The organism is Empedobacter sp. UBA3475 (genome assembly GCF_002378465.1).
Lineage (GTDB): Bacteria > Bacteroidota > Bacteroidia > Flavobacteriales > Weeksellaceae > Empedobacter > Empedobacter falsenii_B.
In genome coordinates, this window is the sequence record NZ_DFRA01000009.1 from 29547 (window position 1) to 87217 (window position 57671).

Annotated in this window: 61 protein-coding genes and 2 pseudogenes (1 of these 63 only partly in view); 33 read left to right on the top strand and 30 right to left on the bottom strand. The window is 30.5% G+C overall.

The window, feature by feature from the left end; translation table 11 throughout:
• Positions 1-19 precede the first annotated feature (19 nt).
• The 3 genes from B3I31_RS02075 to B3I31_RS02085 all read right to left on the bottom strand — a co-directional run bounded on the left by B3I31_RS02075 (position 20) and on the right by B3I31_RS02085 (position 1992).
• On the bottom strand, positions 20-805 hold the full coding sequence (locus B3I31_RS02075; protein ID WP_291048260.1) for an alpha/beta fold hydrolase: 786 nt from the start codon (positions 803-805) through the stop codon (positions 20-22).
• Between the two features lie 75 nt (positions 806-880).
• Positions 881-1582 carry a peptide deformylase gene (gene def / locus B3I31_RS02080; protein ID WP_219034603.1) on the bottom strand — a complete coding sequence of 234 codons (702 nt, stop codon included), beginning with the start codon at positions 1580-1582 and terminating at the stop codon, positions 881-883.
• The gene (locus B3I31_RS02085) at positions 1579-1992 is read right to left on the bottom strand and encodes a DoxX family protein (protein WP_180904370.1); all 414 of its coding nucleotides are present in this window, start codon (positions 1990-1992) and stop codon (positions 1579-1581) included. Before B3I31_RS02085 ends, def begins: the two co-directional genes overlap by 4 nt.
• A gap of 125 nt (positions 1993-2117) precedes the next feature.
• Here B3I31_RS02085 and B3I31_RS02090 point away from each other — a divergent pair, with 125 nt between their 5' ends.
• The 3 genes and pseudogenes from B3I31_RS02090 to B3I31_RS14590 form a co-directional block, all read left to right on the top strand.
• Complete coding sequence (locus tag B3I31_RS02090; RefSeq protein WP_291059627.1) at positions 2118-2933, top strand: hypothetical protein; 816 nt, start codon at positions 2118-2120, stop codon at positions 2931-2933.
• A gap of 96 nt (positions 2934-3029) precedes the next feature.
• Positions 3030-3458 (top strand): hypothetical protein, encoded by a 429-nt coding sequence (locus B3I31_RS02095; protein ID WP_291072437.1) that lies wholly within the window; start codon positions 3030-3032, stop codon positions 3456-3458.
• A gap of 122 nt (positions 3459-3580) precedes the next feature.
• Positions 3581-3742: pseudogene (locus B3I31_RS14590) on the top strand (DUF4130 domain-containing protein); the annotation flags it as partial.
• 17 nt (positions 3743-3759) lie between these two features.
• On the opposite strand, the gene B3I31_RS02100 reads toward B3I31_RS14590, so the two are convergent.
• Positions 3760-4860 carry a PorV/PorQ family protein gene (locus B3I31_RS02100; protein WP_291072438.1) on the bottom strand — a complete coding sequence of 367 codons (1101 nt, stop codon included), beginning with the start codon at positions 4858-4860 and terminating at the stop codon, positions 3760-3762.
• A gap of 105 nt (positions 4861-4965) precedes the next feature.
• On the opposite strand from B3I31_RS02100, the gene B3I31_RS02105 reads away from it, so the two are divergent.
• The 4 genes from B3I31_RS02105 to B3I31_RS02120 all read left to right on the top strand — a co-directional run bounded on the left by B3I31_RS02105 (position 4966) and on the right by B3I31_RS02120 (position 8935).
• On the top strand, positions 4966-5706 hold the full coding sequence (locus B3I31_RS02105) for a CDP-alcohol phosphatidyltransferase family protein (RefSeq protein WP_286473582.1): 741 nt from the start codon (positions 4966-4968) through the stop codon (positions 5704-5706).
• A complete protein-coding gene (locus B3I31_RS02110; protein WP_038334216.1) occupies positions 5703-6461 on the top strand; it encodes a 3'-5' exonuclease in 759 nt (252 codons plus the stop codon). The genes B3I31_RS02105 and B3I31_RS02110 overlap by 4 nt, the downstream gene beginning before the upstream one ends.
• A gap of 3 nt (positions 6462-6464) precedes the next feature.
• Positions 6465-7073 carry a fumarylacetoacetate hydrolase family protein gene (locus B3I31_RS02115; protein ID WP_115000569.1) on the top strand — a complete coding sequence of 203 codons (609 nt, stop codon included), beginning with the start codon at positions 6465-6467 and terminating at the stop codon, positions 7071-7073.
• 92 nt (positions 7074-7165) lie between these two features.
• Positions 7166-8935 carry a MutS-related protein gene (locus tag B3I31_RS02120; RefSeq protein ID WP_291072439.1) on the top strand — a complete coding sequence of 590 codons (1770 nt, stop codon included), beginning with the start codon at positions 7166-7168 and terminating at the stop codon, positions 8933-8935.
• Positions 8936-8937: 2 nt separating this feature from the next.
• On the opposite strand, the gene B3I31_RS02125 is transcribed toward B3I31_RS02120, so the two are convergent.
• Positions 8938-9603 carry an HAD family hydrolase gene (locus B3I31_RS02125; protein ID WP_291059913.1) on the bottom strand — a complete coding sequence of 222 codons (666 nt, stop codon included), beginning with the start codon at positions 9601-9603 and terminating at the stop codon, positions 8938-8940.
• Between the two features lie 218 nt (positions 9604-9821).
• Here B3I31_RS02125 and B3I31_RS02130 point away from each other — a divergent pair, with 218 nt between their 5' ends.
• From B3I31_RS02130 to recN, 8 genes are all read left to right on the top strand, one after another.
• Complete coding sequence (locus B3I31_RS02130; protein ID WP_225540007.1) at positions 9822-10289, top strand: hypothetical protein; 468 nt, start codon at positions 9822-9824, stop codon at positions 10287-10289.
• A gap of 226 nt (positions 10290-10515) precedes the next feature.
• On the top strand, positions 10516-11394 hold the full coding sequence (dapA, locus tag B3I31_RS02135; RefSeq protein WP_291059917.1) for a 4-hydroxy-tetrahydrodipicolinate synthase: 879 nt from the start codon (positions 10516-10518) through the stop codon (positions 11392-11394).
• 12 nt (positions 11395-11406) lie between these two features.
• Positions 11407-11913, top strand: coding sequence for a ferritin (locus tag B3I31_RS02140; protein ID WP_280045600.1), 507 nt, complete (start codon positions 11407-11409; stop codon positions 11911-11913).
• Between the two features lie 81 nt (positions 11914-11994).
• Positions 11995-12876 carry an outer membrane protein assembly factor BamD gene (locus B3I31_RS02145; RefSeq protein WP_038334250.1) on the top strand — a complete coding sequence of 294 codons (882 nt, stop codon included), beginning with the start codon at positions 11995-11997 and terminating at the stop codon, positions 12874-12876.
• Between the two features lie 27 nt (positions 12877-12903).
• Positions 12904-13227 (top strand): DNA-directed RNA polymerase subunit omega, encoded by a 324-nt coding sequence (locus tag B3I31_RS02150; protein ID WP_019973784.1) that lies wholly within the window; start codon positions 12904-12906, stop codon positions 13225-13227.
• A complete protein-coding gene (coaBC, locus tag B3I31_RS02155) occupies positions 13227-14426 on the top strand; it encodes a bifunctional phosphopantothenoylcysteine decarboxylase/phosphopantothenate--cysteine ligase CoaBC (protein WP_286494839.1) in 1200 nt (399 codons plus the stop codon). Before B3I31_RS02150 ends, coaBC begins: the two co-directional genes overlap by 1 nt.
• Positions 14427-14434: 8 nt before the next feature.
• Positions 14435-15343, top strand: coding sequence for a DUF4835 family protein (locus B3I31_RS02160; protein ID WP_286494840.1), 909 nt, complete (start codon positions 14435-14437; stop codon positions 15341-15343).
• Positions 15344-17002 carry a DNA repair protein RecN gene (recN, locus tag B3I31_RS02165; RefSeq protein ID WP_291059921.1) on the top strand — a complete coding sequence of 553 codons (1659 nt, stop codon included), beginning with the start codon at positions 15344-15346 and terminating at the stop codon, positions 17000-17002.
• Between the two features lie 71 nt (positions 17003-17073).
• Here recN and B3I31_RS02170 read toward each other — a convergent pair whose 3' ends face one another.
• The 5 genes from B3I31_RS02170 to B3I31_RS02190 form a co-directional block, all read right to left on the bottom strand.
• Complete coding sequence (locus B3I31_RS02170) at positions 17074-17946, bottom strand: nucleoside phosphorylase (RefSeq protein WP_286494841.1); 873 nt, start codon at positions 17944-17946, stop codon at positions 17074-17076.
• 65 nt (positions 17947-18011) lie between these two features.
• Entirely contained in the window at positions 18012-18341 is a 330-nt protein-coding gene (locus tag B3I31_RS02175; RefSeq protein ID WP_115002063.1) for a translation initiation factor, read from the bottom strand.
• 85 nt (positions 18342-18426) lie between these two features.
• Positions 18427-19155, bottom strand: coding sequence for a hypothetical protein (locus B3I31_RS02180; RefSeq protein ID WP_221854480.1), 729 nt, complete (start codon positions 19153-19155; stop codon positions 18427-18429).
• Positions 19143-19382, bottom strand: a complete 240-nt coding sequence (locus B3I31_RS02185) for a hypothetical protein (RefSeq protein ID WP_038334320.1) — start codon at positions 19380-19382, stop codon at positions 19143-19145. Before B3I31_RS02185 ends, B3I31_RS02180 begins: the two co-directional genes overlap by 13 nt.
• A 157-nt stretch (positions 19383-19539) precedes the next feature.
• Positions 19540-20241: a DUF1826 domain-containing protein gene (locus B3I31_RS02190; RefSeq protein ID WP_221854482.1), complete on the bottom strand. Its 702-nt coding sequence runs from the start codon at positions 20239-20241 to the stop codon at positions 19540-19542.
• Positions 20242-20352: 111 nt separating this feature from the next.
• On the opposite strand from B3I31_RS02190, the gene B3I31_RS02195 reads away from it, so the two are divergent.
• The 6 genes from B3I31_RS02195 (at position 20353) to B3I31_RS02220 (ending at position 23858) form a co-directional block, all read left to right on the top strand.
• A complete protein-coding gene (locus tag B3I31_RS02195) occupies positions 20353-20568 on the top strand; it encodes a hypothetical protein (RefSeq protein WP_038334324.1) in 216 nt (71 codons plus the stop codon).
• Between the two features lie 60 nt (positions 20569-20628).
• A complete protein-coding gene (locus B3I31_RS02200) occupies positions 20629-21273 on the top strand; it encodes a peptidylprolyl isomerase (RefSeq protein WP_221854483.1) in 645 nt (214 codons plus the stop codon).
• A gap of 101 nt (positions 21274-21374) precedes the next feature.
• The gene (locus B3I31_RS02205; RefSeq protein WP_115000587.1) at positions 21375-21728 is read left to right on the top strand and encodes a YkvA family protein; all 354 of its coding nucleotides are present in this window, start codon (positions 21375-21377) and stop codon (positions 21726-21728) included.
• 163 nt (positions 21729-21891) lie between these two features.
• Positions 21892-22353 carry a MaoC family dehydratase gene (locus B3I31_RS02210; RefSeq protein WP_038334338.1) on the top strand — a complete coding sequence of 154 codons (462 nt, stop codon included), beginning with the start codon at positions 21892-21894 and terminating at the stop codon, positions 22351-22353.
• A 95-nt stretch (positions 22354-22448) separates the two neighbouring features.
• Complete coding sequence (gene miaA, locus B3I31_RS02215) at positions 22449-23363, top strand: tRNA (adenosine(37)-N6)-dimethylallyltransferase MiaA (RefSeq protein ID WP_286494844.1); 915 nt, start codon at positions 22449-22451, stop codon at positions 23361-23363.
• A 3-nt stretch (positions 23364-23366) separates the two neighbouring features.
• On the top strand, positions 23367-23858 hold the full coding sequence (locus B3I31_RS02220; protein WP_038334348.1) for a 3'-5' exonuclease: 492 nt from the start codon (positions 23367-23369) through the stop codon (positions 23856-23858).
• Between the two features lie 483 nt (positions 23859-24341).
• Here the strand turns inward: B3I31_RS02220 and B3I31_RS02225 are convergent, their stop codons facing one another.
• The 7 genes from B3I31_RS02225 to B3I31_RS02255 all read right to left on the bottom strand — a co-directional run bounded on the left by B3I31_RS02225 (position 24342) and on the right by B3I31_RS02255 (position 28051).
• Positions 24342-24668, bottom strand: coding sequence for a DUF493 family protein (locus B3I31_RS02225; protein ID WP_219034621.1), 327 nt, complete (start codon positions 24666-24668; stop codon positions 24342-24344).
• A gap of 95 nt (positions 24669-24763) precedes the next feature.
• A complete protein-coding gene (locus B3I31_RS02230; protein ID WP_291059926.1) occupies positions 24764-25285 on the bottom strand; it encodes a GNAT family N-acetyltransferase in 522 nt (173 codons plus the stop codon).
• The gene (locus tag B3I31_RS02235; protein WP_291059928.1) at positions 25285-25611 is read right to left on the bottom strand and encodes a DMT family transporter; all 327 of its coding nucleotides are present in this window, start codon (positions 25609-25611) and stop codon (positions 25285-25287) included. The genes B3I31_RS02230 and B3I31_RS02235 overlap by 1 nt, the downstream gene beginning before the upstream one ends.
• 74 nt (positions 25612-25685) lie before the next feature.
• Complete coding sequence (locus B3I31_RS02240) at positions 25686-26246, bottom strand: Crp/Fnr family transcriptional regulator (RefSeq protein ID WP_125349393.1); 561 nt, start codon at positions 26244-26246, stop codon at positions 25686-25688.
• Between the two features lie 83 nt (positions 26247-26329).
• Positions 26330-27034: a phosphoadenylyl-sulfate reductase gene (locus B3I31_RS02245; RefSeq protein ID WP_291059931.1), complete on the bottom strand. Its 705-nt coding sequence runs from the start codon at positions 27032-27034 to the stop codon at positions 26330-26332.
• Positions 27035-27405: 371 nt separating this feature from the next.
• Positions 27406-27819 (bottom strand): hypothetical protein, encoded by a 414-nt coding sequence (locus tag B3I31_RS02250; protein ID WP_291059933.1) that lies wholly within the window; start codon positions 27817-27819, stop codon positions 27406-27408.
• The gene (locus B3I31_RS02255) at positions 27809-28051 is read right to left on the bottom strand and encodes a hypothetical protein (protein WP_291059934.1); all 243 of its coding nucleotides are present in this window, start codon (positions 28049-28051) and stop codon (positions 27809-27811) included. Before B3I31_RS02255 ends, B3I31_RS02250 begins: the two co-directional genes overlap by 11 nt.
• A 120-nt stretch (positions 28052-28171) precedes the next feature.
• Here B3I31_RS02255 and ligA point away from each other — a divergent pair, with 120 nt between their 5' ends.
• Both ligA and B3I31_RS02265 read left to right on the top strand, forming a co-directional pair.
• Positions 28172-30166: an NAD-dependent DNA ligase LigA gene (ligA, locus tag B3I31_RS02260; RefSeq protein ID WP_291059936.1), complete on the top strand. Its 1995-nt coding sequence runs from the start codon at positions 28172-28174 to the stop codon at positions 30164-30166.
• Positions 30166-30723: a hypothetical protein gene (locus B3I31_RS02265; RefSeq protein WP_291048330.1), complete on the top strand. Its 558-nt coding sequence runs from the start codon at positions 30166-30168 to the stop codon at positions 30721-30723. The genes ligA and B3I31_RS02265 overlap by 1 nt, the downstream gene beginning before the upstream one ends.
• A 28-nt stretch (positions 30724-30751) precedes the next feature.
• On the opposite strand, the gene B3I31_RS02270 is transcribed toward B3I31_RS02265, so the two are convergent.
• Both B3I31_RS02270 and B3I31_RS02275 read right to left on the bottom strand, forming a co-directional pair.
• On the bottom strand, positions 30752-31717 hold the full coding sequence (locus B3I31_RS02270) for a D-2-hydroxyacid dehydrogenase family protein (protein ID WP_221854490.1): 966 nt from the start codon (positions 31715-31717) through the stop codon (positions 30752-30754).
• A gap of 37 nt (positions 31718-31754) precedes the next feature.
• Positions 31755-32288 (bottom strand): hypothetical protein, encoded by a 534-nt coding sequence (locus tag B3I31_RS02275; RefSeq protein WP_291048334.1) that lies wholly within the window; start codon positions 32286-32288, stop codon positions 31755-31757.
• 112 nt (positions 32289-32400) lie between these two features.
• On the opposite strand from B3I31_RS02275, the gene B3I31_RS14595 reads away from it, so the two are divergent.
• The 5 genes from B3I31_RS14595 (at position 32401) to B3I31_RS02290 (ending at position 38555) form a co-directional block, all read left to right on the top strand.
• Positions 32401-32622, top strand: a complete 222-nt coding sequence (locus B3I31_RS14595; RefSeq protein WP_371875736.1) for a hypothetical protein — start codon at positions 32401-32403, stop codon at positions 32620-32622.
• An 18-nt stretch (positions 32623-32640) separates the two neighbouring features.
• The gene (locus B3I31_RS14600) at positions 32641-32736 is read left to right on the top strand and encodes a hypothetical protein (protein WP_371875737.1); all 96 of its coding nucleotides are present in this window, start codon (positions 32641-32643) and stop codon (positions 32734-32736) included.
• Between the two features lie 180 nt (positions 32737-32916).
• Positions 32917-36363 (top strand): ATP-dependent helicase, encoded by a 3447-nt coding sequence (locus B3I31_RS02280; protein ID WP_219034629.1) that lies wholly within the window; start codon positions 32917-32919, stop codon positions 36361-36363.
• A gap of 62 nt (positions 36364-36425) precedes the next feature.
• Complete coding sequence (gene hemL, locus B3I31_RS02285) at positions 36426-37709, top strand: glutamate-1-semialdehyde 2,1-aminomutase (protein ID WP_125349521.1); 1284 nt, start codon at positions 36426-36428, stop codon at positions 37707-37709.
• A 288-nt stretch (positions 37710-37997) separates the two neighbouring features.
• Positions 37998-38555 carry a hypothetical protein gene (locus B3I31_RS02290; protein WP_291048342.1) on the top strand — a complete coding sequence of 186 codons (558 nt, stop codon included), beginning with the start codon at positions 37998-38000 and terminating at the stop codon, positions 38553-38555.
• A gap of 31 nt (positions 38556-38586) precedes the next feature.
• Here the strand turns inward: B3I31_RS02290 and B3I31_RS02295 are convergent, their stop codons facing one another.
• The gene (locus B3I31_RS02295) at positions 38587-38901 is read right to left on the bottom strand and encodes a DUF4286 family protein (protein WP_284583689.1); all 315 of its coding nucleotides are present in this window, start codon (positions 38899-38901) and stop codon (positions 38587-38589) included.
• Between the two features lie 111 nt (positions 38902-39012).
• Between B3I31_RS02295 and B3I31_RS02300 the strand changes: the two genes are divergently transcribed.
• Entirely contained in the window at positions 39013-40395 is a 1383-nt protein-coding gene (locus B3I31_RS02300; RefSeq protein ID WP_038334410.1) for a dipeptidase, read from the top strand.
• A gap of 96 nt (positions 40396-40491) precedes the next feature.
• Positions 40492-41643: an FAD-dependent monooxygenase gene (locus B3I31_RS02305; RefSeq protein ID WP_286494860.1), complete on the top strand. Its 1152-nt coding sequence runs from the start codon at positions 40492-40494 to the stop codon at positions 41641-41643.
• On the opposite strand, the gene B3I31_RS02310 is transcribed toward B3I31_RS02305, so the two are convergent.
• Together B3I31_RS02310 and B3I31_RS02315 are read right to left on the bottom strand one after the other, a co-directional pair.
• A complete protein-coding gene (locus tag B3I31_RS02310) occupies positions 41630-42124 on the bottom strand; it encodes a hypothetical protein (protein ID WP_286494861.1) in 495 nt (164 codons plus the stop codon). The two genes, B3I31_RS02305 and B3I31_RS02310, sit on opposite strands and share 14 nt — an antisense overlap.
• Before the next feature lie 6 nt (positions 42125-42130).
• Entirely contained in the window at positions 42131-42433 is a 303-nt protein-coding gene (locus tag B3I31_RS02315) for a hypothetical protein (RefSeq protein WP_221856190.1), read from the bottom strand.
• Between the two features lie 168 nt (positions 42434-42601).
• Between B3I31_RS02315 and B3I31_RS02320 the strand changes: the two genes are divergently transcribed.
• The 3 genes from B3I31_RS02320 (at position 42602) to B3I31_RS02330 (ending at position 44908) form a co-directional block, all read left to right on the top strand.
• The gene (locus B3I31_RS02320; protein WP_286494862.1) at positions 42602-43441 is read left to right on the top strand and encodes an aldo/keto reductase; all 840 of its coding nucleotides are present in this window, start codon (positions 42602-42604) and stop codon (positions 43439-43441) included.
• Positions 43442-43562: 121 nt separating this feature from the next.
• Positions 43563-44657, top strand: a complete 1095-nt coding sequence (locus B3I31_RS02325; protein WP_291059938.1) for a hypothetical protein — start codon at positions 43563-43565, stop codon at positions 44655-44657.
• On the top strand, positions 44645-44908 hold the full coding sequence (locus B3I31_RS02330; RefSeq protein WP_125349508.1) for a hypothetical protein: 264 nt from the start codon (positions 44645-44647) through the stop codon (positions 44906-44908). The genes B3I31_RS02325 and B3I31_RS02330 overlap by 13 nt, the downstream gene beginning before the upstream one ends.
• A gap of 120 nt (positions 44909-45028) precedes the next feature.
• On the opposite strand, the gene B3I31_RS02335 is transcribed toward B3I31_RS02330, so the two are convergent.
• The 8 genes and pseudogenes from B3I31_RS02335 to bioD form a co-directional block, all read right to left on the bottom strand.
• Positions 45029-45790 carry a LytR/AlgR family response regulator transcription factor gene (locus B3I31_RS02335; RefSeq protein ID WP_286494864.1) on the bottom strand — a complete coding sequence of 254 codons (762 nt, stop codon included), beginning with the start codon at positions 45788-45790 and terminating at the stop codon, positions 45029-45031.
• A gap of 56 nt (positions 45791-45846) precedes the next feature.
• Positions 45847-47166 (bottom strand): RagB/SusD family nutrient uptake outer membrane protein, encoded by a 1320-nt coding sequence (locus B3I31_RS02340; RefSeq protein WP_221856182.1) that lies wholly within the window; start codon positions 47164-47166, stop codon positions 45847-45849.
• A gap of 12 nt (positions 47167-47178) precedes the next feature.
• A complete protein-coding gene (locus B3I31_RS02345) occupies positions 47179-50520 on the bottom strand; it encodes a SusC/RagA family TonB-linked outer membrane protein (protein WP_291059942.1) in 3342 nt (1113 codons plus the stop codon).
• Positions 50521-50529: 9 nt separating this feature from the next.
• A complete protein-coding gene (locus B3I31_RS02350) occupies positions 50530-53109 on the bottom strand; it encodes a zinc-dependent metalloprotease (RefSeq protein ID WP_038335737.1) in 2580 nt (859 codons plus the stop codon).
• Between the two features lie 79 nt (positions 53110-53188).
• Positions 53189-54658, bottom strand: a complete 1470-nt coding sequence (locus B3I31_RS02355; protein WP_286494866.1) for a histidine kinase — start codon at positions 54656-54658, stop codon at positions 53189-53191.
• Positions 54659-54983: 325 nt separating this feature from the next.
• A pseudogene (gene bioA / locus B3I31_RS02360) lies at positions 54984-56249 on the bottom strand (adenosylmethionine--8-amino-7-oxononanoate transaminase).
• A complete protein-coding gene (bioB, locus tag B3I31_RS02365; RefSeq protein WP_291059944.1) occupies positions 56237-57232 on the bottom strand; it encodes a biotin synthase BioB in 996 nt (331 codons plus the stop codon). The pseudogene bioA and the gene bioB overlap by 13 nt, the downstream one beginning before the upstream one ends.
• Before the next feature lie 62 nt (positions 57233-57294).
• On the bottom strand, positions 57295-57671 hold the 3' portion of the coding sequence (bioD, locus tag B3I31_RS02370; RefSeq protein WP_291059946.1) for an ATP-dependent dethiobiotin synthetase BioD. It continues 43 nt past the right edge of the window; the window shows 377 of its 420 coding nt (coding positions 44-420); its start codon lies off the right edge, out of view — the gene reads right to left on this strand; its stop codon occupies positions 57295-57297.

The window sequence follows — 57671 nt, forward strand, 5'->3', positions numbered from 1 at the left end:
AAGCTTTTTTTAGTTTATTTTATTTAATTCGATGAATATATTCAATTACTTTATCGTTAAAAATTTGTGGTTGATCGACATTCACAACATGTCCACAATCTTCGATAACAATCAATTCTGAATGTTTGGTATGTGCTTTTATTAATTCCTGAATCGAAGGCAAAAACATATGATCTTCTGCTCCCATCACATATAAAGTCGGAATATTTAATTCAATTTTTCGAAACCATTTTAGCAATGGATTGACATCCGCAGTGAGTTTGAACCATTTCAAAAATTCTTTTTGATACAATTTCTTCGCCTCATTGATAAATAATAGCCTTGACTCTTTGTGCGTATTCTTTGGCATGATAGCGAAAGCAAAAATTCGATACAAGATTAAATAAGGCAACATATGTTTGAATGTATTTCCAACGTTAATCAAAAATTGACATTGAAAATTAATTTTCATAATTGCGCCTCCCATCACCATTGATTTGAATCGCTCCGAATAATCTTCTGCCAATTGTCGAATCACAATCGTTCCCAAAGACATCCCAACAAAATGTGTTTTATCGATATTTAAATGATCTAAAACATCAATCACATCTTTTGAAACTGATTTGAAAGTATAACGTTTTTCGAAAAGCGCTTTCAAGTTTTTCTTAGAACGTCCATGTCCTCTCAAGTCCATTAACAAAACATTGAAATGTTTGCGAAATTCACGCAATTGCTTGAACCAAATCGTAGAACTTCCTCCTGCTCCATGAACAAAAGTCACCCATTCTGTGCTCGTTGGATGATTATATGTAGTGTATGCTAACAATTTTCTAAATAAGTTTTTGCAAAATTAAACTAAAAACTATGCCAAGCATAATAATTTCTAGGTTTTAAGAAATTTTTAATCTTCATCGTCGTCGTCATCTGTAAAAGAACTAGTCTTTTTCAAGTAAAAAACATCGTTCATCACTTCAGCTTTCACGTAATTTAGATTTTCTTGCTCTTTCATTCGATCTGTAAATAACGTTCCTGTTAAATGATCGTATTCGTGCTGAAAAATAACCGCTGTAAAACCTTCAACTGTTTCATCATGAAAATTTCCATCCAAATCATAATATGCCAATCGAAGAACCAAGCTTCTATACACTTTTCCGAAAATATCAGGAATAGACAAACAACCTTCGCGACCGTGACGAACAATGTCCGAATACCACGTGATTTTTGGATTGATAATAAACTCAAAAGGTTCGCCTTCTTTGTCAAAACGTTGCACCCAAACCGCGTTGCGATTAATTCCAATTTGTGGAGCTGCAATACCAACACCTTTACTTGCCTCGTCTTGAACCGTTGCATACATACGATCGGCCAATAATTTGATTAATGGATCTTTTGGATCAATATCAATAGAAGTTGATTTTAAGATTTTTGTATCTGCATCCGAAGTTGTTAATAAAACACGAAAAGGATCATAGGATTTCTTTTCTTTTATTAATGTTAATTCTGCCTTTGCTAATGGCGTATAAACAATGTTTTTCATATTTTTTGATTGAGCAAATAATGCAGAAGAACAAATCAATAAACTATAGGTTAATGTTTTTATCATTTTTTAAGTATCAATTTGTCTAAAGAATATTTTCCTGCGCCTGATAAAAATATAACTAAATAATTGATTAAGTAGAATAATCCCAATTCTTTTTTACCAAAATCATGATCTGCATGCACGATAAATACAGCAACTAACATTGTAATGATTAGTGGAATTACCGCCAAACGAGTAAATAATCCGACCAAAACTAAAAAAGCACAAAGTATTTCCGCAAAAACAGTTAAACCTAAAGAAATTTCTGGTCCAAGTCCAATTGGATCTCCAAATTCGAAATTTCCATTGATTAATTTTTGCAATTTTCCGAATCCGTGTGTAAACATAAATCCACCAGCAGCTAAACGTACTAATAACAATGATAAATCGATAAATGCTGGTTGATTTCCTAAAAGTTTAAATTTTGTGCTCATTTTTTTATTTTTTTTTCAAATATAAGTTCTAGTTTTTACGTTCACCTTTAAATAGATCAAGGAATTTACATTTTTGAATTAATTTTGGTTAATCTTTCTATTCAAGAAAAAAAAAAATACAACATATGTTAAAAAACATTGCTTTAATTACCATATTATTTTCAGGTTTTGCATTTGCTCAAAAATCTGAATTACAACAAAATGATGTTTTAGGAAATCCAACTTTTATCGAAGAATCGATGCAAAAAGCACGTATTCGCATGAAGTTTATTGAAGGTTATGAAACGGAATATTACACAAAATCAACGTATAATAAAGATGGTAATCCGACAAAACGTGATTATTTTGATGAAGCTGGAAATAAAACTTTTGCTGAAATATTTAATTATAATGAATCGAATAAATTGATTTCGAGAGAAATGAAAAACAATGACGAAAGTTTAGTTTTCAATTTTGATTACGAATATACAACAGAGGGTTACATTGTCACCAAGAGCGAAAATGATGTCAATGTTTCTAAAACGGAATATAAATTAGATCAAAATCAGAATATAACTTACGAAAGAGAAACTAATTTATTGGAAGATTCGGATGTTTTTATCAACAAAACGTTTGAATATCAAAATGGATTTTTAGTCAAAACATTGGTAAAATATAACCAAGGAACTTATACGTTGAATTATAAAAACGACGCGAAAGGCAATCCAATAGAGGAAACTTATGTGGACAAAGACAATAATCAAGTCAATAAATATGTGCGAAAATTTGATGAAAACAATAATATTATCGAAGAAACGGTGATTGATGAAACAGGAAAAGTAAAGAATATATCAACGATTAAATATCAATACGATAATCACAAAAATTGGGTCAAACGAACGCAATTTGTAAAAGATATTGATCAACCAATTTCAAATACGACAAGGACAATACGTTACTAAAATTCAAGAGCCAAAACTAATTTGGCTCTTTTTTATTTGATTATTTAACTAAATATTTTTAAATTTATTCTAATCAATTATTTAACTTCATCTATTATGATCAATAATGTGCAAGAATTTAATCGACTTTTTCAGTTATACCAAAAAGATAATCGTTTCAATTTGTACATAAATGATTATCCTAAAAACGAATTTTTATTTCAATTTTATTCAGATGAGATTGAAGATTTAAACTTAGAATATGTTGATATTACTTCAAATTCTATCAAAAAAATTCATGATTATCGTGCAAAATTAAGCGATTTTTTTCAACCCGAAGAACTTCCAGCATTAGAGATTAAATCAATTTCAGGTTATTTTAGTCATTTTGATTTTTATTTTATGACCAATGAAAAAACCTTTGTATTTAATTATATTAATCGCGATTTTTTATCTCAACTAATTGATATTCTTCTTTCTGAATTAGATTGTAATTTTATCAGCCGATTAAAAACTGAACTTTTAATCAATTTGGAGTACGATTAAATTTTTTGTTAAACTTTTTCAGCGATATTTATTCGTTTTGAAAAGATTAATTAAGATTTATTTTTTGCGAAAACTGATCCAAAATATAATGTTTTACCTTTAATTATTATTTTGATGTAAAAGAGAATTTATACCAAGAATTGTGGAAGTCTTATTTTAATTGGACAACAATTGAAACAAGGAAAAATTCGATGTTACTAATCCAAATGATGCCAAAACGCTTTTGGAAACACTTGACAGAGTATAAAATATCAATATTCAGAAAAATATACCTATCAATATAATTATGAGTAAAACTTATTTATCTCCATTTATCCATCTCGAAACGGACTGAGAAAATGTTAGAATATAATTCTAAACCGCTGTCTCCAAAGTTTGTCAAAGCATAATCAATCGAGATTCCTTTGTATTTGAAACCTACCCCAACATTTGGCTGAATTTGAGTTTTATCTTTTCCATCAAATTGCGAAATCTTCTGTAAATTGTTCAATCCTCCACGTACAAAAACCATGTCATCATAACCTAATTCAAGACCAACTTGTGGCGAAATCGAAAATCCTTTTCCAGAAATTGCGGCATTCGTTTGTTGAAATTCGATATTCATATCAACCTCTCCCAATAACGAAACTCGTTCATTAAAATCAAAACGTTTTCCAACTCCAAATTGCAATTTAGGCATTGTTAATTCGATATTCTCTCCAGGTAAATCATTCAAAATTGTTGGCTCACCTTCATTATTTGGTTCGTCAATCGTGATTTCTTTTACCTTTTGTTTATTGATACTCCACGCATTGAAAGTTGTTGTAATATCTCGTGCCATCAAACCAAAATACATTTTATTATCGGTACGATATTGCAAACCAAGATCTAAACCGAAACCAAATCCTTGCGCAAATTTCCCAATATGTCGATAAACGATTTTAGCATTTGCACCAAACTGAATATCTTTATTATTAAAGACATTTCCCGCATAAGACATTGTTAAAGCATAGTCTGCTGTAGAAAATTTAGAGATTTTATCGTAATTAATATTTCCTTGATTATCAATCAATTCTGTTGTATTCAAAATATTATCAACACCAAAACGTGTAAACGAAAATGCAATCGTAGAATTACTTTCTCTCAACGGAATTGCAACCGCCGCATAATCAAATTTTGCAATCGACTGAAAATATTCAGCATGCATTGCTGCAGCTTCCCAATCATAGGTAATTTCCGTTAATCCAGCAGGATTCCAATAAGCCGCATTTGCATTTCCAATATTCGCCACAACCGCATTACCCATTGCAAACGAGCGCGCATCTGCACCAATATTCAAAAACTCGTTCGAATATTTGCGTGTGGTTTGAGAAAAAGCAAATTGACTTGCCAGAACAGATAATATAAGGAATGTCTTTTTCAAAATTGATGAATTACGAATATAAAAACTCAAAAATAGTGGTTTTATTGTGTTTAAAAAGGATTCAGATTAATTTTTGTTTGTATTTTTGCGATGAAAAATTCATTTATGAAATTATTTACAATTCCAAATTTTCTAACACTACTTAATCTTTCATGTGGTGTATTATCAGCCATTTTCATGATTTCGAGCAATGCTCAAATCACAACTACCACAGTTACAATTGTGATGGTTTTGATGTTGATTTCATTAGTTGCTGATTTTTTGGACGGAATGGTTGCACGACTAATGAATATTGGTAGCCCGATTGGAAAAGAATTGGATTCTTTGGCAGATTGTATTTCGTTTGGTGTTGTACCAGGATTGATGTTATTTTCGATGTTTAATCATTTTTCAACTGATTTTATTTATGAAAATGAGAATTTAAAAATTGCTGCAATTTCATTATTTGCTTTTTTAGTTCCTGCTTTTTCGGCGTTACGATTAGCAAAATTTAATTTAGATGAAGATCAAGCAACGTATTTCAAAGGTTTGGCAACACCATCAAATACCTTATTTATTTTCTCATTATTTTCTATCTATTACAATAATGGACAAATTATAAATCCATCTCTTGATCCGTATTTATTAATTGCCGTTTCTATTGTATTTAGTGTTTTATTAATTGTCGATTTACCATTATTTGCCTTAAAATTTAAAGGATTGAGTTGGGCAGAAAATTATTATAAATATATTTTCTTAATCATTACATTAGGTTTAGTGGCTTGGTTGCAAGTTGCTGCAATTCCGCTAATCATCTTATTGTACATCCTTATCTCAATCATTTTTAGAAAAGAAATTACAAAATGAAATTAACTAAAAATATCTGTTTCTTTGATTTAGAAACAACTGGAACTAATGTTTCAAAAGACCGTATTGTTGAAATCTCTATCGTGAAAGCTTTGACAGACGGTTCAAAAGAAGTAAAAACTTGGAAAGTTAATCCTGGAATTCCAATTCCACCAGAAACAACTTTAATCCACGGAATTTCTGACGAAGATGTTGCCGATGCGCCTTCTTTCAAAGAACTTGCCCCTGCGATTATGGAAATGATTAAAGATTCTGATTTGGCAGGATATAATTCAAATCGTTTTGATATTCCACTTTTAGCAGAAGAATTATTACGTAATGGTTTTGATTTTGATTTATCAAAACATCGTCCAATTGATGTGCAAGTGATTTATCATAAAATGGAACCTCGCAATTTAAGCGCTGCTTATAAGTATTATTGCGATAAAGATTTGATTGATGCACATTCTGCGGAAGCTGATACAATTGCGACTTACGAAGTTTTGATGGCGCAAATCGAGAAATATGACGAGCTTGAAAATGACAATAAATTTTTGAGCGAATTTTCTTCTCAACGCAAAACGGCTGATTTAGCTGGATTTATTCAGTACAATGATAAAGACCAAGAAATTATTTCGTTTGGCAAGTATAAAGGACAAGTTGTGACGGATATCTTTGCGAAAGATCCAGGTTATTATGCGTGGATTCAGAATGCCGATTTTCCTTTATATACAAAGAAAGTTTTTACTCGAATCAAATTACAAAACGGTTTTTAAGCGATGAAAATTATTTGTGTCGGACGAAATTACGTCGAACATGCAAAAGAATTAGATAATCCAATTCCAGAATCGCCTATGTTTTTTATGAAACCAGATTCGGCCATTTTAAGAAAGGGTTTTCCTTTTGTTATTCCAAGTTTTACGAAAGAAGTTCATTTTGAAACGGAAATTGTAATTAAAATTGATCGAGTTGGAAAAATGATTCAACCTCAATTTGCAGATCGTTATTTTTCAGAAATCGGTTTAGGAATTGATTTTACAGCGCGCGATGTACAACAAGAATTGAAAGAAAAGCGTTTTCCTTGGGAAATTGCGAAAGCTTTTGATGGTTCTGCATTTGCTTCTGATTTTCATCCAAAAGAAAATTTTGATTTAGAAAATCTTACATTCAAATTAGATCGAAATGGAGAAAATGTACAAACAGGAAATTCAAAAGATATGATTTTTCATATCAATACCTTAATTGCTGAATGTTCTAAATATTTTACCTTGAAAAAAGGTGATTTAATTTTTACTGGTACACCAGCGGGAGTTTCTAAAATCAATTCAAAAGATACCTTAGAAGGTTATTTGAATGATGAAAAAGTATTCGAAATAAAAGTGTTGTAATTCATACAATTATATAAACAACAATTTAAAAGAGCGAAATTTCGCTCTTTTATTATTTATACCACTACCTTTAATCAGAAATAAAATTAAGAATGGAAGACTATCTAAAAATAGAAGAAAAACTACAAAATGATTTTAATATATTGAAATCTAAAAAGAATAAAATCAGCAATATCAGACTTGTTGCATTTATTATTTCAATTGTATTATTCTTGCTTTATGTTACGTCGAGCAACAATTTGTATTTGATTATTTCTTCTATTTTATTTATTGTTTTCATCGTTTTAGTAGTTAAAACTTCTAAAATTTCTTCGCAACTCAATTATTCAATTCAAGCATTAGAAATTATTAATCAAATAAAAACGGATGATTCTATCGATCAATTTGTTGAAGATAATTCTCAATTCAATAATGTTTACAACAAAGATTTAGATATTTTGGAAGGAAATTCAATCTTCAATCGAATCAATAAAACGCAAACTCGAATTGGAAATTTACAGTTGAAACATTTTTTATCGAATTTGATTTTAGACAAATCAGAAATTATTGATAGACAAAATGCATTTACAGAATTGGCTGAAAAAAGAAATTGGATTGTGACATTTTTGACATTTACAAAGCGATTAAACATGAATCAATTTTCAATTTTTGTGTTCGAAAATCGTGTATTCAATACTGATTCAATAAAATTATTTCCACTCATCTTTTCTGTTCTGAATATTTTGTGTTTTATCGCTTTAGCAATTATTGGTTTTCCGAAAGAAATTGTTTTTTATTGGATTTTAGGTGCAGTCATTGTTTCGAATGCAATTTACATATTTTATAAGCAACAACTAAGACGAATTGTGGCTTATACGACAATGAAAGCAGATGAATTGGATAATTTATATGAAGTTTTTCGACATATAGAAAATGAAAATTTTGAATCAAAACTAAATGTAGAAATTCAAAATACATTTGTAAATCCTTTCAAATCATCGGATTTAATCAAGACAATTTCTTCAACAAAAGAAACTTTAGATGCAGCAAATTTCCCGATTGTCGGATTTGTGTTGAATACATTTTTCTTGTGGCGTTTACATTATTCGATCAAATTTGAAAATGAAATTCAAAAAACGGTTCATCAAATCAAACCTTGGTTAGATGAATTGGCTAAATTAGAGGCTTTTGTGTCGTTTGCTTTGTTTAATGATAAATACAAAATGTTTACGTATCCAGAAATTGTTGAAGAACCTTATGAATTAAAAATTACGAATGGTTTTCATCCTTTATTAGATGAAAAAACAGTTATAAAAAATGATTTTGAAACAAATCGTCCAAACAATATTGCGATTATTACAGGGGCAAATATGGCTGGAAAAAGTACATTTTTAAGAACAGTTGGAACAAATTTGGTTTTAGCGATGAACGGCGCAAAAGTGAGTGCAGAAAAAATGTCGTTTTACCCAATGGATTTATTTACAAGTATCAGAACGGTTGATAATTTGTCTTCTGGCGATTCTTATTTCAAAAATGAAATTAATAAATTGAAAATTTTGATTGAACGTTTAGAAAATGATCAACCACAAATCATCATTTTAGATGAGATTTTAAAAGGAACAAATTCAGAAGATAAACTAATTGGTTCACAAAAATTTTTAGAAAAATTGATTAAATCTCCCACAAAATTGATTGGTTTTATCGCTACTCACGATTTAGAATTAACGAAAATGGAAGGTGAAAACCGGGATCATATTATTAATTATTGTTTCGAATTAAAAAACGTGGACAACAATTATTATTCAGATTATAAATTAAGAAAAGGCACAACCAAAATGATGAATGCCATTTTCTTAATGAAACAATTTAAGATTATTGATTAATCTTAAATTGTTAATTCAAATTCTTTAATAAAATTTGCATCAATCGCATTAAAATCATCTACAATACAATTTGCTTTTGAAATATCTTGTTGTTTCGAATTTGCACTTTTGTAACCTAAACAATACAAATTCGCACGGGAAGCCGCTTCCACTCCGTTTTTACTATCTTCGATAACTATACATTCAGCATGTTTAGATTTAGCCAAATCAGCTGCATGTAGAAAAATAGCAGGATCTGGTTTTGACTTCGGAAAGTTTTCGCCAGAAATTTTATGTGTAAAATATTGATTCAACTCAAAACGATTAAAAACTCGATCAATTGTCGATTTTGAAGCCGAGGACGCCAAAATCAGTTCGATTCCATTATTGTATAAATCTTTAATCAACTTCTCTACACCGTCAATCAAATATAAATCTGGTTTTGTGTCAAAAGCTTCATTAAAGATGGTACGTTTTCTCAAAACCAAATCGTTCACTTCTTCTTTCAAATCGAATTTATCTTTCAGAATTTGATAAACATTCTTTGTCGATTGTCCTGTAAATGTAGCAAATAATTCTTCCGTAACTGGAATATTCAGTTCTTTATAATGTTCGAAATAAGCATATTTATGTACTGGTTCTGTATCGACGATTACGCCGTCCATATCGAAAATTACAGTTTTAATCATTATTGTTTTGTTTCTACAAAATTAACTTTTTTAAGAGAATAATGTAAAAGTTTAAACTTTAGAATGATTTTAAATTAACCAAATATCTTACTCATACAAAGCAATATATATAATTATTATTCGATTAAAAATGTTAAAACTTAACATTAAGATAACATTTGCACGCTTTTTGTAAAATAGATGGTATAACAAAGTTAAAAACTGAAAATTTAATATAAATGAAAAAAGTATTATTAGTTGCTGTAATGGCATTAGGAATTTCTCAAGTAAATGCTCAAAACTATAAAAATGCTTTAGGTGTTGTTGTAGATTTAGGAGATGGAGAAACATTAGTAGGTCCACAATTCAAACACTCTTTTGATGGTAAAAACGCTGGTAATGTACAGGTGATGTTTGGAGATCATGTTACTGTTTTAGGTGCAGATTATACATATAATCAACCGTTTTCTGGTACAAACGGATTAGGATGGTATGTAGGGGTTGGACCTCAATTAAAATTTGTAGATAAAGGATATTATGAAGATAAAACAATATTTGGTATTCGTCCACAAGCAGGTTTAGAATACAAAATTCCATCTGCTCCTTTGGCTTTACATTTTGATTGGAAGCCTGATTGGAGATTATCAAATGATTCAGATTTTGAAGCTGGTCGTTTTTCTTTAGGATTTAAATATACATTTAACTAATCTAAAGTTAGAAATAATATGAGCCACTCGTTTTGAGTGGCTTTTTTTTATAAGTAAAATCATAAAACATTGGCTTAAATTAATTTTATTCCTATAAATTAATCGCTATTTTTGAAAGATTTTGGATTTTATCTAAGACCAATTATAGATTAACACTATTATTTGATTATTCAAGATATAATTCCGAATTTTAACTTAGTATTAGATTTAATAACATTTATAGAAGATGAAACAATTAATTGGGACAGGAGTTGCTTTGGTTACGCCTTTTCAACAAGATGGTACCGTAGATTATGCTGCATTAGAAAATTTAGTAAACTATAGTATCGATGGCGGTGTTGAGTATTTAGTTATTTTGGGAACTACTGCAGAAGCAGCAACACTTACAAAGGATGAAAAGAAACAGGTAATTGAAACAATAAAGAAGGCGAATGCTAATCGTGTTCCGATGGTTTTGGGTATTGGAGGTAACAATACGGCAGAAGTTATTAATGAATATCAAGAAACAGATTTGAGTGATTATATCGCAGTTCTTACAGTTTCTCCTTATTATAATAAACCAAATCAAGAAGGAATTTACCAACATTATAAAGCGATTGCAGAAAGTACAGATGCTAACATCATTTTGTATAATGTTCCTGGTAGAACGGGTTCTAATATCTCAGCAGATACAACAATTCGTTTGGCAAATGAATTCAAAAATATTGTTGCGATTAAAGAAGCTTCACCAGATTTCTTACAATCAACAGATATTATTCGTAAAAACACACGCGAAGATTTCAATATTATTTCTGGTGATGATGAATTCGCAGTTCCAATGACTTTAGCTGGAGGTTCTGGTGTTATTTCTGTTATTGGACAAGGTGTTCCAACTGTTTTTACAGATATGATTCGCAAAGCAATCAACAAAGAAGTTGTTGCTGCTTACGAAGGTCATTACAAAGTTGTAGAGATTACACGTGCTATCTTCGAGGAAGGAAATCCTTGCGGAATAAAAGCTGTTTTAGATAACAAAGGCATTTGTAAACCATTTACAAGATTACCTTTAGTTCCAGCATCAGCTAACTTGACAACAAAAATTAACCAATTATTATCAAACATCTAAAAAAATAAAGCTATGATAAAAGATACAATATTAGACGCATTAAACAAACAAATAAAATTAGAAGGAGATTCTTCTCAATTATATTTAGCTATGGCTTCTTGGGCAGAAGTGAAAGGTTTGGAAGGAACTGCAAATTTCTTGTACTCGCATGCAGACGAAGAACGTATGCATATGTTAAAATTAATTAAATTTATTAACGAAAGAGGCGGAAAAGCGTTTGTTCCACAAATTGAAGAACCAAAACAAGATTTCACAACATTGAAAGAAGTTTTTACTGCAATTTTAAACCACGAATGCTTTGTTTCTGAATCAATTAACGACATTGTAGGCTTAACATTAGAAGAAAGAGACTATTCAACTCACAATTTCTTGCAATGGTATGTTTCTGAGCAAATTGAGGAAGAAAAATTAGCCAGAAATATCTTAGATAAGTTAGAAATGATTGGATCTGACAAAGGAGGTTTATATCTATTTGATCGTGATATAGTTACATTAAGTACAGACACAACAGCGGAATAAATCAAAACTTTGAGATTTTATTAAGAGGATAAGAAAAAAATATTTTATACTTTAGTCCTCAAATTTTATTAAATTTGCAGAATGTTTAAAAAACTAAGCTTAGTAGTTTTAATTGGCGCTTCTTTAGTGTCTTGTAACAAGACCTATAACAAAGCGATGAAAAGTACGGATAAAGACGAAATCTTTACATTGGCTACACAATTGTATCAAGATGGTAAATATGATTTGGCAAACGAATTGTATGAAAAAATTTCTACATCATTTGTAGGAACAGAAAAATCTGCGGACATTGCCTATAATATGGCACAAGGTAACTTTAACGAAAAAAGTTTCCGTTTAGCAGGACATCAATTCAAAAGCTTTGCAGGAGCTTATCCTATGGATAGCCGTGCAGAAGAAGCTTTATTCAAATCGGCATTTTCTTATTACAAAGATTCGCCAAAATATGACTTGGATCAAACAAGTACGTACACAGCAATCAGTGAGTTACAAGGATTTATCAATTCGTATCCAGAATCAGCACACGTTGCAGAAGCGAATAATTATATTACAGAACTTAGACAAAAATTAGAATTAAAGTCTTTCGAAATTTCTAAAGTTTATTACAAAACAATGAAATATAAGGCTGCTGGAGTTTCTTTTGACAATATGGTTGATGAATATCCAGATTCTAAATTTCGTGAAGAAGCAATGATGTATTCATTACGTTCTAAAACAGAATTGGCGTTAAATTTCTCTCGTATCGAGAACAAAGATTTACGTTTACAAGATGCCAGAACGCAATATCTTTTGTTAACAAGATATTATCCGCAAACAAAATTTAAAGCAGAAGCTGATAAATTGATGGAGAAAATCGACAAAGATATGGTTGAGACTAAAAAACAATTAGCTGATATAGAAGTAGCTAAAAAGAAATTTGAAGCTGATCAAGCTGAATTAAGCAAAGAGCAAAATAATAAATAATAGTAAAATATATAAAATTCTTTCATTATGAATTTCAAGGATATCGGTGCAGCACCAACAACACAAACTTATGATCGTAATAAAATCGATGAGAAAACAGGAAACTTATACGAATCGATTGTAATTATGGGTAAAAGAGCAGAACAAATTAACCAAGAAATGAAAACTGAATTAATTCAGAAATTGGATGAGTTTGCTGCACATACAGATTCTTTAGAAGAAGTTTTTGAAAACAGAGAGCAAATCGAAGTTTCAAAATTCTACGAAAGATTACCAAAACCGACTTCTATTGCGGTTAAGGAATGGTTAGACAATGACGTATATTACAGAAATCCAAATGAGGATAAATAATGTCTGTTTTACATAGTAAAAAAATTCTTTTGGCAGTTTCTGCCGGAATAGCGGCCTACAAAGCCGCTTTTCTTGTTAGAGGGCTTATCAAAAAAGGAGCAGATGTCAAAGTTATTATGACACCAGAAGCTCAAAACTTCGTTACCCCACTTACACTTTCCACGCTTTCCAAACATCCAGTTGAATGGGAGTTTTTTGGCGATAAAGGTGATTGGAATAATCATGTAGAATATGCACTTTGGGCAGATTATATGATTATTGCACCTTGTACAGCAAATACACTTTCTCATATGGCAGATGGAACGTGTGATAATTTGGTTTTAGCTACTTATCTTTCGGCTAAATGTCCTGTATATTTTGCTCCAGCAATGGATTTGGATATGTACAAACATCCATCAACTTTAGAAAATATTGCTAAATTAGAATCTTTCGGAAATATTTGTATTCCTGCCGAAGCTGGTGAATTAGCAAGTGGATTAATTGGAGAAGGTAGAATGGCTGAACCTGAAAACATTATTGCGTTTTTGGAAAGTACAATCGAAGCTACTCTCCCACTTCACGGAAAAAAAGTAGTAGTTTCTGCTGGTCCTACATACGAAAACTTAGATCCTGTTCGTTTTATAGGTAATTATTCTTCGGGAAAAATGGGATTCGAGATTGCAAAAGCTGCTGCTAATTTGGGTGCAAAAGTTACCTTGGTTAGTGGTCCAAGTCACGAATCTGTTACAGGTTTTCCTATCGATCGAATAAATGTTGTTTCTGCTCGTGATATGTACGAAGCGATGTACGCTAATTTTGCTGATGCTGATGCTGTGGTAATGTCAGCGGCTGTTGCAGATTATCGTCCAAAAAAAATGGCTGAGCATAAAATTAAGAAAGAAAACGATGATAATTTAATTATCGAATTGGTGAAAAATCCTGATATTCTAAAATCGTTAGGCGAAATCAAAACACATCAATTATTGGTTGGTTTTGCATTAGAGACGAATAACGAAGAAGAATATGCAAAGAAAAAATTAGCCAAAAAGAATCTTGATTTTATTGTTCTTAATTCGATGCAAGATAAAGAAGCTGGTTTTCAGAAGAATACAAACAAAATTACAATTATTGATAAAGATTTATCGATGCAACAATTTGATGCAAAATCAAAAACAGATGTTGCAAAAGATATTTTGAATGTCATTTTAAATAAGTTATAAAATTTATTATGAAGAAATTAGCCTCAATTTTCTTTTCGTCGTGTTTAGCTATTTCGGCTTTCTCGCAAAATATTATTGCAGATGTAAAAGTCGATTATTCTCAGGTTCAGGGATCTAATACACAGGTTTATCAAACTTTAGAAAGATCATTAAAAACGTTTATTAATTCAACAAAATGGACAAATGATCGTTTAAAAACATACGAAAGAATTGAAGCTAGTTTCGTCATCAATGTAACGGAACGTGAGGGAAACAGAATGAAAGGTACTATTTTGGTACAATCTCGTCGTCCTGTTTTTAACTCAACGTACTATACGCCTGTTCTTAATTTATCTGACGATAATTTTACGTTTCAATACCAAGAATCTGAAGAGTTAATTTTCAATGATCGTAAATTCAGTGGAAAAAATTTGACAGATGTAATGACGTATTACATTTATTTGGTTTTGGGATATGATGCAGATACGTTTGCGAAAGAAGGAGGAACAGAGTATTTCAAAATGGCGAAAAAAATTGCAGATTTCGGTCAAGCAAATAATAATTTCTCTGGTTGGAGCGAATTAGATGGAATAAAATCGCGTTCTGCGTTAATTAACAATATTCTAAAATCGGATAATTCTACACTTAGAAATATCATCTATCAATATCATAGAAACGGCTTAGACATTATGTCTGAGAACGAAGTTCGTGGGAAAAATGCGATTGGAAATACATTATTGCAATTAGAATTTTACCAAAGAGGAAATTATTCTCAATTTTATCCGCTAGAACTTTTCCTAACAGCAAAAAATAGCGAAATTAGTCAAGTATTTTCAGGCGGACAGGTTTCTACGGTGAATATCGAGAAACTGAAAGGAATTTTAAATTCAATCGCGCCAAAATACAATGACAATTATTGGAATAAATTGAAAAAGTAAATGTTAAAAACTCTTCGCGTTAATAATTTTGCCATTATCGATCAATTGGAGATTGATTTTCATCAGGGTATGACTACTATTACTGGTGAAACTGGTGCTGGAAAATCGATTTTGTTAGGTGCTTTAAAATTAGTTTTAGGCGAACGTGCCGATTTAAAAGCCTTGAAAAATATTGATGAAAAATGTATTATTGAAGCTGTTTTTGAGATTAAAAATCTTGAATTGAATGATTTTTTCGAAGAAAATGATTTGGATTATGAAGACGAATCTATTCTGAGAAGAGAATTATTACCTTCTGGGAAATCGCGTGCTTTTATCAATGATACGCCTGTTAAAGTCTCTATTTTACAAGAATTATCAGAATTATTGATTGATATTCATTCTCAATTTAATACACCTAAAATTTTTGAAGCTGATTTTCAACTTTCGATGTTGGATATTTATGGAGAAAATAAAGACTTGTTGAAAGAATATAAGAAGGATTTTAACCATTATATTTCAACAAAGAAAAAGATAAAAGACGCTCAAAATTCATTAGAAAATCAATCACAAGATTTAGAGTATAAATTGCATTTGTGGGAAGAATTGAACAATGCTTCGATAAAAAATGAAGAATTAGAGGAATTGGAAATCGAAATAAAATCTTTGTCAAACGTAGAAGAAATTATTTCGACTTTGAATGAAACTTACCAATTTTTGGAACATCCAGAGATGGGAATCATTTCTCAATTGAATGAAGCAAGCAATAAATTGAATAAAATTTCGGATTATAATTCGCAATACAATTCTATTTACGAACGATTAATTTCTTCTAAAATAGAATTGCAAGATATTTCTGGTGAAATGAGTAGTTTGATAGATTCGACTGAAATTAATCCTGAAAGATTACAAGAAATTACAGATCGTTACGATTTGATTCATAAATTATTGCGTAAACATAATGTGATTTCTGTTGAAGAATTAATTGCAAAACGTGACGAATTAGAAAGTCAAACTTCTGGTTTTGATAATTTGAGTGATTTAATTATTCACTTAAATAAAGAATTGAATTCAATTTCAGAAAAACTTGAAAAACAAGTAATTAAAATTAGAAAAAATAGAATTTCTTCTATCGAAATTATCCGAAAAAATATCTTGAATACGTTGTCACAATTGGGAATGGAAAATTCTCAATTAACCATTCAATTAAACGAAACAACAGATTTTACAGCAACTGGAAAAGATGAAGTTTTGTTTCTATTCTCAGCAAACAAAGGAATGGAACCGCGTATTTTTGAAAAATCTGTTTCTGGTGGAGAACGGTCTCGATTGATGTTAGCGATTAAAAAATTATTGGCAACTCATCAACATTTACCAACGTTGATTTTAGATGAAATAGATACAGGAATTTCTGGAAAAGTTGCAAATGAAACAGGAAAAGTAATGCAAACAATGGCAGAAAATATGCAGCTTTTAGTGATTACGCATTTGCCACAAGTCGCTTCAAAAGGAAATTATCAGCTAAAAGTTTACAAAGAAGTCGTAAACGAAACAACGCAAACAAACGTTATTGAATTATCTCAACAACAACGTTTAGAAGAAATTGCACAAATGATTTCTGGTTCAGAATTGACAGATGCAGCAATCAATCAAGCAAAAGAATTAATGAATTTGAATTAAAATTCTTAAATTATATAAAATCAAAAAAGCTCGAGAAAATTCTCGAGCTTTTGTTTTATATGATTCCGAAATTATTTTGTTAATCTTTCTAACGAATATTCAATCATTGCATCAACAGCTTTGTAAGAATCGGCACTAAATTCACCTAAAATTCTATTTGCAACAATTGCATTTATCGACAATGCTTCATGTCCCATCATCGCTGATAATCCATAAATTGCAGAAGTTTCCATCTCGAAATTAGAGATTCTTAAACCTTCGTAATTAAAAGTTGTTAAACGCTCATTAATATCGGCTGGATTTGGTTGTAATCTCAAATAACGTCCCTGAGGTCCGTAAAAACCACAAGCTGTAGCCGTTACTCCTTGAATTGTTTTTTCAGAAGCTAATTTATCTAATAACAAATCAGATCCTTTTACTAAATATGGACGCGCTTTATTCGGCGACCAATCAACATGTTTGATAAAAGCATCTTCTACCTCTTTATTCATTATCGCTTCGCTCCCAACATAATAATGCAAAAGTCCATCTAAACCTAAACCGTGAGAACCAATAACGAAACTATCAACAGGAATATCCGCTTGCAAAGCTCCAGAAGTTCCCATACGAACAAATGATAATTTTCTGAAATCTTTTTTGATCTCACCAGTTTCCAAATCGATGTTAGCCAAAGCGTCTAACTCAGATAAAACAATATCAATATTATCCGTTCCCATACCAGTCGAAATAACTGTTAAACGTTTACCATTCAACGTTCCTGTATGCGTCACAATTTCTCTTTTGCTTGCTGTCTGCTCGATTGTATCAAAATGTCTTGAAACTTTTTCGACACGATTTGGATCACCAACAGTTATAATAGTATCTGCTAAATGCTCTGGTCTTATATTACAATGGTAAACACTTCCGTCTGCATTTAAAACTAATTCTGATGCTGCTTTACTCATGATTTTATAATTAAAAATAAGAGAACAATATACAATTTTTATCAGTAATAATTGTAAAGAAATTATTAACCACCTACTCTTTTCACTTTAAATCCTTTATCTTTCAGGAAAGCCATAATCTTATCGCGATAATCTCCTTGAATGATGATTTGTTCGTCTTTAAAACTACCTCCAACACCCAAAAATTGCTTAATTTCTTTTGCTAAAAGTTTGAAATCTTCTGTTTCTCCTTCGTAACCTTCTATAATTGTATTTATTTTCCCTTTTCGTTTCTCAAACTTACAAATCAATGGTTCTTTCTGAATCCATAACTCATGTTGTTCTTCATTTGATACTTCTTCTGGCTCAGGTATATGATCAGGAAAAAGATTTTTTAATTGATCTTGTAAATCCATAGTATTTGATGTAATCTTTGTAATAAATGGCGTTTTAAATTGGAATTCGTCCATTTGTACCATTATAATTACAAAGATAAAATTTTTATTGCAGTTGTTTTATAAACCAATTTGGAACTTTATCCGAAACTATTTCAAGTTCATTTCTCTTAACTTGTGCAAATAATCTCATTTCTTGAGTTGAATTATCAAAAATATAGCCTTTATCTACAATTTTTAAAGCTGGAAATAAATTCATTAAAGTAGAATGATATCGTTTAATCACCTTTTCATCTGGTACAGCGTGACCACCTTTTTCTACTCTATTTTCAATTCGAGAAATATTAATCAAAGGATCTTCAATACAGACAAAATACATATATGTTTTGAAACCACGATTTTTAGCATCCACTATTTCATCAATTTTAGAAGGATGACTCATTACCGTTTCAAATGAATAAGATTTACCTTTAATCAATAAGTGTTTTCGAATAAATGAAGTAATAAAAGACGCTTCGTAACTATGTGTAGATTTAGATTTATCAACCAAAACATTATTTCGAAACTGCACATCAATTGCTTTTCCTTCGTTATTTGCTTTTTCGAATAATGAAACTGAAGCAGGTTCAGTTTTAAAATCTTCAAAATCTTTTTCGGTAAGTTTTAGTTCATATCGATCCAAATCAATAAAACCTTTTAAAGAAATTTCTTTCTCAATCAAATCTGAATTAATAAAATATCCAGCATTAAATTTTGATGAGATTGAATCGAATAAAGTAGACTTTCCAGATCCATTTGGACCAGCAAAAACGCGTAAACGTTTTATTTTAGACATAATTTAGCTCCTTTTTTCAATTCAGCTGGAACTTTTATTCGATCTATTGTTTTAATCACCTTAATTTCTCCATTAGGTTTTCTCTCGATGATTCGATTTCCTTGAACATATTGAACTGATAAATCTAATGCTTCTGAAACTCTAATTGCAGCTTGCGATGCAGATTTAGCTAAACGATTTAACGCTCCTGCTTCTTCTAATTTTAGTATATCTGATTCTTTGTTCATAATAATAGAAATTAAATTAACAATAATTATTCATCAATAAATGTACGCAAATTTAGTGAAACCATTGTAATAATAAAAGCTTGACTTCATTCAAAAGCCTAATCTTTTGAATCTAAATTATATAATTTTTATTAATAGTTATTTGATTAATTTATTCCTAACAGATTAACAATAATCGATATTCATCTTTATTTTCTTTCGGCGCGCGATGTACACAAGGCAAAACTTTTTGTTCTGGATGATCAACTGCCAATCGCCAAAGATCCCCTAATCCTAAATTAATTGGGTCTACACCTGGACGAATTAGATAATGCAAATCAAAGAAATATTCCTTCAAAAAATCTTCAAAACCATCAATGTGTCCATCATATAATTCGAATAGTTTTTCTCTAATTTCTGGAATCAAAATTTTTTGTTCCACATCTTCATTTGCTACAATATCACTGGAAGCGCCATAGTAAGTGCACAAAAAAGTATCCGTAGGAATTGGCGAACGATCAACGTGAAATGAATAAACATCTGTCGAAATAAAATCAAATTCAGTATCGCGTTCGTAACATTTCAGTAAGTTTAAAGTTGGCGAAGCGCCAAAATCAGTTAATTGTTGTAAATCATTGATCAAAATATTTCTCGCTTTAATTCCTTCATTAGATAAATCTAAATCATTCAAATCATCAATAGAAATAACAGTAATATCATCTTTTAAAATCAATTGATTCACAATTTCCTCAAAATCACCTTCTAAATTTCGCCGCCAATTTATCGCATTATTTTTCCCAGAAAAAGCTGTATGTACAAGTTCATCAAACGAAGAAACGACAAGAACTTGTTGTTGATTAGAATTATTTTGAGTAATCATATAGCTGCAAAATTACTATTTATCAAAAAATAATTCAGCCTAAAAATTAAATTATTCCGAATGTAAATTCTCCGTTGCAAAAGTTGTATTTTTACCAAAGATTAAAAGACAATGGAAAAAGAAATTATCACCAAAACATTTACATATAAAGGCCACACCAAAACTTTTAGTGCAGAAGTGCAACCTTTACCACCTTTCAACCCAGAAACGATGGATCGCGTGAAATATGAAGAAACCAAAGAAGCACATTATATGCTTGCCGAAGCGGAAGTTTATAACCAGAAAACAGAATGGTTTTTTAAAATTGAACAAGAATTGCAAAAATAATGAAACGACACTTACGCTAAGTGTCGTTTTTTGTTTAAGTTTAATCCACAAAATTAGAACATGAAACAAATTACTCTAACATTATTTACACTTATTACGCTTTCGGCTTGTACTTCTAGCAAAACGGTTTTTCATAAAAAATGGACAACGAAACAGGCACCAGAAAATTTTGTTGCTCGATTTGAAACAACAAAAGGAAATATTGATATCGAAGTTGAAAGAAAATTATCGCCAAAAGCTGTTGATCGTTTTTATCAATTGGTTAAATACAATTTTTTCGAAGATGGAACTTTTTATCGTGTTGTTCCGAACTTTGTCGCCCAATTTGGAAATACAGACACAATTGTTTCTAATCAATGGAAAAAGTTTATTGTAGAAGATGAACCTGTTATTGCTGGAAATAATAAAGGAGCTTTGAGTTTTGCGCGCGCAGGAAAAAACACAAGAGATTTGGATTTGTTTATTAATCTGAAAGATAATCATCGTTTGGATACAATCAATTCCAATGATGTAGTAGGTTTTCCAAGTTTTGGAAAAGTGGTGAACGGAATGAATGTTGTAGAAAGTTTGTATGATGGTTACGCTGGACAAACAATGGAAGATGAAGAAATTTTTAACAGCACAAAATTAATGCGCGAAAGATATCCAAAGCTTGACAGAATATTGAATGCAAAAATCATTAAACTGAAAAAGAAAAACAAGTAAAACAATGTAACATAAAGTTTTAACATGACACAAAAATCAATTTAAATGTTTTGGCATGTACTTTGTAATACATAATACGTTTTTAAAACATATTTTGTGAAATGAAAAAATCAAAATTCTTTAAAGTCGCTGGAGAAGCAGCAATGGCAGCTCAAAAAGACAAATCTTTTTTTGAAAAAGTAAAGGCTTTTTTCAATATGTTAGGTGATTACAAAAAAGGAAGTTATAAACCTGACAACATGAATTTATTTCTTGGATTTGTAGCAACTTTATACATTATTTCTCCTATTGATATTATTCCAGAAGCGCTATTTGGACCTTTTGGTTTGATAGATGATTTTGGGATTTTACTTTTTGGAATGAAATATTTCAACAAAGAAATTATTAAATATCTTGCATGGAGAGATACGCAAAGAGCCTATGCAAATGTTGAAGATGCAAAAATTATTGAGTAGCAATAAATTAAATAGCTATAAAAAATCCGATTGAATTTTCAGTCGGATTTTTTATTTTTAGATTATTCAAAAAATGCTCTCTTTCTCATAAATAAAATTTATTATCTGACGATTATTCATTAGATTTGAGCAATACAATACTAAAAACTAAAACACCTGAATAATGGTAATTATTAATAATTTCGATGAATACAAAGCTTTCGAAGGTAAAGAAATCGGTAAATCTGACTGGCATATAATAAATCAAGAACAAATCAATCGCTTTGCTGATGCAACTTTAGATCATCAATGGATTCATACAGATCCTGAAAAAGCAGCTAACGAAGGACCTTTCAAAAAAACAATAGCGCATGGTTATTTAACGCTATCTTTAATTCCACATTTGTGGGATCAAATTGCGGAAGTGCGCAACATCAAAATGTTAATCAATTATGGAATTGAAAATTTGAGATTTGGACAAGCTGTTTTGGTTGATAGTGAGGTAAGATTAACTGCAAAATTGAAATCTATTACTAATTTGAGAGGAATTGCAAAAGTTGTCATCGAAGCAAATTTAGAAATTAAAGATAATCCGAAACCTGCTTATACGGCGGATGTGGTTTTCCTTTACCACTTTAATGATTAATTAAAGATCAATATAATTTACAAAGCTTCTATTTTTTATAGAAGCTTTTTCTTTTCATAAAATATCGAAGTATCTTGCGCTCGATTTCATATAACATGCAAAAAATTCAAAATAATAAAACCTTAATTTCTATTGTTGGACCAACTGCAATTGGTAAAACCAATTTGGCAATAGAAGTTGCAAAACATTTTCAATCCGAAATTATTTCTTGTGATAGTCGTCAATTTTTCAAAGAAATGAAGATAGGAACTGCTGTTCCTTCTGAGGAAGAATTGACTGAAGTGAAGCATCATTTTATTCAAAATATTTCTATTCACGAAAAATATTCGGTTGGTGATTTTGAGCGTGATGGCTTAGCTTTTTTGAATAATTATTTCAAAACAAATGACATTTGCGTCATGGTTGGTGGATCTGGTTTATATGAAAAAGCGATCACAGTTGGCTTTGACGAATTTCCTGATGTTAATCCTAAAATTAGAGAAGATTTGAATAATGAGCTTGCTGAATTTGGAATTGAAAAATTGCAAAAAGAATTGCAAGAAGTCGATCCAAAGTATTTTGAAGAAGTTGATATTTTCAATAAACAGCGTGTAACACGTGCTTTAGAAATTTTTAGATCTTCGGGTTTACCTTTCTCTAACTTCAGAAATCAAGATTTGAACAAACATCCATTTAACATAATTAAAATCGGTTTAGAACTTCCTCGCGAAGAAATGTACGACCGAATCAATCGTCGAGTTGATATTATGATGAACGAAGGTTTATTAAATGAAGCAAAAAATTTATTTCCTTTAAAAGATTTGAATGCTTTGCAAACTGTTGGTTATCGAGAATTGTTCGACTTTTTTGAAGAGAAAATTACATTGGATTTTGCGATAGAAGAAATCAAAAAGAATACAAGACGTTTTGCAAAACGTCAAATGACATGGTTCAAAAAAGATGAAACTGTCAATTGGTTTTCTCCTTTCGAACAAGAAAATATCATTAATTTTATATCGAACAAAATATAAATTATGGAAAATTTTGTTGCCATCGATTTCGAAACTGCAAACAATTATCGTAATTCTGCTTGCGCGGTTGGAATTGTAACTGTGACAGATAATGTGATTACAGACGAGTATTACACGTTAATTCAACCACCACAAAATCAATATAATTATCATAATATTTTGGTTCATGGAATTCGTCCCGAAGACACAATTGATGCACCAAGTTTTGAAGACGTCTATTTTGAAATCAAACATCGTTTACAAAATCAGCTTGTTGTTGCACATAACGAATCGTTTGATCGTTCTGTTTTGAAGAATACAATGGAGTTTTATAGCCTCAATTACTCTCAACTTAACCTTGCCGAAAAGTGGGAATGTACATACAGAATTTTCAAACAGAAAGGAATTGTTCCTACAAAATTATCCGATTGTGCTCGCCGATTTAATCTTCAACTCAACCATCATGAAGCTTTATCTGATGCAAAAGTTTGTGCTCAATTATACTTATTAAAATAGTTTTACTAAAAATTTATCTGATTAAACATTTAAAAAACAATTCTACATTAATTATAATAAATTTATATTCAGCAATATATCCATTTACAAATATTTGTAAGTATTTACAAGTATTTAAAATTGATTAATAATAACTTTAATAACTCACTATTTCTAAGAAAATTTAATAAAGCAAAAATTCTATTCTAAATAAGTTGATTTTATGAAATGAATTGAGAATGCAAAATTTTGAAAATTAACTTTCAAAATTTTATAAAATGAAGTATAAACTAAAATTTAGTTCCGATAAATCTTTGCAAGTTGAAAAAAATAATAATTTAAAAAATTGATTTCAATTGTTTTTATCGAAGAAGTAAAATAATCACATTATGTATTTAACATAATAAAGAGGGTTACTCTGGGAACATTAATTTCATAATTGAAAAATTGATACCTCCCTACTCTTTTTAAAAAGATAAAAAAAGGTTGCATTTGCAACCTTTTTTATAACATTATAACGCCTTCTATCTTCGAAACTTCTTTGTAATAATTGATTACTGTATCCGCATCAATCACATAAAGTTTAATCGAAATAGATGTATATTTTCTATTTTTTGAAGCTTTGTAATCAAATTCAGCATTCGTTCCTGCAAAAATATCTTTGATTTTTTCCATCGTTTCTTCACTTGAAGGATAAATGAATTTGAACAAATAATCAGCTGGAAATTTTTGTACATCATCTAATCTTTCTTTGAATTTTGCATAAAAATCTTGCTCATTGTGAGAGCTATCTGGTATTTCTTCGAATGTATAATCTCTATTTGTGTCCATATCTATTATTTTTTTGTTACAATGTCAAAAACAATACCACTTCACATTATTGATAAAATATAGAATTAATAAGACATTTTGACATATTATAAATCTTATAATTTTAATCTCATTAAATAATCTATTTGCTCATCATCACCAAGTTTAAAAATGTGTTGATCAAATTTTTCGAAACCATTTTTTAAATAGAAACTAATTGCAGAAACATTCTTTTCCCAAACTCCCAGCCAAATTGTATGTAGGTTGAGATTCTTCGTTATTTCTACAGCTTTATTAAAAAGAATTTGTCCAATTTTCTTTCCTTGAAACGATTCTAACACATAAATTCTTTCAATTTCTAAAGAATTCATATCATAAACTTCTGTTTGAGCATCACCAATATTCAATTTCAGATAACCGACAATTTCTTGATTAATCATTGCAAAAAAGAACAACGAATTTTGATTCTTTAATTCTTTTAATAATTGATCTTCTGAAAAACTTTCGGTCAAATATTTTTGCATATCCTCTTCTGAATTAGAAGAAGAAAATGTATCTGCAAATGTCTTTTTAGAGATTTCTTGAAGTTTTAAAATATCTTTTCCTTCAACTCTTTTTATTGTAATTTCTTCGTTCATTAATGCGAAACAAATTTTAATCCTACAATTGAACTAATTAATGTAAAAATAAAGAATATTCTCCAAAAATTAGCAGGTTCTTTGAATACAAAAATTCCAATTAAAACTGTTCCAACAGCGCCAATTCCAGTCCAAACAGCATAAGCAGTTCCCAAAGGTAAAGTTTGTGTTGCTTTGATTAATAACGTCATACTTGCAACCAAACATATTGCAAAAGCGCCATACCACATATACATTTCTGAGCCTGTTGTTTCTTTGGCTTTTCCTAAAGATGATGTAAATCCAATCTCGAATAATCCTCCTAAAATCAATAAAATCCAATTCATTTTGTTAATATTTTACTGCAAAGATGAATTAGAAAAAAATAGTATTTTTTTACAAATGTTAAAAAATTATTCGCTTAAATTTCGGCGCGAATCCTACTTAATGTTACTTGGGAAATTCCTAAATATGACGCGATATAACCTAATTGCACACGATTAATCAAACTTGGATTTTCTTCTAACAATTTTTTATAACGATCAATCGCCGTTCCTAGTTGCCTAGAAATAAAACGCTCTTCAGTTTTTATCAATTCAATTTCAGCAAGTTTTCTTCCCCAATTTGCAATCTCTAAATTAGTTGCGTAAAATAACTGTAAATCAGAAGATTTAATTTCATATAACTCACAATCTTCCATTAATTCAATTGTTTCGTAGCCAATTTTATTTTCGACATAACTTCGCATCGATAAAATCAAATCGCCTTCTTTCCCAAACCAAAACGTAATTTCTTTTCCATCGTCTATCGTATACGCACGAACAATTCCTTTTTTGATGAAATATAACTTTTTCTCAACTTTATCGGCATCAATAAGCGTGGTGTTTTTTGATAATCGAATTAGTTGAATTTTATCTGCAATCAACTGAATAGACTGCGAGGAAAGTGGTGAAATTTGATCTAAGATTTGTTCTATTTCCATTATTGAAACTTGTCTAGTAAAAGTAAACAAAAAACTCAACCTAAAATAGGCTGAGTCATTCAAATTAAATTAACACCTGAAGTCTACTTTGCATGTAGACCGCATTCTTTTTTACTATTATCTTCCCACCACCATCTACCGGCACGAAAATCTTCGCCTTCGTTTATCGCTCGTGTGCAAGGAGCGCAACCAATACTTATAAAACCCTTGTCGTGTAACGGGTTGTAGGGAATTCTGTTTTCTTTTAAATAATCAAAACAATCCTCTGTTGTAAAATCAATCAATGGATTCAATTTGAATAATTGTTTTTCTTCATCAAACTCTATTTCGTGCATATCATGTCGATTATTCGATTGCTCTGCGCGCAAACCTGTAATCCAAACTGATGCTTCTTTTAATGCACGATTCAGAGGAATTACTTTTCTGATATAGCAACATTGTTTTCTCAAATCAACTGAATCATAAAAAGGATTAATTCCATTTTCTTCAACAAATTTTTCTAATTCTTCTGTTGGCGGATAAAATGGTTTAATCTTGACTTGATATTTCAATTCCGTTTTATTCCACGTATTGTATGTTTCCTGAAAAACACGTCCTGTATCTAAAGTAAAAATCTCAATATTGTCTAATTTTTGACTCAAAATAGCATGAGAAATAACTTGATCTTCGAAACCAAAACTTGTCGAAAAAACTATTTTTTCTTTTACGTTGTTATTCAAAAACAATAATTTTTCTTCTAAACTTGACTGCCCTATTACTTCCTCTAATATTTCTTTTAGTTGATTCATTTTGTTTATATAATCTCTATAGTTTTTATAGAGTAATTATTTTTAACAAATGTATCAATTCCAACTTTCTAAAACAATACTAATCTCGACTAATTTTATAGATATAACGCAATATAGAATCAATAAATTATATAAGCAAATTTTATTTATACTTTAATCATTAACGAGAATGAATTGTCACATTCGTAAAAAAGAAGAAAAATAGGCCAAATTGGCATTAAACAGAGGTTTTAAAAGAGTTTAAATTATTAATTAACTCAAAAAACAATACAAATATTAGGATAAAAATATTTTAAATACGCTAAAAATAAATTCTATCTAATCATCTTCGAGAACAAATTATGAATATCGCAAACGAAAAAAGTCAAACTTTACAAAGTCTGACTTTTTAATTTATATCTTTTATAATGATGAATTAACACAAAAGTGGATGAAAATAACCAAATCCAATAACCAAAAAGTGGTAAATCATATTCATGTATTTGTAAAATATCTAATCTTGTCAAATGATTAATTCCGTATAATGACATTTGAATAACAGCGATAATACCTAATATTAATCCTATTTTTTTCTTATAAAAAATCCAAGATAATAATAATGTAAAGTTCCCTAACCAACAAAAAAAGTCCAAATAGGGAAAAGTCATCCAACCAAGATATGCATAAACATAACCAAAATATCCTTCTGGATCATCAAAAATGAAATGCACAGGCAAAATTAAACTCACCAAATAGGTCAAAATACTTACATATAAAAACAGATTATTTTTCCAATTAAGCTTCAATTTTCTCTATTTGCTTTTCTAATTTTTTATTCTCTTTTTTCAATTTGTTTTGAGGACTAAACATCGCATAAACCAACAAACCTACTCCTACTCCAACAACAGCTCCAATTTTTTCGTTCTTATTAATCGCTTTCGAAATTGCAATTCCTGCAGCTGCTCCAGTTGTTACGATTGAAACTGTATTTTCAAAACCTTTTGATTTTGTGTCCAAAACCTCTAATAAATTATTCATAGTTGATTATTTTTTTTTAATAGTTGCAATAAATATTCCTAAATATAAATCATTCCAAATTATTTTAAAAATTGTTCGTATTAATTCAAGTGTTTATCTTTGTTCGGTAACATTTTTAGAATGGAAATACAAGACAAAATTTTAGCGCTTCGAGAAGAGCTTACTCAGCATAATTACAATTATTACGTTTTAGATAATCCGACAATTTCTGATTTCGAATTTGATTTGAAACTGAAAGAATTGAAACGATTAGAAGACGAAAATCCTATCTTTTTTGATGTCAATTCCCCTACACAACGCGTTGGTGGAATGGTTACAAAAAATTTCCCGACGATTACACACGAATTTAGAATGTATTCGTTAGACAATTCATATTCAGTTGAAGATTTGCAAGATTGGGAAAAACGAATTGAGAAAACGTTAGGTGAAAAAGTAGAATTTGTTTGCGAATTGAAATATGATGGCGCTTCGATTTCTATTTTGTACGAAAACGGCGAATTGACGCAGGCTGTAACGCGTGGAGATGGAACACAAGGTGATGAAATCACGAATAATATTCGTACAATACAATCTGTTCCATTGAAATTGAAAGGAAATTATCCTGAACGATTTTATATGCGTGGCGAAATTACAATTCCGCTCAATAAATTTGCTTCAATTAATGAAGAACGTGCTAATAATGGTTTAGAATTGTATGCAAATCCTCGAAATACCGCTTCTGGATCGTTGAAATTACAAGATAATACAGAAGTTGCGAAACGTGGTTTACAATGTTTTCCGTATTATTTTATCGGAAATAATTTGCCTTATTCTACGCAATGGGAAATGCTACAAGCCGCTGATGAATTAGGTTTTAAGATTCCACATACATCAAAATTATGTACTTCTTTGGAAGAAGTTTTAGCTTTTGTAGATCATTGGGATATCGAACGTAAAAATTTACCTTACGAAACGGACGGAATTGTGATCAAAGTTAATTCTTTTTCACAACAAGACGAATTAGGTTATACTGCAAAATCTCCACGTTGGGCAATGGCATATAAATTCAAAGCTGAAGCTGCCGAAACCGAATTATTGAGTATCGATTATCAAATTGGTCGTACTGGAGCAATTACGCCTGTTGCGAATCTTGCGCCTGTTTCTTTGGCTGGAACTATCGTAAAACGTGCTTCTGTCCACAACGAAGATATTATCAAAAAGTTGGATATCCGCATTGGTGATATGGTTTATGTGGAAAAAGGAGGCGAAATTATTCCGAAAATTGTTGGTGTTAATACTGATGTTCGTCAACCTGAAACCGAAGAAATCGAATTCATTAAAAATTGTCCTTCTTGCGGAACAAAATTAATTCGTAACGAAGGCGAAGCGCAACATTATTGCCCAAATGAGAATGGTTGCGAACCGCAAATTATTGGAAAATTAGAGCATTTTGTTTCTCGAAAAGCAATGGATATTGAGAGTATTGGTGGTGAAACAGCGGTTTTGTTACACAAAGCAAATTTGCTAAATAACATTGCTGATTTTTATACTTTACAAAAAGAAGATATTTTGCCTTTGGAAAGAATGGCTGAAAAATCTGCTCAAAATATTATTAATTCTGTCGAAAAATCTAAAGAGCAACCTTTCGAAAAGGTGTTGTATGCAATTGGAATTCGTCATGTTGGTGAAACGGTTGCAAAAAAATTGGTTAAACATTTTCAAACGATTGATCGTTTGATGAATGCAACAATGGAAGAATTGGTTTCTGTAACGGATGTTGGAGAAAAAATTGCAATTTCGATTAAGGAATATTTTAAAGAAGAACAACATCAGATTTTGATTCAACGTTTACGCGATTATGGATTGAATTTCGAGATTGGCGAAGAGGCAAAACCTTTGTCAGATTCTTTGGAAGGCAAAACGTTTTTGTTTACAGGAACTTTGACTAAATTCAATCGAACTGATGCACAAAAAATGGTTGAAGATCATGGCGGGAAAAATATTTCTGCAGTTTCTAAAAACTTAAATTTCTTGGTTGCTGGCGATAAAGCTGGAAGTAAACTGAAAAAAGCAGAAGAAATAGGAACAGTTGTCGTGTTGACTGAGGACGAATTTTTAAATATGATTAACGGCTAATGGAATCAGGATTAATTGCTGTCATTATATTCGGAATTGTATTATTGATTTTGATTCCATTTATATATTATGGATTGAGAATGGCAGGCTACAACAAAGCTGCAATGATAGTTTCGCTTGCGATATTTTTTATTGTGATGATTCCGATGGTGAAATATGGTTACAGAAGTCAAATGTATTCTAATGATGATTTGAAAACCGATTTACACCAAGCTGGAATTGGGTTTAAAGGAAATTTAAAAATTGTTTCGACAGTTATTTCTGGAATTAAAAACATGAAACAAGAAACAGTTTTGATTATGGATTCTGCCGATGTCAATACCATTATTAATCGAATAGAAACTGATCCTCGATTCAAAATTTCTCCAGTAATATTGAGTTTGAAAGAAGAATTAGGTTCAAATGCAAAACATAAAACCAATAGAAATTATCGTTTTAAGGATAATTTTATTTTAGAAACTTACGGAATGTCTGATGATTACACGATTCGATATTCAGAACTGAAATTTAGAAAAGGAAACGACACGGTTTTCTTCAAAAAAGAAGAAGTGTATTAAAAAAATCCGTCAATTGACGGATTTTTTATTAATCTAAAACTTCAAGATTTGCAATATTGATTGGATTTCCTTCAATATAATTCACAACATTTTCAAAAGCTTTTGAGAAATATAATTCGTAACTATTTTCTTCAACGTAACCCAAATGCGGCGTACAAATTACATTCGGATTCGTTAGAAATTCATTATTTTTATCATAAATTGGTTCAGAGTTATATACATCTAAAGCAGCATAAGTTGGTGTATTTTGACTTAAAGCTTTACTTAAATCATTTTTCTTAATTAGTTCAGCTCTAGAAGTATTTACAATAATTGCATCATGTTTCATTAATTTCAAATCTTCAAATTTCACAATACCTTTTGTTTGCTCATTTAATCGAATATGAAGTGTAACAACATCGCTTGTAGAGAAAAAATCTTCTTTAGAATTACTTGCTTGAAAACCATCCTCCAATGCTTTTTGACGAGAATTTTCACTTCCCCAAACTTGCACTTTCGTTCCAAAAGCTTTTGCATATTGTGCAATCATCTGTCCTATTTTTCCATATCCCCAAATTCCAATTGTTTTACCATTTATTGTAGAACCAATATTAGTCTGCCACTCGCCTTTTTTCATCGCTTCGATAGCTTGAGGTATTTTTCGAGTTGCATTCATTATCAACATCCAAGTTAATTCGGCTGGAGCAATAGGAGAACCAATTCCTTCTGACACAGCAACTCCACTACTTGTACAAGCGGCTAAATCTAAATGATTTGAAATTTTGCCTGTTTGACTAATTAATTTCAAATTTGGTAAAAGGGATAATAATTCTTCATTTATTTTCGTACGTTCTCTTATCAAAACTAAAATTTGAACATCCTCAATTTCTTTTGCTAAATCCTTTGTATTTGTATATGAACGATTTAAAACCTTAACATCATAATCTTTTATTAAATCAAAACATTTCAAATACGGTACAGCATTTTGATAATCATCTAATATGGCAATTTTCATTGTTTAATTTTTAATAAATGTAGTTATTTTGATTTATCTAATTACTTTTCTCTTTCTTAATTATCTCATCAAATTCGTCCAAAGTATCTTTACTTTCAGTTTTGTAATTTTTAGATTTTCCTATAAAATGAATCAATTTTCTATCTTCAAAATAATAACGAAATTCTTCAATTTTCGATTTTTTATCATCAAATCCTTTCCAATATAAAGGAAAATTATAAGTTGTACCTTGTTCAAAAACAAAAGACAATTTATCATTTAACAAATAATATTCGGCTAAATATTGACCTGATTTTCCAAATTTTCGAACCACAATTTTTTCTAATTTATCGTTCAAAAAATAATAATTAATAAAACCACCTTCGGTAGAATCATCAGTTTCAATTTCTTTTATTTTTGTCCAAATTTTAATCGAATTAATTCGATTAAAATTTGATTTAATTGGATCTAATTTATTTTTAAAATCTTTTGAAATAATAACTTCAGAACTTTTAGAATCTTTTTGTTTTTGAGCAAATACATTAAATAAACTAAAAATAATAAACGAAATTAATAAAAGAGTTTTCTTCATTGTACTAAAATTATTTCCATAAAATTCAATAAAATAAACTAATTTTCAATCAATAATAATAGTGAATTTTATGCAATTTTGAGTCGCTCGTCATACCAATCAAATCAACTAAATAAAAAAATTCTATACTAAAGTTTTAAATTTTGAAATTCTTGGAGAGTTTCAAAATCATAATGGATATGATGGTATTTTTATTGGAAAACCAGATTTAAACTGGCATCTAAAATTTACAACAACTCACGAAAATATAAATCATCACTTTGATGAAGACAATTGTTTGGTATTTTATCCAACAACACAACAAGAATATGAAAAAATTATTGAGCGTTTATAATTTCATCATATCAAACCAATAAAATCTAAAAATCCATATTGGAATGATAACGGAATTTCTTTCTTAGATCCTGATGGATTTGCTGTCATTGTTTCACCTTTGAGAATTAAATAATTTGAAAAAATTCAAATTCTTAATTATCCGATGAATAAAAAATTAAATCCTTGGTATAAATTACAACAAGGTAAAATTAAAACTCCAAAATGGTTGTTTACAAGTGATGATTGGAAAACGTGGGATTAAACGTCTTTTTAATACAATATTTAGTCTTAATTTTACACCAAATTAATCGCCGTGAATCGAGAAGAAATAGGAAATCAACTGCTAAATGAAGTTTTACAAATTCAACTTGCCAATAAACCAATCAATTTTAAATATTTAGATTTAAAACGTTTGGTTGAAAATATTGCATTTGAGTTGACAAAAAACGAAGCTTTACAGTTTTCTAACTTTTTCTCGAAGCTATCTTTTATCTGTAATCAATACCAAGTTTCCACTAAAATTCATTCCTTTCGTAAAACGGCTCAACGAATTCTGAGCGAGAAATACGAACCGACAGAACACGAATATTTTACACATTATAAATATGTTGCAGATTTTATTTCTTCGATTTATGAAGTAATGATTCCAGCAGAAATTATCTACTATTTTCCTGAAAAAGAATTTTATACAAACAAAATTCTTACTCGAAATCGGGTTAAAAAATTGCGTGTTCAAGTGATTGAAATCAAACGAGATTGTTTGATTTGCGATCATGAAGATAATGAAACAGAAGAAAATATTACAGTTCAAATTGATGAGGATGGCGTAAATGAAAACTTTACTTCTGTTGAGGATTTTTGGGTTGGTGCACAATTAAATTTAGTCAATTCGACGATTGATGAAGAAGGAATTTATCATCCACGTTTTATCATTCTCGAACCAGATTATTTGGTTGATATTTCGGCAATTGCTGAATGTTTTCAGGATTATGGAACTTCTGAATTGCATTATATTCAGAAAAAATTTGAAGAATCGCCAAATAGTAAACACATTCGTTTAGGAAATTTTGCCAATTCAGTAGTCGATCATTTTTCAACAGAAAACATTGAAAACACAGATTTTAATGAGATTTTCAAGAATGATTTCAAAAATTATCCATTAGAATATACGGCTTGCAACGATTTGACGAATCCACAAGACTTGAAAGATTATTATCTGGAAGCAAAAGGTCATTTTGACCGTATTCAAAAAGTGTTGACCGAGGATTTTCCTCAATATGATATTTCGTTGGATCGTGCATTAATAGAGCCTTCATTTTTGTGCGAACAATATGGTATTCAGGGTCGTTTAGATTTATTAGACATTAATCCCGAAGGAAAAAATAAAATTATCGAGCTGAAATCTGGTGGTGCACCTTTTCCTGATGATGGAAAAAGTGTCAAGCCAAATCATGCGACGCAGCTCTTTTTATATTACCAAATTATTGGTGTTTTATATGATTTAGAGTTTAAAGATGTCACAAAAAACACCGAAGGTTATATCTTCTATTCGAAAGTATATCAAGGAAATTTACGTTTTGATGTGCCAACTTTAGCGCGAGTTCAACGTATTTTTGATTTACGAAATCGAATAATTATCAATGAAAATCGGTTAGCAAATCATGCATTAACCGATATTGAATCAACTATTTATTCGATTAAACCTGCCAATTTTATCAAACGAAAAATTAATCCTCGTTTCAAAGAAATTTTAGAAGAACAGTTGGATAAATTTATCTATCCGATCAAAAATAGTTCACCGTTAGAAAAAGCTTATTTTTATTCGTTTACGAATTTCATTGCGAAAGAGCAATATATGGCGAAACTTGGTTTGGGACAATCAACTTCTAACAACGGTTTGGCGAGTTTGTGGCTGAATACTTTCGAAGAAAAAAATAATAATTTCGAGATTATTTATGATTTAGAAATTGTAGAAAATCATATTTCTGATCCAAAACGTGAAATCAAGTTAAAAAGAACTAATCCTGCGAATGATTTTATTTCGATTCGCGAAGGTGATATTTGCATTCTTTATCCAAGAAATAATTTCAAAGATTCGGTTTTAACAAATCAGGTTTTTAAATGTACCATCAAAAGTATTTCGAGAGAATTTATTGTGTTGCGTTTTCGTTATCAGCAGCCCAACACACGCTTTTTTGATTCGTTTGATTCATCAGGAAAATGGGCTTTGGAACGCGATTTTATGGATTCTTCTTTTGTTTCGATGTACCGAAATCTGTATGGATTAATTCATTCTTCTAAAGCAAAAAAAGATTTGATTTTAACGCAATCTATTCCAAGAAATCAAATGGATTATGCGTATTTTAACTCAAATCTTTCGGATGAACAAAATCGAATCTTGAAAAAAGCGCTTTCTTCTAAAGATTATTTCTTGTTGAATGGACCTCCAGGAACAGGAAAAACATCGATTATCATCAAAGAATTGGTGAAAGAAATCTACGAGAAACAAGATTGTAATATTTTGCTTTTGGCGTATACAAATCGTGCGGTTGATGAATTATGTGAATCGATAAATTCGGCTATTTCTGATCAAATTGAACAAAAGTTCATCAGAATTGGGAATGAATTATCTACTTCTCCTGAATTTCATCCTAATTTATTGAATAAAATTATCGAGCAAAAAGATGTTGATTTAGAGCAAAAAGGAGAAAAATTTTCGAGAAAAACAATTCAAGATATTATTCGTAAACAACGCATTTTTGTTTCGACGGTTGCTTCAATTTCGAGTAAAAATGATATTCTGAAATTAAAGAAATTTGATACAATTATTATTGATGAAGCTTCACAAATTTTAGAACCACAAATTGTTGGAATTCTACCAAAAGCAGAACGTTTTATCATGATTGGTGATCACAAACAGTTGCCTGCAATTGTTTTGCAAAATCCTGAATTAGCAAAAACGAACAACGAATTATTAGAAAATATTGGTTTAATCAATCGTAAAAACTCAATTTTCGAACGTTTGTATGAATTTTGTGAGCGTAATAATAACGAAAATTCATTTGACCAATTGACTTATCAAGGAAGAATGCATGCTGAAATTGCAGATTTTCCGAACAATTATTTTTATGATGGAAAATTAAATGTTGCCTATGATATTCCAAATTTGAATGAAGAGATTAAGCAAAGTTTACATCGCCAACGTGCAGATTTACATTTTGAAAATCATAATCAATCAAATGATTTACAAAACTTTATTACGAATCATCGTTTTGCGTTTATCAATGTGGACGAAAATCCTTATTTGCCTTCAACGAATGAGCAAGAAGCCGATTTGATTGTGAAATTTGTACAAGAAATTATTCATTTATACGAAATCAATAAAAAAGAATTTGATGCAAAGAAAACAATTGGAATTATTGCGCCTTTCCGTAATCAAATTGCCTTGATTAAACAAAAATTAGAATTAGCAAATATTCCTAATTACGAGCAAATAACGGTTGATACAGTTGAGCGTTATCAAGGAAGTCAGCGCGATATTATTTTGTATAGTTTTGCGGTAACATATTATTCACAATTGAATGCGTTGGTGAATATGAATGACCAAGGAAATGTTGACCGAAAACTAAATGTGGCGTTAACACGTGCAAAAGAGCAATTATTTTTGATTGGAAATCAAACGATTTTGAAAGAAAATCAATTGATTAAAACATTAATTGAGTATTTAGAAAATAAATCTTCACATAAACTTATAATCTAATCAAAATCACTTCATAATTCATTTAAGATTCAGTAAATTTGTGCAACTATTTTTGTAAAATTATGTTGTATCAAAGAAGTAGCGCATTATTCAAAGACGCGCAAGAATATATTCCAGGAGGTGTAAATTCTCCTGTTCGTGCATTTAAATCTGTTGGAGGAACGCCAATTTTTATCAAAAAAGCCGAAGGTGCTTATATTTATGATGAAGATGGACGTGCTTACGTAGATTACATCAATTCTTGGGGACCAATGATTATTGGACACACAGATCCGCGTGTTTTGAATGCGACTGTTGAGCAGATGAAAAATGGTTTTTCTTTTGGTACACCAACTGAATTGGAAACTGAAATTGCAAAATTAATTACTTCTGTAGTTCCAAACATCGATATGGTTCGTATGGTGAACTCAGGTACAGAAGCTTGTATGTCGTCAATTCGTTTGGCAAGAGGTTATACAAATCGTGATAAAATTGTAAAGTTTGAAGGTTGTTACCATGGACATTCAGATTCATTTTTGATTAAAGCTGGTTCTGGTGCTGCAACTTTCGGAAATCCAAATTCTCCGGGTGTAACACAAGGAACTGCAAAAGATACGTTGTTGGCAGAATACAATAATTTGGAAGATGTAAAAGCTTTATTCGAACAAAATAAAGACGAAATTGCAGCTATTATTGTTGAGCCAATTGCAGGAAACATGGGATGTATTGTTCCAGAAAAAGGTTTCTTAGAAGGATTAAGACAAATTTGTGATGAAAATGGAGCTTTATTAATTTTTGATGAAGTAATGACAGGTTTCCGTCAAGCGATGGGAGGTTCTCAAGAACGTTTAAACATCAATGCAGATATTGTAACATTTGGTAAAGTAATTGGCGGAGGTTTCCCTGTTGGTGCTTTTGCTGCTCGTCGCGAAATCATGAATCACCTTGCTCCTCTTGGCCCTGTTTATCAAGCGGGAACATTATCAGGAAATCCAATTGCTATGCGTGCTGGTATCACAACATTGAATATTATCAATAATGATAGAGCATTATTCAATAGAATTGATAACGCTACAGAAACTTTAGATGTTGAAATTTCTAAAATCTTTGCAGAAAAAGGAATTCCAAATCATATCAATCGTTTAGGGTCGATGATGTCTGTTTTCTTTACAGAGCAAACGGAAATTAAAAACTTTACAGATGTGACCAAATGTAACCACGAAAGATTCAACAAATTTTTCCATCATTTATTAACGAACGAAGTTTACATTGCTCCTTCTGGATACGAAACTTGGTTTATTTCTGATGCAATTAAAGATGCTGAAATTAATAAAACATTAGACGCTGTAAGAAGCTTCGAAGGTTAAACATAAACAAAAAATGCAGTAGAAAAACTACTGCATTTTTTTATTCTATTTTGGAACTACATTTTTGCGTCCATCAATTTTTCTGTTTTATCAGGTGATTTGCCCATTTTAATAACAAACGCTTTGTTTGAATTATAATTTTTCGGAAGTAAAATATCGTAATAGGTATTTTTATCTAAATCGAAACCAATTCTGAAATAATTCAACTAAAGTCAAAAAAACATAAATCAAAAATTGATAACTATACAAATCAATGAAATTATTATATTTACTAAAATTCATAATGATATGATTACAAATTACTTTAAACTACTACTTGCATCTAGTATAATTCTTATTAATTTTGGATGTAAAGATGATGATGGTTTTTCGGAAGAAGATGTAGTTGAGACTTATAATATTGTGTCCTATAAAGCTAATATCCCAGTTGATTTAAACAATGATAAAAAAACATCAACTAATTTGTTGGATGAAATTGAAATTCTTAATAAACAAGAGAACTTTTTAGAAGTTAGACCTAAAGTAAAATTAATCTCCTTTAATTTTCCTCTAACATTAATAAATTATGATTATCCAAGTATACCAAGCGGTTATGCAGATTTTGTAAAATATGGATTTGTAACATCTACAACATTATCGGATAAAGTAATGGTTATAAAAGATAGTAGTTATACAGAAAGCAACTATACTGGTAACAAGGAAAATAAAAAAAATGTTTCTATTGAAAATTTAAAAATTATAGACTACAATCGTCTATCTACAAATATTACAAAGTCATATTATGATTTTAGCACCAAACAATGGATTGAATTGAATATTGAAGTTATTTTTCAAAAAAGAATATAAAAAAAGCTCGAGAATTTTCTCGAGCTTTTGTTTAATTATAATCCCCTATATGTTCCATTTCACTTTCGAAACTTAGTACTTTAGTCGCGTATTTTTGCAAACTTTTTTGTTTAATTTCTGATAAAAAATTATTCTTGAATTTATCTAAAGTCAATTCATCATTCACAAATAATTGCAAAGAATAAGAAACCGCCCCAGGTTCTATATGAGAAGTTATTTTTCCTAAACGAGCACCGATAAAACAATTTGATTTCAAATAATCATTAATATGCTCTTTCTGAATCCACGCAAACCAATCATCATGCACTTCTTGTTCAACAATAAAAGTTGTATTATATAATATCATTCTCTAATTTTTTGCAAAGATACAAAGGTTTTCGCATTATATTTTTCTTGAAAAAGAAAGTCTAATCAAGATTTTATTTTTAAATTTACCTATTATTCATAACAAACAAAAATGAACAATACGCAACAATTTATACAAGAGAATAAACAACGTTTTCTTGATGAATTAATCGAATTACTTAAAATTCCTTCAGTTAGTGCTGATCCAGCCTACACACAAGACGTAAATGATGCTGCCGAGATGGTTGCAAAATATTTAAAAGAAGCAGGTGCTGATAATGTTGAAGTATGCGAAACAGAAGGTTTTCCTGTTGTTTACGGAGAAAAAATAGTTGACGCTTCAAAACCTACTGTTTTAGTTTACGGACATTACGATGTACAACCAGCTGATCCTTTAGAATTATGGGAATCTGGACCATACGAGCCAGTAATCAAAAAGACAGAAATTCATCCTGACGGAGCAATTTTTGCTCGTGGTTCTGCTGATGATAAAGGTCAAATGTTTATGCACGTTAAAGCTTTTGAGGCTTTAAACAAATCAAACGAATTACCTTGTAACGTTAAATTTATGATCGAAGGTGAAGAAGAAGTTGGTTCTCCTTCATTAGTAAATTTCGTTAAAAACAATAAAGAGAAATTAAAAAATGATGTGATTTTGATTTCTGATACTTCTATGATTTCAAACGAACAACCTTCTATTTCTGTTGGTTTACGTGGTTTATCTTATGTAGAAGTTGAGGTAAAAGGAGCTAATCGCGATATGCACTCTGGTGTTTATGGTGGAGCTGTTCCTAATCCGATTAATGTTTTAGCAACAATGATTGGAAAATTAATCAATGAAAAAGGTCACATTACAATTCCAGGTTTCTATGAACCAATTCTTGAATTAACAGAAGACGAAAGAGCTGATTTAGCTAAAATTCCATTTGATGTAGAAGAATACAAGAAATCTATTGGTATTGCTGATATCCAAGGAGAAGAAGGTTTTTCTACAATCGAAAGAGCTTCTATTCGTCCTACTTTAGATGTAAACGGAATTTGGGGAGGATATATTGGCGAAGGTGCTAAAACAGTTATTCCTTCTCATGCGTATGCTAAAATTTCAATGCGTTTGGTTCCTGGACAAGATCCAGAAGTTGTAACAAAACAATTTGCAGATTATTTCCCAACTTTAGCGCCTTCTTCTGTAGAAGTTAAAGTAAAACCACATCATGGAGGTAAACCTTATATTTTACCAACTAATCACCCAGGTTTTATCGCTGCTAAAAAAGCGTTAGCTGAAACTTTTGAAAAAGAAGCGTTAGCCGAAAGAGCTGGTGGATCTATTCCAATTGTTGCTTTATTCGAAGAAGAATTAGGAACAAAATCTGTTTTAATGGGATTCGGATTAAACTCTGACGTTATCCACTCTCCAAACGAACATTATGGTTTATTCAATTTCTACAAAGGAATCGAAACTATTCCATATTTCTACAAATATTTTAACGAACAATAATTTTCGACAAAATAACTTCTAAAAAGCGAATCAAATTGATTCGCTTTTCTTTTTGGTTTATAGTAGAATGATTAATTTTGAACTTTATTTTTATCAATGAGTAAAAAATTCTTAATTGCGGGTGCAGGAATTGCGGGTTTAACTTTAGCAAAAGCTTTGCAAGATTTAAATTATAACTACGAAATTTTCGAGGCTTCTCCAGAGGTTCGAGGAATTGGGGCTGGTTTTGGTTTGGCTTCTAATGCAATGAAAGCATTTGAAATTCTAGGTTTAGCAGAAGAGGTTGCGCCTTTGGGGCATATGTTAGAAGATTTTGAAATTCAAGATTGGAAAGAAAAAACAATTCTGAAAGCGGACACAGAACGATTAAGAAAAAATTACAACAACGAAAATTTTGCCATTCATCGTGCAGATTTACATCATTATTTAGTCTCGAAAATTGATTCGAATAAAATTAAAACGTCAAAAAAAATAAAATTCTTTGAACAAAGTTTTGAGAAAGTTGTCCTTCATTTTGAAGATGGAACTTCTACAGAAGGTGATTATTTAATTGGTGCTGATGGGATAAATTCTACAATTCGTCAACAATTGTTAAAACATTCAACACCTCGTTATGCAGGCTATATTTGTTGGCGTGCTATTGTAGAGGATAAATCTTACAATTCAAAAAAGAGCATCGAAACATGGGGACCAAATGGTCGATTTGGTTTGACGCCATTAATCAATCATCAAATTTATTGGTATGCTTGTGTCAATACAAAACTAAATTCTGAAGTTTACAACTACGCTTTAAGTGATATTAAAAATCAGTTCAAAGATTATTCGGGACAAATCAGAAATACTTTACAAAAAACGAATCCAGAAAGCATCATTGCTACGCCAATTATGGATATAAAACCGATTAATAATTATGCATTTAATCGTGTATTGTTAATTGGAGATGCAGCACATGCAACCACACCAAACATGGGGCAAGGCGCATGCATGGCTGTTGAAGATGTTTGTGTTTTGTATGATGAACTAATCAAAAAAGATACTGATATTTTGTTAGCTTTTGAACATTATAATTTACGTCGTTTGAAACGAACACATTATATTATCGATACTTCTCGTTTGGCTGGAAAAGTTGCTCAAGTCGACAATAAATTTTTGATGAATATACGAAATTTTGCTTTCCGAAATTTACCACAATCTTTGATGCAAAGTCCTTTAGAAGACTTGTTGGAAGAAGATTTTATGAGAGTTTAGGATTATGCAAAACGAATTTTGTAGTGTTTCTTAACGTATATTTCTTGTTGACATAAGAAGTTAACAAATCTCCAAAACTCATATCACGAGTTTCTCTTTGATTAGTTGAAAATAATTTCACAATCTTAATCAAATATTTATTTAAGTCAATCAAATCAAAAGTAAATTCTTTTATCAACCAAAATAGAAAATATAACGGAAGAAAAACTATATTTAAGACAACTTGGAATCCATTCGCTAATTCTCCTTCTGACAAAAAATGTTTTGAATAATCAAATTTAGAAAAATCAATATCATATTTTTCTATAAACGCTATCAAAAGTGATTCATTATCTAATCCTGATAAAAATAAATCTTTCTCAATCAGAACATCAACATTTTCAACTTTTTCTTTTGTTGTTTTTTCTAGAAAATTTTTGACTTCTATATACGATTGTCTCAAAGTTGCGAAATCAACATGTAAAATCTGTTTTTCTTCCATAATCACCTACTTCAACAGCACATTATCTTCTAATTCTTGCTTCGAAATCTGAAAATGTTTATCAAATTCTTGTTCAAAAGATTCTAAATCCATTGTAATTTCCCAATCACCAAATTCATTTTCAAACAAATCAGTCATATGTTCTTTTAAATCATCTAATTTTTGTTGAATAAATTCATTTTGCTGAATATCTTCTGCATCTTTCTTATCTAATACAACTTGTTGATTAATTTTTCTAAGAATCAAAGCATTAATAAATTCTTCATGTGTATTCATAAAATCCTCAATCGTACCTGTAAATTGTGTCATTTTTAATATTTTTTCCTATCACTTTTCGAGAATAAATATAGAACTATTTTATTAACAAACAATTAAATTTAAGATTTCTATAAATGAGTTTTAACATAAGAATTAACGTCTACTAATTATTGAAATTGGTTGTTTTGAGATAAATTTGAATATAAAAATATTGAAAAAATGGAAAACTTTAAACTATCAAACGGGATCGAAATTCCTGCAATTGGATTTGGAACATGGTTATTGGAAGGTGAAAAAGTTATAGAACCTCTAAAAATTGCATTAACAAAAGGATATACACATATTGACACGGCAGCAATCTACAAAAATGAAAAAGAAATTGGAACAGTTTTGAAAGCTGAAAATGTAGATCGTAGTAAATTATTCATTACATCTAAATGTTGGAATTCTGAGCGTGGATACGAAAAAGCAATGGCTGCATTTGAGCAAACTTTAGCTGATTTACAGACAGATTATTTGGATTTATATTTGATTCATTGGCCAGCAAATGAAACGCAATTTCCTGATACTTGGGCAGAATTGAATGCTGGAACTTGGCAAGCTTTTGAGGAAATTTACAAATCTGGAAAAGCAAAAGCGATTGGTGTGAGTAATTTCAATATCAATCATTTGGAAGCTTTATTTGAAACGGCTGAAATCAAACCAATGGTTAATCAAATTGAGATTCATCCAGGACATTCGCAACCAGAATTAGTCGATTTTTGTAGACAAAACGATTTGTTAGTTGAAGCATGGAGTCCGCTAGGTTCTGGAAGAATTTTGGAGAACGAATTAATTGTTTCTTTGGCTGATAAATACAATGTTTCAGTTGGTCAGATTTGTATTAATTATTGTTTGGCGAAAGAAATTTTACCACTTCCTCGCTCCTCTTCAGAAAAAAATATTGAAGCGAATTTAACTTCAAATAATTTTAAATTAAGTGTAGAAGATGTAAAAGCGATAGATGAAATGCCAGCTGATGGTTTTTCTGGATTGAATCCTTCAATGGTTGAATTTTAACAAGTTAAACAAATTCACTAAAATAAATTTTAAAAACCTCTGTTTTGCAGAGGTTTTTTCGTTTTAAATCTTCAAAAAATCAATACTTTTACTTTTTAAATGATAAAAAAAATTATTCGATATGAGCCAAAATCCTGAAAATCCATTCAAAACTTATTTTGATCAAACCCTTGAAAGATTTGGTTTTGATGAAGATTTGAAAGCTGGTATTTTATTTTTTTTAGGTGAAAGTATTATTGCTGCGAACACCAATCAATTGATGAATATGTTTGCGGAAGAAGAAAAGATTCAACAAGAATTTCGTCGTTTGTTTACGTTGTATGCTACGCCAAATGCTGACATCAATCCGTTTGAAGCTTTGGATACAGAACCAATAAAGCAAATTATTTATACATACAACGAAATTTATGTCAATGTAATTAGAAATAAATCATTTGATTTTGATAAAGTTATCAATGATAATTTAAAGTCAGAGTTTAAGTTAGATTTTATTAAAGAATTTGAAAATAAACAATATAAATTAGTTACAAATCATAACTTAAATACATCATTTTTCAAACAAATTGGAGCGTATCTTAATCAGTTTGAATTGAGTTATGAGGATATTTATTTGGCTGGAATTAATTATTATCAAACGAATCAGAAAGTAGATTTTGAAGGAATAAATGTATTGAATCTAAACATTATTGATAGTTTTTCACCGTTGTACACAACATTGTTTCATTATCCATTATTGTACACGTATTATCCAGCGAATCTGAACGCAAATCATTTGTTTAGTTCGATTTTGCAGTTTCTTTATTTACATACCAACACGGATATTGCGAAACATATTCACGCTTTTCACAACCATATTTTCTATGAAAATAATCCAAGAAGAGTTCGTAAAGGTTGGGAATTCGAAGAATTGGAACGTGGCGTTTTGATTTCGCAAACTTTTCATAATGCGTTAAATATTCGTAAGTCTCCTATTTTCGGAACTCGTCCTGATTTTTTAGCTTCGAATAATTATTTATTAAATGAATTGAAAGATCAAAATATTCCGTTAGAGAATTTTAAGGCCTTGATGACCAAAACAATTGAAGAATATTACGAAGCAGATATTGAAGAAGTAGTTGCTGGAAAGCTAAATCATGCTGAATTTTTACAATTATTAGCGATTATTTTCTACGAAACTTCTGCTAATGCAATGATTATTAGATCATGGAAAAACTAACAATTAATCAAGAAAATCGAATCAAATTAGAAGAACATTTTGGCGAAATTTTGCCAAGATTGCCTTTTGAAATGGTTTCATTTTATGAATCGAGTAATTCGTGGGAAGGACAAATTGAATATAATTTGAATTTGAACACGGGAGAATTGACGTACAATACCATCGAAAATGTAAAACATCAAATCGAAATTTTGCCTGAAATGATGCAACGTATCGAAAGTGAAATTATCTTGATGTTAGAGAATTTATAAACTAATATTTTAAAATCTTTTTCTCGATACAAAATTCTAAAAGAATTTCACTAGAAATGACGATTTTAATAAAAAGTAACATTATAAGTTAATTAAAATCTCACAAATGTGAGATTTTTTTTACCTATTCATCCAATCCATCCAAGCATTAATCTGTGTTTTACTAATAAAAATAGCTTGTTCAGCTTCGGATTTTGGTTGAAGATGGATTTCAATTTTTTGACTTGAATATCTTATTATTTCAGTAATTGCATCAATGTGAACAATAAATTTTCGATTGATTTTGAAGAAAATAGTTTCATCCAATTTATTTATAATATCCTTTATTGTATCATCATAAATATAGGTTTGTTCATCTTTCGTTTTTATAAAAAGATGTTTTCCCGAAGCAAAAAAATAAGCAATTTCGTGTTCTTCTACCGAACGTAATTTGTTACCATTCGTTACCAAAAAACGATGCATAATCTCGGACGGTGAATTTTCTAAAACAGCTATCGATTGTAATGTTGGTGAAATATCAAAACTAGTTCGAATAGTCTTGAATTTTTGCAATGCAATATGCAACTCCTCTACTTCAAAGGGTTTCAGAATATAATCTATCGTAAAATGCTTGAAAACTTTCATCGCATATTCATCATAAGCAGTGATAAAAATAATTGGCGTTAGAATCTCAACTTCCTGAAAAATCTCGAAACTTTTCCCATCACCCAAATGAATATCCATGAAGATTAAATCAACCGAATTATCTCTAAAAAACTCCGTTGCTTGCTTTGTTGAGCGCAAAATTGTAATTGAAGAAATATCAACAATCGATTGCTCCTCTAACAGATTTTTTAGATAAGTAACCGCCAATAATTCGTCCTCTACAATTGCAATTTTCATGAATGCAAAAGTATAAAAAAACCGTCTAAATGATGAATAAAGACGGTCTAAAAATGTTATAAATGAGGATTATTGAGCTTAGCTGCTTGTGGAATTTCTATTGTATAACGAACATCATTTTCTTGTAAAATATACTCTTTACCTGAAATTTGATGTATAATTTGTTTTTGATTTGCTCGACGTAAATCGTACCAACGTTGTCCTTCTAACGCAAATTCTCTAAAACGTTCATCTAAAATAAACTTCATCAATTCAGTAGAATTCATCGCAGAAATTTCTGTTTGTAATTTTGCAAAACCAGTTGCTGTATAACGATTTTGTAAAACTGAAAATAAAGTTGCTTTTGCTTGATCTAACTTATTTAATTTCAAATATGATTCAGCTTTGATAAAATATAATTCAGCTACGCGGAAAGACGTTTTGAACTCTGAATTTCCACCTTTGATAACTTTATATTTTGATCCACTTTTCTCAAAATAAAGCGGAAAACGTAGATCATTTTCTGTATCATAACTACTTAACAGTTCTGGTGAAGCATATGACATATACTGAATTGCAGGATTCAATGTATTGTCTAAAGCTAAAATAGATTCGGCAGATGTATAATGATTTGGAACTTGTTTTGTTGTGTTCAGATTCACTAAATCACCTTTGATTTTTAATGTAGAATCAGAAAAATCAATTGCTTTTTGCCATTCATTTTTATACAAAGCGATTCTTGCTTCTAAAGCTTTTAAAGCTGCATTCGAGAATCTATAATTTAATCCAGCTAATTGCTGATTCATTTTCATCAACTTTGTCGCTTGCAATAAATCAGACTCAATATGATTATAAACTTCTTGAACAGATGATGGTTTAAGCGTTGCTTCTAAATCTACTTTTAAATTTAGAGGAACACCTTTGTCTGTACTTGCTGTTGCTGAATTATATGGTTTTCCGTATAAATTCACCAAATCAAAATACGCATACGCACGTAACGCATAAGCTTCTGCTAATAATTGATCTTTTTCAGCAGAGTTTTCCATTGTTTTTGGTCCTTCGTTGATGATTTGATTGGCATAAAAAATCACCGTATAAAAACTAACCCAAGGAAATTGAATTGATATTTGATCTGGATTTGTATCCTTCCATTGTGCAATTTCTCGGTACGAAATAAAGTCATTTGAGTATTCATTCAATGTAACCTCATCCGTACGTAAAGCTGTCAACGACTTGTGTGTTGGATATTTTGAATAAGAATTCGTTAAAACCATACGGTAATCTTCTACCGTTTTTGGAATCACTTTTCCATCTGGTTCAATATCCAAGTAATTGTCACAACTAACTGCTGTAAAGCTAACTGCAACTATGCTTAATAATAAAAATATTTTTTTCATTTGATTTAAAATTTAGAAAGAAACATTAAGTCCTACTGTTACAGATTTAGCAATTGGTTGTGCATAAATATTTCCGTAAGTTTCTGGATCAAAATAACCTTTGTATCCATTACTAAATACAAATAAATTACGTCCTTCTAAGCTAAAACGAGCGCTTTTGAAACCGACAACCTCAACATATTTGTTTGGTAAAGTATAACCAAGACGAATACTACTGATTCGCATATAACTAATTTCTTTCGCCCAAATGTCTAATAAATTGTACGCGTTTGCATTGTTTCCTGCAAACCATTTGTTCGCCATCCAACTATCGTTATCTCCTTTAATTGGACTTGTAATTCCTGGAAGTGTAGAACCTGCCTCGAAAATATCTTGCGTATAATTACGACCTGGATCCAATTCCATTCCACGATAAGAAGGTGTTTTCATCACCGTTTGTTTTAAATTGAATGCTGCAGAAATCGTTAAATCAAAATTGTGAATTTTGAAATTATTGATAATACCTCCTGTAAATTTAGGATCGCGATCTCCGATATAAGTAAATAATTTACGTTTTTCTTCGCTTGTTAATTTAGAATCCACAATTTCTCCTGGTAAAAAATCTTCGTATAAGTCATATAAAGCAAAGAATTCTTTTGCAGAAACTTTTTCATCTCCTTTCCAAAACATTGGATTTCCGTATTCGTCAAATCCAGCTGTTTTTAAAGCAAAAATTGCATTTACAGGTAAACCTTCACGAGATGGAATTAAACTATTTTCACGTTGTTGCTCTTTAAGAACTTTACTTTTGTTGTGCGCAAAATTAATTGTTGTCGACCATTTAAAGTTTTTCTTATCAATGTTGCGAGTTGTTAAAGCAATCTCGAAACCTTTGTTTGTTAATTCTCCCCAATTCACCATTGTATATTCAAAACCTGTTTCTAATGGTGTTTCGCGCATACTAATCATATCTGTTCCTTTACGATTGTAAACATCAACAGCAAGGTTGATACGATTTTTGAAAAGACCTAAATCTAACCCAACATTTGTATTCGTTGTTTTTTCCCAACGCAACAAATCATTTGGTAAATTAATCGCATTGATAATATCTTCTTTATTACCTGGTAAAATTGTTGCATCATTATATTCACCAATAAAGAAAGGTGAAGTATTACGATCAATATTTCCTTGTAAACCATAAGAAGCGCGTAAACGAAGATTCGAAATAAAATCGATGTTCTCCATAAACGATTCTTTTGAAACTAACCAAGAAGCAGAAACTGCCCAAATTGGTAAGTATTTATATTTTTTATTAACACCGAATAAATTTGTACCATCATAACGAACACTACCAAAAACTGTATATTTTCTGTCTAATGTATACGAAGCGGTTGCAAATGTAGATACATAAGCATTTTCTTCCGTTGGCATTTCTCTATACGTTTCGTAACGTTTTTCTGCTGCAAAACTTGAATTTGGGAAAACGATTGGCGTTCCTGTTTTCGTCGTTTTATTGTAACCAAAAGCACGTGTTAAAGTCGTTTCGTTTTGTGTATGACGAATTTCTGTCCCAGCCATCAAATCAATTTCGTGACGATTGTTAATCGTAGTACTATATGTTCCTTGTAACTTCCAGTTATATTGAAAAAATTCGTTATCCCAATTTTGTTTAACTCCTCCGTCAGGTAAGAAATACAAATATTGTCCAGATTTATAATAACGCGTTCCTTCTTTCATTTTACGCGTAAAATAAGTTTCTTGCTCAGCGTATTTTTCTGTTTTGTTACTATCGTACTGAATTCCGAATTGAGATGTTAATTTTAAACCTTTTGCTAATTGATAATTAAGATCAATAATACCTTTTAACGAACGGTTTTTTAATGTATAATTTGTGTTTTCTCTTTCTTCGATAAAATTGAATGGAACAGAACGATCTTCAAATCCATCAATATCGTTGTCATAACGATAAGAACCATCTGCATTGAATGGAGATAAATATGGATTCGCATTTCGTGAATAATTAATCGGATTGATAGACGCATCTGCATCTGTTACAAAAGATTTTTTATCACTTGAAGTTGCAAAAATAGAAATCCCTACATCTAATTTATCGTTAAGTTTATAATTGTTTTTTAAAGTAAGATTATAACGTTCAAAACCTGTTCCGATCGTTGTTCCTTGCTCATCATAATATCCTAATGAGAAGTAATAATCAGAACGATCATTTCCTCCTGAAATACTCAAACCGTATTGTGTATTAATTGCATTACGATACAATAATTTTCCCCAATCGGTTGTGTTATTTCGTAAAGAATTAATTTGATTTTGCGTGATAAGATCTAAAGAATTAAAACCTCCATTTCGTAAAGCATTTAATTGACCATTCTTTTGCAAAATTCGCATTACTTCGCCTTTATCAGTACGATACGTTAAATCATCGCGACTAGCAAGCATTAATTCAAGATCAACTTTCTGAGAAGCATTTAGTAAATTTAAACGACCAAAATCTGGACGAGCTGTTACAAATGTATTCGCAGAAAAATTAACCGTCATAGCGCCTTTTTTACCGCGTTTTGTTGTAATCGAAATTACACCATTTGCAGCTCTTGCACCATAAATAGCTGTTGCAGCAGCATCTTTAAGGATTGTAATATCTTCGATATCGTTTGGATTTAATCCAGCTATAGAAAAGTTTTGCAATTGATCGATGTTATCTTTATCGTTAAAGTTTGGCACATCATTTCCTTCTAATGGTAAACCATCAATCACCCATAACGGATTTTGTGGACCAGAAAGAGAAGCCGTACCACGAATTCTAATTTTACTTGGTGAACCAGGCGAACCAGTTTCTGTAGAAACAGCTACACCAGCAATTTGTCCGCTTAACAATTGATCAACACTAGCAACACCAGCTTGTTGAATATCATCCATTTTTACAGTTGATACTGCCGATGTTAGTTTCCGTTTTTCAATTTTTTGATAACCTGTAACAACAACTTCTTTTAAATCATTATTTTCTGGAAGAACTTCACCTAAAGTTGATTTTAAGCTTACATGATATGTTGATAAATCTGTAGAAAGTTCAACTAATTTAGAATCGTAACCTAAATAACTAATTAATACAGATTTTGTACCTGCAGGTACTTCTAATGAAAAGAAACCATCTTCATCTGTAACAGTACCAACCGTTACACTTTCTATAATTCCTTTTTGATCTGTTTTTGTCGAAATTGATTGAGCTTCAATTTTAACAGACGCACCAGCAATTCCAACCAACGATTTTTCGTCTTGAACCGAACCTGTAATCACTCTCTTTTCTTGAGAAAACGCAATACTTGCCGCAAAAAGTGGCAAAAGAATGAGTGTCTTTTTCATTTCTATATCTTACTTTAAAGCTTCTTTAATACGAATAATTAAATCAGCATAATGCGCTTTTGTAGACGCATCTCCATTATTCTTTTTCTTGTTTAACAAAGTCAAAACACGTTGCAATTCTGCTCTTTTATAGGTTGTCACTTCCGACACTCTTTTCATAGAAGAATAGTTAATGTTACGCGCCATTTTTTCTTCGTCTAAATAATTACAGATAGTTGGTACTTGTAGGTTTTGGTCAATTGTAAGTCCTGCTACAGTTGTTTTTTCAAATAATTTGTTTGTTGAAACGATTAAGGCATCAACGTAATTTTTTTGAGTCATTTTTTCAAGAATAGTTAAGTTTGATTTTTTATCAAAAGCTGCACTTCTTACTTGATCAAATAAATTTTCAACTGTATAAATTTTTTCATTAGATTTTAATTCTTGGTGTTTCAATTCATTTTCTAACATGCGCAATAAGCGATCGTCAGTAAATAAATTATAAATCAATCCATATTGCATTTCTCTCGCTAATGTATACGGCGTTTGCTCGTAAGGTCCCATTGGCGAATTTTTGATTGCATACGTTTTATCTAAAATATCATTAAAGAATAACCATTTTGGTAATTGAATCACATTTTCGTTTAAATAATTAACTGCTTTACGTTGCATATCTGCAGGAACTGGTTCGTATGCTTTTTTATCAATTCCGAAATAAGTGTTGTTTAAATAAATCCCACCAACATTTGCTAAAACATGATTAGAATATAAATCCCACTGCCCTATTGTTTGGTAATAAAGTTTCCCTGTGTTGATATAGCTTTTTCCATCTTCGTACGTCCATTTCAAGATATTTTCTGAAACACGTTTTAGATTTTTCATTCCATATTCACTTGCCAAAACAGCATCATCACCTAAATCTTCTGATTGAGAACGCGGATCAATTGTACTTAAATAGCTTTGTTGTTCACCATAAAAATACATTGGATCATCTTCGTGCTTTTCAATCATTTTACGAAGCGATGCTTTTTCTGTTTCTTGATTTGGAAACCAACGATATCCCCATTCGATTGCATATTTATCATACAAACCGATTTTTGGCGTAATTGCTGTAACACCATCTTCTGGCTGTGCCACATAATTATAACGCGCATAATCCATAATAGACGGTGCAGTTCCACCCATTTTATCTGTAAATTCTTTCGAACGTAAAGATTCTACTGGATAAGAAAAAGAAGCGCCCATATTATGTTTCAGACCAAATGTATGTCCTACTTCATGAGAAGACACAAAACGAATTGCTTCTCCCATGTGTTCATCACTAAATTTATTTCCTCTTGCTTTTGGATCAATTGGACCTGTTTGAATACGCATCCAATCATGCAAAGAAGTCATTACATTGTGCCACCAAATAATATCCGCCTCTAAAATTTCACCACTACGCGGATCAACCACAGAAGGTCCCATTGCATTTGACTTTGGTGAAGCTGCATACGTAATTACTGAGTAACGTACATCATCAATATCAAAATCTTTGTCATCAGCAGTTGGTTCTTTTGCTATAATCGCATTTTTGAAACCAGCTTGCTCAAAAGCAACTTGCCAATCGTGTACACCAGCAATAATTTTTTGGCGCCATTGTTTTGGTGTCGAAGGATCGATGTAATAAATAATTGGTTTCTTAGGTTCTACTAATTCACCTTTTAGATATTTTTCCTTATCCTCGTCTTTTGGTTCCAAACGCCATTTTGTAATAAAGCGTTGATCTTCCATTTTGTGTTGAGCATCATTAAAAAACCAATGTTTTTCTGTGAAATATCCCACACGATTATCTGCTAACCTAGGTTGCATAGGAGTTGTCGAAAGTAAAACAATATTACTTGTAACACCTAAGGTAACAGCCAAATCTACCCCTCCTTCATTTACACTTGTCGTTAACTGAGACTTAACCACAATGTTTTCTGGAAATGTTTTCACATTTTCCACATACGATAGATTTGCCTTTACCGAACCTCCTAAACCTATGTTCGTTAATACATCATTAAAACTTTTTTGATTTCCATCAAAAATTTTGTTCACTTTAATCGCAACAGCTGTAGAATCATTATTTTGAGCTTCTATATCAAAAACCTCAATAATCGATTCTGAGAAATTATCCTTTACAGAAGCTGTGATTGCGTCATTTTTAGGTGAAGAAACTTGTGGAACAATTGTTTTGACCCACACTTTTTTAGCTACTTTATCATGATAAAAAGAAATCACTTTGTTTTCGTAATTCATTCCTTTGTTCAAGCCCGCTTCGTTAACTTCCATTGGAACTTGAGACAATTTATTCACAACCAAAAATTGGCGTCCAAATAAACTATCTGGAATTTCGAAATAGATATCAGTTTTTACTTGAATGGTATTAAACAAACCTTTCTTGTAGCTTCCTTTCTTGATTAATTCATCTATTTTTTTAACTTTCGTTACAGTAGAATCCTTTTTCTCTGTTTTATCTTTTTCAGCTTTTTTATCCTCTTTCTTTTGTCCATAAACAACAGCCGAAGACATTGCCAAACCAAGATATAGTGCTAATTTATAATTCTTTCTTTCCTTATTATGACTCATTCGAACATTAAATTATCATTAATTATGGCATAAACTTAAGCGCAGTTTTCTTATAATAATAGTTTTTTGGAGTGAGTGGTTAGTTTTTTGGAGTGAATGGATATTTTGGTTCGATATAAGGTAAAAAACAAATAAATTCTTCATTTTCTACTTTTGTTGAGAAATTATCAATTTGATAAAAATGATAGATTTTTTGTAAATAGTTTAAACCAAATTTCTCATTTTCTGTCGCTTTATTTTTTTTCTGAAAAGTATTTTTGACGATAATCAAATCAGATTTTACAACAATATTTATAGTCAAAGGTTGATCAATTGTAGCAATATTATGTTTTATTGCATTTTCTACAACAATCTGTAATGCCAAATATGGAATGTTTTTTTCTAAGCTTTTCGAATCTTCGATTTGTAAATCAAAAATCAATTCTTCCGAAAATCTACTTTTATGCAAATCCATGTATTGTGCAATAAAATCTAATTCCTTTTTTACAAGCACTATATTTTCCTTTGGCGGAACAATAAGATATCGGTAAATTTTAGAAAGATTCATCGTGAATTTCTGCGCATTCTCTTTGTTCAAACCAATTAACATATAAAGTGAATTCAACGAATTGAATAAAAAATGTGGATTAATCTGATTCTTTAATTGTTGTAATTGCGTTAGAGTATTCGCATTTTTAATCTTTTCATTTTCAATTGATAACCTATTTTTTTCTTCGATTACAAACGCTTTTTCCTTGTATGTTTTAGATGTTATTTTATTGAATAACAAAAAGATAATGATAATTAAAAAAACAGTTCCCAAGAAAATAAAACCTACATAAAATTTAGTTCGTTCTACATTTTCATCAATGATATAACTCAAATGATTCACGACAATATATCCATCAAAATTCTTGGTGTGTAAAGGTTTTATAAAACGTTTGATATCCGTATCTTTTATAAACTCGGACGAAGCATCATTCAACGTATATAAATCTTGCGAAAAATTAGAATTAATTGTGCTCGTTATCGTATCGCTTGGCTGAATATCTGTAAAATCGAAAACATTTTTCCCAATAAATTTTTCATTAGGATGCGTAATACAAATTCCATCTTTATTGAAAACATACATATAATTGGACGAAGTTGCATCTACTGTCGTAAAAAAATTATACAAATCAAACAGATTAATCGTCGAACCGTAATACATATTTTGTCCATTAGACAACTTGATAGAATCGTAATTTACCCAATACAATGTATCCTTATAATCCAACAAAAAATTATCAATCTGTTGATTTTTTGTAGTATATATCGATTGAAATTCTTTAATATTTGGTTGATTGATAGCTTTTGAAAGGGTTGATTCATCAGGAAAATGATTTGTTTCTAAAGAATGAATAGAAAACCAATCATGGCGAATTAACTTTCGATTTGAATTTAATTCATTCAAAACCAAAAAATGATCTGCTACATTTTTTTCACTTGTCTTTTTAACAACTTTTTTTAAAACTTCTTGATATTCTTCGATGTTTTTAAACTCAAATTCAACTGCTTCATATTTCCTCAAAAAACTTTTTTTGACAAACTCATCATTATTTTTTTGACTTTCTTTATTAATTAAAAAACTCAATATAACAAGAGCAAAAACAGCAATAACACTTACAATAAGCGCTATAACATAAATGGATTTATTAGATAAATGGACTCGAAATCGAAAAGACAAACTATTTTTTTTGCAAAACTAAGGGAAGCTTTTTAATCAAAAAAATAAGAGAACATTTATCATAAAATGATAATTTTCAAATATTTGACAATATTATATAAACTAAAATCTCCCAAAAGGGAGATTTTTTTATCTTTTTAATCTTATAAGCGTCATTTAGAACTTAACATTAAAACAATTCGATTAAAGCTTGACGAATCGTATCATAAATATAATTTAGATCATCAGTCGAAATACAATAAGGAGGAACTAAATAGATGATATTTCCTAATGGACGCAATAATACAACTTTCTCTAAAAAGAAAGAATACAGCTTTTCTTACATATCACTAAAATAAGATATTTGTTCGTCTTTATTCCATTCCAACGCCAACATAGTTCCTCATTGTCTTATCACTTTTACTTTAGGATGATCTTGAATAGACGTAACAAAATGTTGATGTACAATATTTGCTATTTGCTGTTGTGTAGAAGTCTGTAATAACAAATCAAGACTTGCTAACGCAGCGGTACACGCTAATGGACTTGCGGTAAAAGAATGCCCGTGAAATAACGTCTTATTCAAATCATCTGCATAAAAGGCTTGGTAAATTTCGTCTGTACAAGTTGTAACGCCCAAAGGCAAAGTACCACCTGTTAAACCTTTCGAAAAACACATAATATCTGGAACTTCTGTCAAATGATTTGCTGTAAATAATTTACCTGTACGACCAAATCCTACAAAAATCTCGTCTTGAATCATTAAAATATGATGTGTTCTACAACACCTCATCAATTGATCTAAGTATTCAGCCTCATGCATCAACATCCCCGAAGCTCCTTGAACCAAAGGTTCGTAAATAAAACACGCCACTTTAGGTGCAACTTCTTTTATTTGTGCTTTAATTGCTTCTATATTTTCTGCATTCGGCGTATCAATAAATATAACATCAAAAAGCTTTTCACTAAAAGGTTCTGTCCAAATTCCTCTTCCACTCACCGACATCGCGCCAAAAATATCGCCATGATAAGCATTTTTGAACGCTAAAATCACAGGTCTATCTTCTTTTTTATTGAAATGATATTGTAAACACATTTTTAGTGCTACCTCAATCGCTGTTGATCCATTGTCGCTATAAAATGCATTCTTTTGATTTTGAGATAAAAGAGCCAACAAACGTTCAGACAATTCAATTGCAGGTCGATGCGTAAATCCTGCAAAAATAACATGTTCCAAAGTTGTTAGCTGTTCGTGCATTTTTTGTGCAATATACGGATGCGCATGTCCATGCAGCGTTACCCACCACGATGAAACCTCATTAATATATTGTTTGTTATTTTCATCGTAAATTTAACTTCCTTCTCCTCTTACAATTGCAATAATATTATTGGCTTTTTTCATCTGCGTATAAGGATGCCAATTCACCAACTGATCGCGTTCTTTTAATGTGTACATGTCTGAGTTGTTTCTTGTTTAACCATTGGTACTAAACCTAAATTTTCAAACATTTTCATATCCTCTGTTACCCCAGGATTAGGCGTCACCAATAAAGTTTCACGCTCTCCTGTAAAAATCGAATTCGCTCCAGCCATAAAACACCAAGCTTGTTCAACTTCCGTCATTTCTATTCGACCAGCACTTAACCGAACAACCGAAGAAGGCATCACAATACGAGCTGTAGCAATCATACGAACCATATCCCAAATATCTACTTTCGGATTATTTTCTAAAGGTGTTCCTTTTACTCTTGCTAAAGCATTTACAGGTACAGATTCTGGATGTTTTAGCATTGTTGCCAAAGTTAATAGCATAGAAATTCGATCTTGATGCGTTTCTCCTAAGCCAATAATTCCACCCGAACAAACTGTAACCCCAGCCTTTCGCACATTTTGTATCGTATTGACTCGATTATCAAATTTACGTGTAGAAATAATCTCATCATAATAAGCTTCGGAAGTATCTAAATTATGATTATAAGCGTGTAAACCTGCTTCTTGCAAACGAATTGCCTGCTCTTCTGTCAACATTCCTAATGTACAACACACTTCTAATCCCAACTCATTTACACCTTTCACCATTTCGATTATTCGATCAAAATCTCGATTATTTCGTACTTCTCTCCAAGCAGCTGCCATGCAAAAACGTGATGAGCCAGCTTCTTTTGCTTTCTTTGCATGTGCTAATACTGTTGCTGTTGGTAACAAAGCTTCTACTTTAATATCGGTATGGTAGCGCGCTGCTTGTCCGCAATATGAGCAATCCTCGGGACAACCACCTGTTTTTACAGATAACAAGGTGCATACTTGTACTTCTCTTGCGTTGTGCCATTCTCGATGTGTTTTGGATGCATGATATACTAAATCTAATAATGGTTGATGATAGATTTTTTCGATTTCTTCTTTCGTCCAATCATGGCGTGTTTCGTTTGATACTTTCATTGTATTTAAATATTAAATTGATACTTAATTGTTTTTTGCTATATTTCTCACTTCGCTTGAGTTTATTGAATTGAGTTTTGGTATAATGATGATAGAAATATCCGGACTACTGGGAGATTAAACTGCTGAATAAGATCAATCATAAAATCTTCTTCATTAATAGGAACAAATAATCCGCCTGCTCCTTCAACAATAAGAGAATTGGTTGTTTTGGGAAGTTCAAAATCATTTAGATTGATTTCAATATCTTCTTCTTTTGCAGATTGATGTAGCGAAGCGGCTTTTTGCAAACAATAACGTTCTTGATGAATTTTCAGTTCTAGAGAAGTTAACGATTTTGCCAACAAACTATCTGATGAATCTAAATCTCCCAATTGTATTGGTTTGCAATAATCAGCTTGTAAAACTTCAGTTAAAATTGCTGAAACAATCGTTTTCC

What these genes read in the sequence shown, in the direction of transcription:
- B3I31_RS02345 (WP_291059942.1), bottom strand. Translation starts at nt 50,520, where the DNA reads ATGAAAAAGACACTCATTCTTTTGCCACTTTTTGCGGCAAGTATTGCG.
- B3I31_RS02295 (WP_284583689.1), bottom strand. Translation starts at nt 38,901, where the DNA reads ATGATATTATATAATACAACTTTTATTGTTGAACAAGAAGTGCATGAT.
- B3I31_RS02320 (WP_286494862.1), top strand. Translation starts at nt 42,602, where the DNA reads ATGGAAAACTTTAAACTATCAAACGGGATCGAAATTCCTGCAATTGGA.
- B3I31_RS02330 (WP_125349508.1), top strand. Translation starts at nt 44,645, where the DNA reads ATGGAAAAACTAACAATTAATCAAGAAAATCGAATCAAATTAGAAGAA.
- B3I31_RS02175 (WP_115002063.1), bottom strand. Translation starts at nt 18,341, where the DNA reads ATGGATTTACAAGATCAATTAAAAAATCTTTTTCCTGATCATATACCT.
- B3I31_RS02275 (WP_291048334.1), bottom strand. Translation starts at nt 32,288, where the DNA reads ATGAAGAAAACTCTTTTATTAATTTCGTTTATTATTTTTAGTTTATTT.
- B3I31_RS02145 (WP_038334250.1), top strand. Translation starts at nt 11,995, where the DNA reads ATGTTTAAAAAACTAAGCTTAGTAGTTTTAATTGGCGCTTCTTTAGTG.
- B3I31_RS02115 (WP_115000569.1), top strand. Translation starts at nt 6,465, where the DNA reads ATGAAAATTATTTGTGTCGGACGAAATTACGTCGAACATGCAAAAGAA.
- B3I31_RS02210 (WP_038334338.1), top strand. Translation starts at nt 21,892, where the DNA reads ATGGTAATTATTAATAATTTCGATGAATACAAAGCTTTCGAAGGTAAA.
- B3I31_RS02220 (WP_038334348.1), top strand. Translation starts at nt 23,367, where the DNA reads ATGGAAAATTTTGTTGCCATCGATTTCGAAACTGCAAACAATTATCGT.
- B3I31_RS02205 (WP_115000587.1), top strand. Translation starts at nt 21,375, where the DNA reads ATGAAAAAATCAAAATTCTTTAAAGTCGCTGGAGAAGCAGCAATGGCA.
- B3I31_RS02300 (WP_038334410.1), top strand. Translation starts at nt 39,013, where the DNA reads ATGAACAATACGCAACAATTTATACAAGAGAATAAACAACGTTTTCTT.
- recN (WP_291059921.1), top strand. Translation starts at nt 15,344, where the DNA reads ATGTTAAAAACTCTTCGCGTTAATAATTTTGCCATTATCGATCAATTG.
- B3I31_RS02185 (WP_038334320.1), bottom strand. Translation starts at nt 19,382, where the DNA reads ATGAACAAAGAATCAGATATACTAAAATTAGAAGAAGCAGGAGCGTTA.
- B3I31_RS02325 (WP_291059938.1), top strand. Translation starts at nt 43,563, where the DNA reads ATGAGCCAAAATCCTGAAAATCCATTCAAAACTTATTTTGATCAAACC.
- B3I31_RS02095 (WP_291072437.1), top strand. Translation starts at nt 3,030, where the DNA reads ATGATCAATAATGTGCAAGAATTTAATCGACTTTTTCAGTTATACCAA.
- miaA (WP_286494844.1), top strand. Translation starts at nt 22,449, where the DNA reads ATGCAAAAAATTCAAAATAATAAAACCTTAATTTCTATTGTTGGACCA.
- hemL (WP_125349521.1), top strand. Translation starts at nt 36,426, where the DNA reads ATGTTGTATCAAAGAAGTAGCGCATTATTCAAAGACGCGCAAGAATAT.
- B3I31_RS02230 (WP_291059926.1), bottom strand. Translation starts at nt 25,285, where the DNA reads ATGAACGAAGAAATTACAATAAAAAGAGTTGAAGGAAAAGATATTTTA.
- B3I31_RS02140 (WP_280045600.1), top strand. Translation starts at nt 11,407, where the DNA reads ATGATAAAAGATACAATATTAGACGCATTAAACAAACAAATAAAATTA.
- B3I31_RS02290 (WP_291048342.1), top strand. Translation starts at nt 37,998, where the DNA reads ATGATTACAAATTACTTTAAACTACTACTTGCATCTAGTATAATTCTT.
- bioB (WP_291059944.1), bottom strand. Translation starts at nt 57,232, where the DNA reads ATGAAAGTATCAAACGAAACACGCCATGATTGGACGAAAGAAGAAATC.
- B3I31_RS02265 (WP_291048330.1), top strand. Translation starts at nt 30,166, where the DNA reads ATGGAATCAGGATTAATTGCTGTCATTATATTCGGAATTGTATTATTG.
- B3I31_RS02235 (WP_291059928.1), bottom strand. Translation starts at nt 25,611, where the DNA reads ATGAATTGGATTTTATTGATTTTAGGAGGATTATTCGAGATTGGATTT.
- B3I31_RS02195 (WP_038334324.1), top strand. Translation starts at nt 20,353, where the DNA reads ATGGAAAAAGAAATTATCACCAAAACATTTACATATAAAGGCCACACC.
- B3I31_RS02305 (WP_286494860.1), top strand. Translation starts at nt 40,492, where the DNA reads ATGAGTAAAAAATTCTTAATTGCGGGTGCAGGAATTGCGGGTTTAACT.
- B3I31_RS02125 (WP_291059913.1), bottom strand. Translation starts at nt 9,603, where the DNA reads ATGATTAAAACTGTAATTTTCGATATGGACGGCGTAATCGTCGATACA.
- def (WP_219034603.1), bottom strand. Translation starts at nt 1,582, where the DNA reads ATGATAAAAACATTAACCTATAGTTTATTGATTTGTTCTTCTGCATTA.
- B3I31_RS02085 (WP_180904370.1), bottom strand. Translation starts at nt 1,992, where the DNA reads ATGAGCACAAAATTTAAACTTTTAGGAAATCAACCAGCATTTATCGAT.
- B3I31_RS02200 (WP_221854483.1), top strand. Translation starts at nt 20,629, where the DNA reads ATGAAACAAATTACTCTAACATTATTTACACTTATTACGCTTTCGGCT.
- B3I31_RS02225 (WP_219034621.1), bottom strand. Translation starts at nt 24,668, where the DNA reads ATGGACACAAATAGAGATTATACATTCGAAGAAATACCAGATAGCTCT.
- B3I31_RS02160 (WP_286494840.1), top strand. Translation starts at nt 14,435, where the DNA reads ATGAAGAAATTAGCCTCAATTTTCTTTTCGTCGTGTTTAGCTATTTCG.
- B3I31_RS02315 (WP_221856190.1), bottom strand. Translation starts at nt 42,433, where the DNA reads ATGACACAATTTACAGGTACGATTGAGGATTTTATGAATACACATGAA.
- B3I31_RS02335 (WP_286494864.1), bottom strand. Translation starts at nt 45,790, where the DNA reads ATGAAAATTGCAATTGTAGAGGACGAATTATTGGCGGTTACTTATCTA.
- B3I31_RS02150 (WP_019973784.1), top strand. Translation starts at nt 12,904, where the DNA reads ATGAATTTCAAGGATATCGGTGCAGCACCAACAACACAAACTTATGAT.
- B3I31_RS02120 (WP_291072439.1), top strand. Translation starts at nt 7,166, where the DNA reads ATGGAAGACTATCTAAAAATAGAAGAAAAACTACAAAATGATTTTAAT.
- B3I31_RS02245 (WP_291059931.1), bottom strand. Translation starts at nt 27,034, where the DNA reads ATGAATCAACTAAAAGAAATATTAGAGGAAGTAATAGGGCAGTCAAGT.
- B3I31_RS02130 (WP_225540007.1), top strand. Translation starts at nt 9,822, where the DNA reads ATGAAAAAAGTATTATTAGTTGCTGTAATGGCATTAGGAATTTCTCAA.
- B3I31_RS02170 (WP_286494841.1), bottom strand. Translation starts at nt 17,946, where the DNA reads ATGAGTAAAGCAGCATCAGAATTAGTTTTAAATGCAGACGGAAGTGTT.
- B3I31_RS02340 (WP_221856182.1), bottom strand. Translation starts at nt 47,166, where the DNA reads ATGAAAAAAATATTTTTATTATTAAGCATAGTTGCAGTTAGCTTTACA.
- B3I31_RS02255 (WP_291059934.1), bottom strand. Translation starts at nt 28,051, where the DNA reads ATGAATAATTTATTAGAGGTTTTGGACACAAAATCAAAAGGTTTTGAA.
- B3I31_RS02110 (WP_038334216.1), top strand. Translation starts at nt 5,703, where the DNA reads ATGAAATTAACTAAAAATATCTGTTTCTTTGATTTAGAAACAACTGGA.
- dapA (WP_291059917.1), top strand. Translation starts at nt 10,516, where the DNA reads ATGAAACAATTAATTGGGACAGGAGTTGCTTTGGTTACGCCTTTTCAA.
- B3I31_RS02190 (WP_221854482.1), bottom strand. Translation starts at nt 20,241, where the DNA reads ATGATTACTCAAAATAATTCTAATCAACAACAAGTTCTTGTCGTTTCT.
- B3I31_RS02270 (WP_221854490.1), bottom strand. Translation starts at nt 31,717, where the DNA reads ATGAAAATTGCCATATTAGATGATTATCAAAATGCTGTACCGTATTTG.
- B3I31_RS02240 (WP_125349393.1), bottom strand. Translation starts at nt 26,246, where the DNA reads ATGGAAATAGAACAAATCTTAGATCAAATTTCACCACTTTCCTCGCAG.
- B3I31_RS02350 (WP_038335737.1), bottom strand. Translation starts at nt 53,109, where the DNA reads ATGAGTCATAATAAGGAAAGAAAGAATTATAAATTAGCACTATATCTT.
- coaBC (WP_286494839.1), top strand. Translation starts at nt 13,227, where the DNA reads ATGTCTGTTTTACATAGTAAAAAAATTCTTTTGGCAGTTTCTGCCGGA.
- B3I31_RS02310 (WP_286494861.1), bottom strand. Translation starts at nt 42,124, where the DNA reads ATGGAAGAAAAACAGATTTTACATGTTGATTTCGCAACTTTGAGACAA.
- B3I31_RS02090 (WP_291059627.1), top strand. Translation starts at nt 2,118, where the DNA reads ATGTTAAAAAACATTGCTTTAATTACCATATTATTTTCAGGTTTTGCA.
- B3I31_RS02105 (WP_286473582.1), top strand. Translation starts at nt 4,966, where the DNA reads ATGAAATTATTTACAATTCCAAATTTTCTAACACTACTTAATCTTTCA.
- ligA (WP_291059936.1), top strand. Translation starts at nt 28,172, where the DNA reads ATGGAAATACAAGACAAAATTTTAGCGCTTCGAGAAGAGCTTACTCAG.
- B3I31_RS02180 (WP_221854480.1), bottom strand. Translation starts at nt 19,155, where the DNA reads ATGTCTAAAATAAAACGTTTACGCGTTTTTGCTGGTCCAAATGGATCT.